We start from the raw sequence: 57,671 nt of genomic DNA on the forward strand, positions 1-57,671 counted from the left end.
AACTTTAAAGTTCCCGGGAGATTCTCAGAAAGCGAACATGACATAAAGAGGTAAGATGGTTTGATTATATTCAATACAGTAAAGAGGTCTTCATCAGCTATCGATTCACCTAAATAAACCGTTTCATACCCTTTTCTTTTTAAGAAGATTGTGAAAATCAGCAAACCGAATTCATGCTTTTCCCCTGGCGCACAAACGGTTAGTGCTTTTGGCAATAAACCACTTGTCGGGATAGTATGCATAATCGAACTGATTCTAGCTTTGATAATGGATGAAGCAAAATGTTCATGGGCTGAAGTAATTTCACCATTTTCCCATTTATTGCCTATTTGAACCAAGATACCTCCAAGTACTTCAACTACCGTTTGCTCGATACTGTACATACTGAATGCCTGACTAATAATCAGCTGGGCCTTATTTTCATTGAAGCTTAACAGTGCATCAAGGAGTTCATTCGCTAATTTGAGCGTTTGTTCATTATTTTGCTTGGTTTCGTGGACATCTTCCGCTATCCTTTCAGATCCTTCAAGCAACGAAACGGCTTGACTAATCGTGAACCCTTGGTCTGTTTTATTGATTAACCACTTTAGGATTTGCAGATGCTTTTCCGTATACAATCTGTGACCTGAATCATTCCTGATAGGTTCAATAAAGTGATAACGTCTTTCCCACGCCCGTAAAGTACCTGGCTGGATACCTAGCAGTTTAGAAACTGCCTTAATATTATATTTACCTTCTTGCATAAGTTTACAAGGCCTCCAATAACAGAACATCATTGATGAAATTATAGTGGATTAATTCCACTCTGTAAAATTCAAATATGCTCATTGAGTTAACGGCCTAATAGATTTTCTCCAAAACCTCTCCATATTCTGTAGATTTCCCTTTTTTCAATGTGAACAGATGGGTTTCCGGCTTTGCCTCAAGCCTTAATGGCACAGTACTTGTCCCATATCCATTACTAGTTATGTACATGCATTCCATTTCGTTCCTTATGCCTCCCAAACGATATGGGCCAAATCCAAATATGCGTATCTGCCCACCATGGGTATGCCCCGAAAGAACGAGACTGATACGATTTTCTGACTTTAGTTGTTCTTTAACAAGTGGATTGTGACTGATCAAAATCCGAAAATGCTCATCCCCGCAGTCCGAAATAGCAAGGTCGAGTCTGTCTCTTTCAACGGAAATATCATCTATGCCTAAGAGAGCAACCTTTTCTCCTGATTCCGACTCAAAAGAAACGGAAGTGTTATCCAATATCTTGACCCCGAGATTCAGAAGTGAGGCATCCAATTCATGAAAGTCTCCTTCGTAATCATTATTCCCCCATACAAAATATATAGGACCAATCTCTTTCAGTTTCAAGATATTTTTTTCTACCCGCTCTAAGGGGACTCCACTTTCCCTGATATCCCCTCCAATAATGACTAAATCCGCTTTACCAACGACATCTTCGATTAAACGATCCGATATAATTCTCCGATGTAGATCGGAAATAAAAAAAATCCGAATTTCCCCAAATCCTTCCGGAAAGTTGATGAAATATAAATCCTGGATAAGTAGCCTATCTTGTTTAGCTGTACGCCACATGTAAAAAACCATCACACATATAAGCAGTAGCAAACCCAAAAACACATAAACCAAAAACATCTTTCATTAAACCTTCTTTCTTTTCAATTACCGAAATCCTTCCGAAACTTACTCATAAAACCATAATACCCGCTATTCAATATTCCTAACTAGGAGTTTATTTATTTTCATGAAATAAGTTAATATCATAGTTCTTCTTCATCATGTCAAATACCTTGTGCCGATTTTTCCATTCATCCTCTTTTTCCCACAACTGTTTGCTTTTGTTGATAATTTCACATCGAAGCAATTGAAATTCCTTTTCTGCTTTATCCATTTTCTTTTTGATCATCATCATATAACCATAGATTCCGGTCGTCGCAGCCAAAAATAAAAAATGGCTAAAATGGTCAACAAAGACACTGAACATCTTAAAGAACGAATAGGAATAAGGAACAACTATATATAAATAAAGATATATCAAGAAAAGAGCAGCGATAATCATTGTTGCCCATAAACTATGAAGATGCTTCTTTTTGAGCGTCTCGAATTTTTTTTTGCGGACCACAACATTCTGTAACATTTGTTTTGCCGCCTGATCGGTTTTATCATCCAATAAAATGATTGCCGGTTCCATTTATCTTCCCCCTCTTTCCTAATCCTTCAAATCATGATATGAGGTTGTCTTGGAAAAAATGATAATGGGGGCGGACCTTTACTATAAATAACCCAACCTTAGGAAAAAAAGCACCCTGTCGATCTTAAGAGACAGAGTGCTTTTGCTTTTACTTTTTCAGTGGTATCTTCAAGACTTGTCCCTTCGAAATCTCATTGCCATTCAGCCCGTTCCATTTCTGAATTAGCGCAATGCCTTCCTGCGATTTGTAGTAGTTCATCGCAATCCTGAACAATGTCTCTTCTGCCTGAACCGTATGGTAAACAACTTTATATCCGTCAGCCTCCGATTTGGTAGCTGCGGCATCCCCAGAAGCTACTTTATTATCTGCTTCTTGTTTGGCTTTCGCTTCCGCTTCTGCTTTAGCCTTTGCTTCTGCCTCTTGTTTGGCTTTCGCTTCCGCTTCTGCTTTAGCCTTTGCTTCCGCTTCTTGTTTGGCTTTTACTTCCGCCTCTGCTTTAGCCTTTGCTTCCGCTTCTTGTTTGGCTTTTTTCTTTGCTCTTTCTTCTGCAGCCTTATCTTCCTCTTGCTTTTTTTCTTTAAGCTTAGCAGTATCTTTTTCTTCTTTTTCCTTAATATCCCCGGCCGTTGCCGTTGTCGGCACAGCCTCTTCTATAGTTTCTTCGTCATCACTAAAATTCACCACTTCACTACTTTTGGTATCCTTTTCAGGCCTATCCTGAAGGTATGTATAAAGACTATAAAATCCTATAGGAAGCAAAATGAAAAATAGCGATAATAATTTAATCATTGGGAACTTTATCTTCACTTTGCTTTTTTTCTTTTTACTCTGATGAACCTCACTTCTTTTTGGTAAAGATGACTTCACCTTATGACGATCGGATCGCGTACGAAGTTCTCCAGCTTGATCGTTTTCATTCTCTTTTACACGACTCATCTAAGTCACCACCCTCTTCACATACTGCCAGCTTTACATACTTATGTCTTATTAATATACCGAGGATAAAATCTATTAAAAAATGGGCTGTGATCGTCACTAAAATATTTTGGGTCCATTCAAACAAAAATCCGATGAGAAAGCTTAAAAGCGTCACATTCAAAAATAAAAACCAATTAAATAAGTAACGATAATGAACCGCCGCAAAGATAATGCTCGTCCACAATAAGCCTATATGTGTCTGCATAACACCACGAAATAATAATTCCTCGCTAACCGCTACTAACAAAGAGACGATAAAGATCATGGGATATGGTAGGCTACTGAAAATGCGTTCATTGACTCCACCATCATCCTGATAGGAAACAGGGGTCACTTTCATCATGACCACATCAAAAATGACCACTAAGATTCCAGCAGGGACACCTATCAACAAAATATCCATATCTTTAATGTCAAATAAAGAACGAAAGGTGGAAAAATCTTCAAATAAGATAATACCTAAAAAAAAGCCAATCGTTAAGAGAATAATTTGGGTCAGGAACAAATTATATAGTAACTGTTTGTCTGTCAGCTGTTTAATTAATTGCGCCTGCTTATTTTTCATGCCCATTATCCTTATCCAATAAGATAAAAGCTAATTCCTGTTTCCATGTAGAATATGAATTACCCTGCTGTTCCTTTACTGCCGGCCATACATCCAAGATATTTTTTGCATCTATTCCACAACGATCGCAACATACGTCATTCCCTTTTCGCTGCTCTTCTTCAAAATAATGCAAAATGCCCAAACGCCTACATATTTTAGTATGAATCCAATTCAAAAAAACGTTCAGCTTTGCCTGATTTTGCATCTTTCTTGTATGACAATAGTCTTTCATCCTTGTTCTATGCAATGGTGAGTCATCATCCGTCAGAAATTGTGTAAAAAAACGGAATTGAATATCATTCAAGGAAAAGCTCTGAAGAAGATGCTCTTTTTCAGAAAGACTTAAATCAGCCATACTTCTTTTCGCTTCATTTAAATACGAACAAACGGCCTCAATTTGATGGTCAGTTGGTAGCTGTTGTTCCATCAAATGCAACGGAAGCCCTTCATCCCCTTCGCTATATAGTAAAATGGCTACACTTTGTTTTTGGTCACGGCCTGCCCTCCCTATTTCTTGAAGGTATGATTCCATTGTGGATGGCATATGAAAATGGATGACAAATCTAACATCAGCTTTATTGACTCCCATTCCAAACGCACTCGTTGCACAAATGATTTTTAACTGGCCCAAGATGAATTGCTGCTGAATGAGCATTCTTTGCTCCTGTTCCATACCTCCATGATAATAATTGACACTACCGACTCCATTTTCCTGTAAAAAACCCGAGACCGCTTCAGCCACTTTTTTCGAAGAAAAATAAATAATTCCACTACCTGGAAATTCCCTGACAAGCGAGAGGACACGGGCAAGCTTTTCTTCGTAGCTATATATATTTTCCACAAGTATCGCGATATTTTCCCGATCAACGGATGAAACGATTTCCTTGGGTTGGGAGATATTCAATTTCCTGATAATATCTTGCCGTACTTCTTTTGTTGCTGTTGCCGTCAAGGCAAGCGTTAATGGGTTACTTAACTTACGCCTCACTTCTCCCAAGTTCAAGTAATCCGGCCTGAAATCATATCCCCATTGAGAAATGCAATGCGCCTCGTCAATGACAAATAAGCCTATGTCAATTTTCCTTAAAGACTGGATTACACTTTCTAGCCCAAGCATTTCGGGAGACAGAAAAATAAACCGATACGTTTGCAATCGTTCAAATGCCTGTTTTTTTTGATACGCGGTCAAAAAAGAATTGAGGGTCAGAACACTTTTTTCCCCTCTCATCTTAAGCTGATCCGCTTGATCCTGCATCAGGGATAATAACGGCGAAACAATTATAGCCGTCTTATTGATAAGGTAAGCAGGGAGTTGATAACATAATGATTTACCAGACCCTGTGGGAAGCATTGCCAATGTGTGGGTCCCTTCTAGCAAGGATTCGATTACCTCATGCTGTCCAGGACGAAAATTGTCAAATCCAAATTTATCTTTCAGGACTGTATTCAAGTTCATCCTCTATCACCTATTTTCGCAAGTACAAGCCTTATTTGAAAAAAACTAATTTGCTCATTATCGACAGCTTCCTTGATTACCTTGAGTTTTCTCGTATTCAACCGTTTAATGACCGTAATGATTTTGTCTTCATCCTCTATTGGAACATAGTCATTTATCGAAAAACTTTTGTCCGATAGCACGATTTCTACGAGATGATCCTCAATCGTATTTCCTTTTAAACGACGAATCTCTGCAATTTCCTGTAGCGTTTTCCCTGCCTGAATATATTGCAGAGTCGTATGTGTCGATTGTGTTAGATGAGGATGCCCACCATTTTTCCAATCATGGATTAGAGAAGCCAACAGAGGGTAATCGCGTACTGTTGATATCTCTGCGAGCATTTGATGCAATGAATCGAGAAAAACGTAGTGCACAAACCACTCATCAATTTCTTTCCTTTTTCCAATCTGCTCAAACGTAAGTCCGATTCGATTGACTCCCGTAATTTTCAAAACAAAAATGTCACGGTTCAACTCACTTTGCATCTCTAAGAGGGTGACCAATTCATCAAAAAGATGCTGAGCAAGTAACTCTCGATTTTGTTGGTTGGCATATAAAAAACCCTTTACGAATTCCTGTACTCGTTGATTCTGTTGTATCGGATAAAAAGGCCTTTCATTGTGGACAATATGGGATATAGTTTGGATAAGAAGATTGAGTCTTCTCCAAAAATCCGGGGTGATGTTTTGGTATTTCCACCCATTTAGTGATAAAGGAAGAGGCCACTTTTTGAAATAAGAGGCCAACGCCCCTCCTCCTTGTTCACTAATCAAATACACATCGTTTTTTTCCGTTGGTTCGATTAGTTTCAGTTCAAGAAACAATTTTCTGTTTTGAGATAACTCCTCCCGGGTAAAACGAGGCATAGTCCCAAATATGTTCGTCAGCCCAAATAAGTGCGCATCCTGAATAGTCTGGGACGATTTTTTACCCTGAAGCATATGATAAATTGCGTAGATGGAACGCTCACCTTGGAACTTTTGTATCGCATATAAAATGATTGCTTGAAGATAATTGTTCATGAAACTCACATCCTTGTTCCATTTATCCAATTATATTGTAACAAAAATCTGCAAATACCGCCTTTTTTTATGTCATATATGCAATGATATTTGTGAATAAACAACTAAATACGTACTCGTTATAAAGAAATTTTCCCAATAATTTGTGTTGACTTTTCATATACTTCCGTATTATCGTTACATTTTCTATTGATAAGTTCGGCTTTCGGTCTTACAATAAGAAAGAGATGTTAATCTATAATAAAAAAGGTTTTGAGTTGTAAATCAACTTAGGAGGGGTTTTATTCATGGCTAAATTTACTATTGTTGATAAAGAAACATGTATCGCTTGTGGAGCCTGTGGAGCTGCAGCACCAGATATCTATGATTATGATGATGAAGGAATTGCTTTTGTTACGCTAGATGATAACGAAGGAATCGTTGAAATCCCCGATGTTCTTATAGATGACATGATGGATGCATTTGAAGGATGCCCCACAGACTCTATCAAAGTCGCAGACGAATCATTCGAGGGCGACGCTTTAAAATTCGAATAAGTATAAAAGCCATTTTCATTTTGAGAATGGCTTTTTTTATGTATTTTTTAAAACTCTCACCATACATTAAAGAGGCAGAAACAACCCAGTTATCATCTGGTTGTTTCTGCCTCTTTTTATATATTAAGCATGTTTATATAATACTTGTTTTATTGATCCATGTTTGGAGTTTAACAAATAATAGCATGAAAACGGAAGTAATGAGCACCCCTTTAATGATGTTAAAAGGGAGTATTGCCGCAGTTACGAATTGCCTTGACTCTGGTGCGGTCATGGCATCCCATCCCATAAAGAAAGTATATGCCGGTAAAAAGACATAATAGTTCAAGACACTCATAATTAGCGCCATGGAAACTGTTCCGGCTAGCAAAGCAAATGTCATTCCTTTTTTCGAACTTATTTTTTTATATACATAATATGTTGGCAGTATGAATAATACCCCCGCTATAAAGTTAGAGATATGTCCAACCGGTACACCAGTATCGCTTCCAGTCATGACCATATCCAATAAATTTTTCAGGAATTCAACTAAAACTCCTGCAAGCGGACCGAAAATCAATGCCGCCATCAGTGCTGGGATGTCACTAAAATCAATGTTCAGAAAAGGCGGAAATCCCGGAAATGGAAAATTCAAAAGCATTAGTAGGTAGGAAAGACTTCCTAACATTGCAAGTGTGACCATCTTTTTAACTTTGTTCGATTTCATAGTTCTCTCTCCTTCTTTTTCTTGATCTACCTTGAAAAAGAGGTTAGGGATCCTTCATAAATGTTGATGTTCAATAAAAAACCCCTTAATTCCGACAGAATTAAAGGGATAAATTAAAGGTTTCATCAAACAAACGTTCAGCACTTGACTGTTTGAACGCATTCAGGAACCTCCATCTTCTCCCATCCAGACTATACTGTCGGCTTTGGAATCTCACCAAATCCTGCCCTAAGGCTCGCGGGCTTAGAAGAATTTTCTTCATCACCGCCGGTGGGGAGTTACACCCCGCCCCGAAGATAGACCTATAAAATTAATTTACAATTTTCATTATAAATGATTTTTCTTTTTTTGAATAGTATTTTCATCGCAACTATGAATTTACAATGATAAAATATTACACTTTTATTCATTTTAAACAAAATATGTATTTATAATCATGACGTTTTACTCTGTCTAAAATAATTTTTATTTTTAGAAAATTACGGCTCAAACCCTTTGCCCTTGAGGTTTTGGACGAGTGAATTTCAAAGTAAATTTAATTAAAGCGCTTACATATAGGTATGCTAAATTGACAGTTTTCCCATTTCAATTGTAAAATTAACTGAAATTTAAGAGAATTTTACCTAGGAAGGTGTTTACACGTGTATCAGATTTTAGTAGCAGATGCCATTAAACCAGAAGGACTCGGACCGCTTTCAGAGGCATCCAATATTCTTCTTATTCAGAAGACTGTAGAAGAAGCAGCAAACGAACTTGATAAGATTGATGCAATACTGGTTAGAAGTGCAACAAAGGTTACAGAAGATTTAATGAACCGCATGCCAAAACTAAAGATCATTGCTCGCGCAGGTGTCGGCGTTGATAACATTGACATTCCTGCCGCAACAAAACGCGGAATCGTTGTTGTGAATGCTCCTGACGGAAATACAATTTCAACAGCTGAACATACATTTGCCATGATGGCTTCCTTGATGCGCCATATTCCGCAAGCTTATGCTTCCCTGAAAAATGGAGAATGGAAACGCTCTTCTTATACAGGAACGGAACTTCGTGGGAAAACTTTAGGCATTATTGGTTTCGGACGAATTGGTGGAGAAATTGCCAAACGCGCAAAAGTTTTTGGCATGGAAGTCATAGTTTATGACCCATTCTTAACAGCCGATCGTGCAAAAAAAATGTCCGTAACTTCCCTGACTTTAGATGAATTGCTCCCTAAAGCGGATATAATCACTGTACATACACCTCTAACGGACGAAACTAGAGGGTTAATCAATAAAGAAAAGTTACTCACCTGTAAAAAAGGCGTGTACGTATTGAACTGTGCACGTGGCGGAATCCTTGATGAAGATGATTTATATGAAATGATTGTCGAGGGACATGTAGCTGGAGCCGCGTTGGATGTATTTGTTGAAGAACCACCGCTTGGCCATAAATTACTTGAACTTGATAACGTCATCGCTACTCCTCATTTAGGAGCTTCGACTAAAGAAGCCCAATTGAATGTTGCCGTTCAAGTCGCCCAAGAAGTATTAACCTATTTTGAAGGTAATCCTGTATCAAGTTCAATTAACCTTCCAGCCATTTCTAAAGAGGTATTCGAAAAGGTTCAGCCATTCTATCAACTAGTCCAACAAATGGGCTCCATTGCCTCACAATGCATGAAAGAAGGCATTCAGGAGATTTCCGTAACTTATGCAGGTGAATCATTGGACTTCGACACCGCTATTCTAACAAAAAGCCTAATAGCAGGCTTCTTCAAATCAAGAGTAGATGCTTCAGTTAATGAGGTGAATGCACTATTGGTTGCTAAAGAGCGTGGCATTACCATTGGCGAAAAGGTTTCTACTGACTCTCTAGGTTATTCTAACCTGATCAGTCTAAAAGTAAAAGGAGACACCCGCGAATTAACCATTAGTGGTACTCATATCGAGAACTATGGTTCCCGGATTGTCAATCTGAATGGTTTCAAAATTGATTTCCATCCAGAAGCTAATTTACTTTATATCCAACACACTGATAAACCTGGAGTAATCGGTAACGTCGGTAAAATTCTTGGTGATCATGCAGTAAATATCGCGACTATGCAAGTTGGTCGTAAAGAAGCTGGCGGGGAAGCTATCATGGTATTGAGTTTCGATAAACCATTAGAAGATAATATGAAGCAATTCTTAGAGGAAACACAAGAAATTACTTTCATGGCCCGAATAGCTTTATAATTTCCACTTAAGGATGCCCCACTAGCGGGCATCCTTTTTTTGTTGAACGACCATCATCTGCCTCTCACATCGCAAGCATGCACTTGACCTTTAATTAACTAAGTTAGGAGCAACGGGTACTGTAATCTCTTCCGATAAATTCAGAGAACCTACCATTTCTACAGGGGAGTTTTCAAACTTCACCTTTGCATAGCCAAAGTCTTTAGCTGTAAATAGAATGACTTCCAAACCTTGAAGCGACTCTGAATCATTCTTCAAGCGGCCTTCTTGTGCCAGTTCTACAGTTACTAAACCCCCATCATATCTTAGGTTCTCCCACTTCAAACTCTCCGGTAGAGCAGAAGAAATCCCTTCTATGCCAGGTTCCTCCTTTGCCGCTTGTAGGGCCTCTTCCATGTTCTGATAATCGATATTGCTAGGCACAAGGAAACTTGAAGATGATTTATCCGTGTGATAAAGAAAGAATGTGCGATTCTTGTGCCGGGGAATTTCTTCTTCTATTACTGTTCCGGCATGAGCAAAACTGGCACCAGATTTTCCGTCCGTTGTAAATGTCACTTTATCAATATTTAGATAGGATAAGGTTTCTTCCATGGTTCTAAGAAACACGATATCCTCATCCAGCAGATTACTGCCTGCCCTTAATTCGATATTTGCTGTGTTGTTGGTGGGAACATGGGATACCTTAATATCTAGAGGGAAATAATCGGACAGGCCATATTTTTTCTCATTAATGGTCGACATCTTTTTTACCACCTGATCCAAGGCTTCCGTTTCTTCGATAGTATCGACTACAAAAGATAGAGGTACGATAAAATTCTGTTGGTGATCAGGCACGCCTAGAGTTATTGTCGACTTCCCCTGCAAATCTTCTGAGTAAATCGCACGAATGGGTGTTTTTTCTTTTTCCACTTGTTGAGATTTACTTTTCAATTCATTTTTTTCTATTGGTTCGCCCTCAATATCTTCCTTTACATCCTGCTTTTCATTTGATTCAATATCATGCTTTTCTTGCTTATCCAAAATGATCTTACTTTCTGAAATGGCCAATTTTCCATTGCCGTGGCTATTAACCTCCTGCTCTTGAGATTCATCTTTTCCAATCATCAGTGAAGATCCAATGATCATCATTAAGAATAAGGAGGCAATGCCCACAATACGAGGAATCCAAAGTTTTTTACGGTTTCTTCTTTGCTTACCTTCTATCCTCGAAAACACTTCTTTCTTCGAGCGTTTATCTTTTACCTCCGGAAGTTGGCGAAGCAAGTCCTCAATTTCTCTTTCTTTCCAACGGGATTTCTTCAAAGGAATTCCTCCCCTCTTCTGATGAATCATCCATCATTTTTTTAATCGCTTTTAAAGCGCGGTGTTGCGTTGTTTTTACCTTACTTTCACTCCAATTCAGTACATCCGCGGTTTCTGAAATGGACATGCCTTGTATGTACCGTAAAATAATGACTGCTTTTTGATTAACAGTACATCGATTCAAGCAACGATATATCTCTCTGACATTATCATTCATAATGGCCACTTCTTCGGGAATCGGCTGATTATCTTTAATCATCTGACCATCCCAATCAATAGTGGGAATGATTTTATTCTTCCATCCTTTTTGTTTCCGAAAATAATCAATGGTCACATTTCTCGCAATGGAATACATCCAGGTTTTTTCACTACTATTGCCTTCAAAACGATTATAGGCCTTCATTATCCTGATATAAACTTCTTGAACCAGGTCCTCTGCCGTTTCACGGTCTTTGGTCATATAATAAATGAATTGATAAATTTCCTGGTGATATTTTTCATAAAGATCGTGGAAAATGGAATTCATTATTTCTCCACATCCGTTCATAATTATAGTCGATATTTTCATATGAAAGTTACATACTTATTTTATACTAATTACCCAATTTACTCCATATACTGCCCGCAAATAAAATATGGGCAAAGGCAATTAGGAGAATCCAATTGCCTTTGCCCACTCTGTTTCTCATGTATCAAGATTATTTGCCAAGCAATCTGACATTTATTCAGCATTTTCCAATATTCGAGGTAGAATAAAGCTGAATGTTGTTCCCTTTTCTGGTAAACTGTTCACCGAAATATATCCATCATGTGCATCAATGATATTTTTAACAATGGCCAGACCTAGGCCCGTACCAGACCGTCCACGGGTACGTGCTTTATCCGCTTTATAAAATCTCTCGAATACGAATGGTAAGTCTTCTTCCGGAATACCTGAACCAGAGTCCTTCACATCTATAATCAAGCCTCTGCGATCACTCATTTTTTGAATAACATCGATTTTTCCGCCTGCAGGAGTATGACGGATTGCATTATCAATTAAATTCGTCAATACCTGCTCAATTCTATCAGGGTCAAAATTCCAGTTGATCCCATCGTCTTGAAGATGCGTCGTAATCGTGATCCCTTTATCTCTAGCCAGTCCATAGAACTTACTTGTAATCCTCTTTAAATAGGGGGAGACGGAAACCAGGTCATAAGTAAGGTTCATTTTCCCTGATTCCAATCTGGCTAGATCCAATAAATCATTAACTAAACGTCCCATCCTCAACGATTCATCATAAATGATCTGAGCCATTTCCATTTTTTCAGCTTCACTGCCTGCTATATCATCTACAATGGCTTCACTATACCCTTGTAGCATCGATATCGGGGTCCTTAACTCATGGGACACATTGGCAATGAAGTCCGTCCTTAGTTTATCCATGCGACGTTCATCACTCATATCACGGATGATGGCGACAGCACCGCGGATATTATCTGCAGTTGAATATAAAGGACTAACAATCAGTCCCCAATTTCTACCCTGTAAAGTAATTTCTCCAACTTGTTCCTTATCATAGGACTCTGATTCGTCAAATAGATTCATGAGTACTGATGGTACATTCATATTGTCTTCCCGATTGTATCCTTTTTCAAAGTACCATGCTTGCAAGAACCGGTCAGCTGGAGGATTCGTCTCAAGGATAGTACCATCTTTATTAAAGGTAATAACCCCGTCTGCCATACTGCTGAGAATGCTTGCAAGGTGTTCCTTTTCTTGACTGAGGGCATTCATGTTGAATTTCAGCTGTTTTCTCATCTGATTAAATGCAATGGCCAACTCACCTATTTCATCCTGGGTGAGGATGGGAACCTTGGTATCAAATTTACCACGAGCTATGGCCAAGGCAGCTTCCCTCATTTTTACTAGTGGAGCATTGATTCTCGTAGATAAAAAGAAAGCGAAAATCGTTGTCAATATTATAGCGATCCCTGCAGCTAAGAGGATGAACTGCGTTGTGGATTTCGTTGTTTCTTCCATCGATTCCAATGACTGAATCAAGAAAACCTCATCCTGCTGACCATTTAATTCAAGAGGAACCCCCACTACAATTGCTGACAATGTATCTTCATCTGTCCCCTCAGTCGAAAGCATCATCTCTTTTTTTACAGTTTTTCTCTCTGTAAATACCTTTAATAATTCGGGATCATCTTTAATGAATTCAGGCGTTATCTTAAACCCATTCTCATCAACAGATGAAAAGACCATTTTATTGTCATTCAAGATGATTACTTTCGTTTCATCACCTATCAATTCAGAAGCTATTTGGAGTACTTCGTCTCCAGTGCCCCCATGTTCATTCGTGACCGTAATGATTTGCTGTGCCATTTTGGTTAAATCATTTTCGACATTCTCTATCTGAAAATTATCAAAGAATTCAACCAGAAGTACAGTCAAAACAATCAGAACAAAGGATACCAGCAAAAGAATCGTTGCCCAAAGCTTACCAACAACACTGCCCCATAGCATCAGTCGTTAATAACTTCGAACTTGTAACCCACGCCCCAAACAGTGACAATCATTTTGGCAGCATTTTCGGATATACGGTTTAACTTTTCACGCAAGCGTTTGACATGCGTGTCCACAGTTCGAAGGTCTCCAAAGAATTCATAATGCCACACTTCTTTTAGCAACTGCTCACGATCAAAAACTTTATCGGGGGATTTCGCCAAGAAATATAATAATTCATATTCTTTTGGCGTGAGAGATACTTCCTTGCCATCCGCGAGCACACGATGGGCATCATTATCAATCGTTAGGTGGGAAAATACGATTACATCTTTTGCTGATGCTTCGGTTTGCATGTAATTTGCATTGGAAGAACGGCGCAATAACGCCTTGACCCTTAATACAACCTCACGTGGACTGAAGGGTTTGACAATATAATCATCTGTCCCCACTTCGAATCCTTGGACTCTATTCACTTCTTCACCTTTAGCGGTAAGCATGATGATAGGTGTCGTTTTTTTCTCTCTCAACTCCCGACAGACTTCAATACCATCTTTACCAGGCATCATAATATCCAATAAGATTAAATCATAATCATTTTCTAGAGCTTTCACTAAAGCCTCATCACCATTTTCAGCTTCATCAATTATGTATTCTTCTCTTTCTAAATACATTTTTAGCAAGCGGCGGATTCTTTCTTCATCATCCACCACAAGAATTTTAATAGCATTATACATTTCGTAACCAGCCTCCTATCATTTATTTTACAAAATGAAAGCTTTAATGCCTAATATTATTTCTTAACAAATCCCGATAAACAGCCAATTCTATAGGCTCTTCCTTAACTTTTCACTATATTGTCACAATAATTACCACAAGTTATCTAAAAGCCCTCTAGGATTTATTTCCCTAGCAATAACGCTTTAATCATAAAAAAGGGATCGTTTGGTAGGAATATCGATAAAATTAACGACATTACTATCAAAAGACCCCCTTCATCTAATGATAAGGTTCCCTTAATTAGGCATATGAATGCAAACCAGCGATAACCAAATTCACAAATATCAAATTGAATATCATGATGGCAAAACCAATGACCGCAAGCCAGGCTGATTTTTCTCCCTGCCATCCCTTAGACATACGCAGATGTAAAAAGGCTGCATAAAACAACCAGGTGATAAGGGCCCATACTTCCTTCGGGTCCCATCCCCAGAATCGTGTCCAAGCAATCTGGGCCCAAATCATGGCAAAAATAAGTGCCCCGAGTGTGAAGACTGGAAATCCAATTAAAACGGAACGGTAACTGATTTCATCCAGCAAGTTCAAATTAACATTTTTAACAAGCGGTTTTATTAGAGCAGCGACTCTTTTCCGAGAAATCAACCTTATCAAGCCATACAGGACCAGTCCTGCACCAATCGACCATATGACTGTGTTCAATTTTTTCGCATTGATTATTGCAGGCATCTCCACCAATGGTTGGAATTGTCCCTTTTCAAGCATAACCCCTTCATGAGGACCAACCAATGCAGGAAGTGTATATTCCTGTTTGGCTGCCATATCTTTTTTATCAACCCAATCAAAACTAGCTTTATAATCCATCATGGAGAAAGTGGAGGATACTATTACAAGTGCAAGTGTACTGACTAACGTATACATGATGATTTCAAGAAAAAATGTCCGTTTACTTGCTTTTGTCTGTTCCACCGATTTAACCAGATAAATGATAGCGGCGATAAAGCTAATGGCAAGAATGGACTGCCCTGCCGCTGCAGTTGTTACATGGATATGTAGCCAATCACTCTGCAAGGCTGGTATGAGCGGCGATATTTCCGTCGGAAACAGACTTGCATACGCAATGATCAATAATGCAATGGGGAGGGCAAACAACCCAAGGACGGGCGTTTTATAAAGAAAGTAAATCAAGATAAATGCCCCTACCATCATCATGCCGAAAAATGTTGTAAATTCAAACAGGTTACTAACAGGTGCATGGCCCGCAGCAATCCATCTTGTAATAAAATAACCCACCTGCGCTGCAAATCCTAAAATGGTCAAGGTGATTCCTAATTTTGCCCAGTTATTTTGTTTTTTCTCCTCTGCTCCTTTTTTATCCTTTATCGAGCCTCCAAAAATAAAGGTCGCAATTAGATATAAAAAGAAGGCCGCATATAATAAATTACCGCTCAAATCAGCCATTTAAAACTTCCCCCTTATTAGAAGATTTCTCCTCTTCTAGTAAATCTGTTGGTTCACAAAGTGGTGTTGATTCAATCGCATTTTTTATATCTTTCTTAATGCCATGCCAGTTTTTATTGGTATGGCCGGCTATCAAAATCTCACTCTCATTTCTTTTAATCCATATACGGCGATGATTCCAATACGAACCTTGGATAACACCTATCATGAAGATAATTCCCCCGGTGAAAAGAATCCACAATGTAAGATCTTTCCTGACAGTCAAAGCTGTAACGTCTTTCGTTTCAACTCCAGCAAAAGCCAGTTTATATGTATTTTCTCCTAATGGTTCCACCGTCTCTTTTATAGCTACGAAACTCACTTCTCCATCTGGTTTATCTGGGGTCTTCATATTAAAGATAAATGCCGGATTATTCGGAACCTTTGATATCGTCGTCGGTTCTCCTTTTTCATCAAATTCGAAATCGGGGAAATAACTCATTAACTCGACAGAATACCCTTTATTCAATTCATACATCTTCTGCGGATTATTCAAATCCACCGTGATATTTCCAAATTTCTCTTCTGTCTCTTTATTGATAAGATTAAAAGACATGGTACTAAGCTCGTCCAATTTATAATCCACCTGATAATAAGCAAAGTGATCGTGTTTCAAGGGTTCATTCACTTTTATTTTAAAATCCTTAACTTTATCAAGTTCTGCTTTTTCACCTGGCAACGCTTCATTTTGACGCTCGAACAATGTCACATCTGCTTCATAAGTCTTAGCTATCGTACCAGTTTTATCAATGGCGGCACTGAATTGCTCGTCTTCTTCATTCTCTTTATCATAGACTTCCAGTGTGAATTCATTATTCTTAAGATAATACTCACCATTTGTACCAGGAATCTCTTTTGTCTCGCCTTCCCTTAGCCAAAGCACTTTATCAATATACATTCCAGGTACTGAGCGTAGTAAAGCCCCAATTAAAAAAATGATAAGTCCGATATGGTTGACGTAAGGGCCCCAACGTGAAAAACGGCTTTTTTCTGCAAGAATGTTCCCATTTTCCTCACGTATATGATAGCGCTGCTTTTTCAACCGCTCTTTTACTTCTTCCAAATCTACTCCCTGGCCATCAAGCTTCGTCACTCCCGATACCCTTTGTCGCTTCATGAAACCATCATGGCGAGTAATTCCTTGTTTCTTTAAAGACCGATATAATGGGAAAAAGCGGTCGATACTTGCAATCAGAAGGGATATGCCCAACATCGCTATAATGATTAGATACCACCATGAACTGTATAAATTATGAAATCCGAATTCATAATACAACTTCCCTAACGTTCCATACTCCGATTGGTAATGTTCGGCGGGTGTTACAGAAGAAGGGATATACATTTCCTGTGGAAATATTGTTCCGATTGCAGAAGCAACCAAGGCCAGGACTATAAGGGTAACCCCAACCTTAACGGAAGAGAAGAAATTCCAGACTTTATCAATGATCGTTTTGTTATAAGTCTGTGAACGTCTGGCACTTCCCTCATAGCGCATATCAATTAATTTTTTATCTTCTTTAACCAGGATACTCCCGCAAACTTCACAAATTTTTGTACCATATGGATTTACATGGCCACAATCGCATTTTACTTCTTTCATGTCAAAAACTCCCCAGTATTATGGTTTAATTCTCTCCATATGCTTTTGGATGCTCTCTTCTGTCAAGGCTCCGGTAATGATATCTATCACCTTTCCTTCTTTATCTATCAAGAAGGTGACCGGTAAAATATCAACGCGATACGCATTCTCCACTTCCCTGCCTTTATCAATCATGATTGGGAAGGTAAGATTATGTTTTGCAGCATAATTATTGACCGAATATTCAGATTCCCCGACATTGACTGCTAATATCTCAACACCCTGGTCCTTGTATGTTTGATATTGACTTTCCATATAAGGCATTTCGTATTCACAAGGCTTACAATATGTACCCCAAAAGTTCAGGAAAACACCCTGTCCTTTATAATCCGACAACTTATGTTCTTTGCCTGCCATGTCAGTCAAAACAAAATTAGGAGCTTCCTTTCCTTTTTGAAGACTGTCATTCTTATCTTTAGTGAAGTTCGTATAAAGGGCAAACACTAAAGCTGCACCTAATAACAGTAGAATGATGGTCCTGCTCACTAGGCGTCGCTTTTTTCTATCCATAGAAATCCTCCTAAGGCAGCTCTATATTTCACCATACCAATATAACATGTAACACGATGACCATATTTTGAAGATTCGTCGACACCTTTTTCGTATCATGAAAGAAAAGGAATTTACAGGCTGTTTTCCACCACCCCATTCAACCGCTTGGATGAATGGGGTAACGGTTTCAACCTGTTAATAAAGAGAAAAAACGTATTACATTCTCCGCTGTTTAGGGTCAGTCGATGCCATCGTCCGCATTAATTTAACTTCATGGGGAGTTAACTCTCTTGAATCTCCCGCAGTCAGTCCATCTAATGTTAAGAAACCATATTGCTCCCGTTTTAATTTAATTACAGGATGGCCTATCGCTTCAAACATCCGACGGACCTGGCGGTTTCTCCCTTCATGGATAGTGATTTCTATAATGGCCGTTTCCTTTTTCTTATCAGTCGTCAGTACTCTGGTCTTAGCTGGAGCTGTTTTTCCATCTTCAAGCATGATTCCTTTTTCTAATTTCCTTAGGCTCTCACGTAAAGGAATGCCCTTCACTTTAGCTACATACACTTTGTCGACTTCATGTTTTGGATGCATGAGTGTATTCGCAAAATCCCCGTCATTCGTTAAAACCAATAAACCGGAAGTATCATAATCGAGACGACCTACAGGATAAATCCGTTCTTGGACGAATGGGAAGTAATCCGTTACGACTTTTCTATTTTTATCATCCGAAACAGCTGAAATGACTCCGCGTGGTTTGTAGAATACGAAATATACAGGTGGTTCTTTCTCGAGTGGGATTTCATTGACCTGTACTTTGTCATTAGGACCTACCTTCACACCTAATTCTTTCACTACTTTACCGTTCACTTTTACCTTGCCTTCTAATATTAGCTCTTCGGCCTTACGACGCGATGCTAATCCTGCATGTGCTATTACCTTTTGTAATCTTTCCATCTATCTTCACCTCATAGTATAATCATTCGTTTGTTATTGTCTGTACATACACAATCATACAATTATTACATATAGCGAGGCAAAAACAAAAGGTTTTTCGTGAATATGGCCGTTTCTTTTATTATTTCATCCATTTAGGATCTGTTATATAGGCTGGTTTCCATAATGAGTGTAACATAGCTTAATTTTCCATGGCAAAAAAATGTATCCTTTTCTTAAAATCGTAAAATATAGGATATCAATAAAAAAAGGAAATGGATACATCCATTTCCTCGGCTTACTTTGTACCAAAAACAAGCGTGACCACAACCACTGCTGCTATAACCCCGACTAAATCCGCCAATAAGCCAACCTTGAGTGCATCACCCATTTTTTTAATTCCCACTGCTCCGAAATATACAGTCAACACATACAGGGTCGTATCTGTACTTCCCTGGATCGTAGCCGCCAAGCGACCAACAAAGGAATCCGGACCATATATGGAAATCAAGTCACTCGTCATCCCTAATGCAGCCGTTCCCGATATAGGACGGATGATCGCCAGGGGGAAAACCTCAGCCGGGAAGTGAAGAAAGGCCAGAATCGGTTTTAATGCCTGTACGAAGGAATCAAGAGCCCCTGAGGCTCTAAATACCGAAATGGCGACGAGCATTCCCACCAAGAAAGGGATAAGGGAGAAAGACATACTGATTCCTTCCTTCCCCCCCTCTACGAAGGTCTCATAGGTGGGAACCTTCTTATACGTACCGTATAATAAAATCGAGAGAATCAAAAGTGGTATCAACCAAATCGAAATGGCGGTCATCCATTGTAGCATTCCTATTCCCTCCCATTCCGCTTTCTCCTGTAATAAAAGTATCGATCTATCGCTATTCCCCCTACCGCCGAAATGGCTGTAGCCACGATAGTTGGAAACACTATGTCAGTCGGGGAGACGGCATCGTAATTCATCCTTATAGCAATGACGGTCGTTGGGATCAATGTCACACTTGAAGTATTCACCGCTAAAAAGGTAACCATCGAACGGCTTACGGTCGCTTTATTACCATTTAATTTCTTTAACTGCTCCATGGCTTTAATCCCTAATGGGGTCGCTGCATTTCCCAATCCAAACGTATTCGCCATCATATTGGATAAAATATAGCCCATTGCAGGATGATTGGGAGGGACTTCAGGGAATAACCATTTCATTAAAGGCTTGAACAAAACGGATAGTTTTTCGAGCAGCCCCGATTCTTCCGCGATTTTCATTAACCCCAGCCAAAAAACCAGAATGCTCATCAAGCCTATCGAAAGGGTGACAGCTTCCTTGGCGCTAACAAAAAGTGCTTCATTCACCTGATTCATGGTCCCATTAATCATGGCGAATACTATACCGATTACTGTCATTCCAACCCAGATATAATTAACCATTTCTATCTATTCCCAATACTGCTTCGAATAGAGCAGCCCACGAGGATTGAAAAGATTGCTGGTTGAAACTTTCTACAGTTTCACCATAAAAGATGGAACGCGAACCGACCTGTTTTCCATCCAGATAGATATAAGCCTTGCCCACTACTTCCGGAATATTTCGTTTATCTTCCCAACTCTTCTTCGGCTTCAGGAATTTCATTTTAACCTTTATTGAATTCCTTTCGTCCTTAGTAAGAGGATAGGAAAAATCATTTTTGAAATAAACATGCCCTCTATACGTTTTATTCTTTATGTCCTTTATGGCGCCTTCAGGAAGAATTTCAGTCAAACTGTAATTCTTGAAAGCAGATTCATACATATTGATGTGGTCATTCCAATCATCCGGCCCATTCAACGTGACAGCGATAAGATTATGATTATTTTTAGTCGCTGTAGTGACCAATGTCCGCTTTGCAAGTTTAGTATAGCCCGTTTTCCCGCCGGTACAATACTCATATAATTGCGTGAGTAGCCGATTCTTATTTTTCCATACATAATCCCAATTCTCGGTCGAGTTAGGGGCCCGATGTACTTTAGTGCCGGCTATCTTGGCATATGTCTTGTTTTGCATAGCATAACGGGTGAGTAAAGCCATATCATATGCCGTTGAATAATGATTCTTGGTATTATCCAATCCATGAGGGTTCGTAAAGTGGGAGTTCTTCATACCGATTTCTTCCGCTTTTTGATTCATCATCCAAATGAAACCATCAAGGCTCCCTCCCACCTTTTCGCTGATCGCAACAGCCGCGTCATTCCCCGAACGTAACATCAAGCCATAAACCAAATCTTCAAGCTTGATCTTTTCACCTTCTTTCAAATAAAGGGAAGACCCTTCAGTACCAAAAGCATTACTACTGATTGTTACGGTCTCATCCATTTCCCCCGATTCGATAGCTAAGATAGCAGTCATGATTTTCGTGATACTTGCAATTCGGTTCTTTTCGTGAGCATTCACTTCATAAATGACCCTTCCACTTTCTTCGTCCATTAAAATGGCACTATGGGCACTGACGGCTACGTTGGCTTGAACGCTCTGTAATGGTGCTAGAAAAGAAAACATGAGAATGACCATACACAATTTGGGTATTTCTTTATATAGAAAACGCATGAGTGCCCTCCCGTTTCTTTACTTGTTTTTGTACAAGTTTATGCAAATGGACAAGGGTTATGATTAAATAATCGAAGGTCTTTAAAGATAATAGGAAGGTTACAAGCATAATTCAATTAGGTTAAGGTACAAAAAAACGAAAAAAAACCGATGAACAGACATGTTATGTCCATCCATCGGTTTTTCATCTATTAAACTAATAAAGCAGCAATTTCATCGATCTTCTTCGCTCCGAACACTACTTCCTCATCATTGATGATCATAGCCGGAACACTCATAACTTTATACTTTTTCTTAATGTCTTGGAAATTACTGATGTCGACCATCTCAGCTTCAACATTAGGATTTTCAATGGCGATTCGTTGTGCTCCAACTACAACGTCAGGGCAGAAGTGGCACGCTAAAGATACCATGACTTTAATATTTGTCTTCTTGCTAATTGATTTGATTGAATCCCGAACAGCAGCATCCATCGCTTGACCCGGACCAGCAAGATTGTAGATAGCTAAAATGAAGGAGTTCAGTTCATGTCCGCCTGGTACACCGTGATATTTGACCCCACTGTATTCCCCATTCGAATTTAACAGGGAGACTACAGGGAATTTATCGGCATTCACTTTTTCTTCCATATCTTTATTTTCACCTTTATTATATAGCTCAAGATGAAGCTTGTCCCCTAATTCTGCAACATCTAATAAGAAGTCACGTAATTCTACCGATTTGGGTAGGCTTTCATCCACGATTGATACTAAGGTCACGTCATTCTCCATCTTATCGAAGATTCCTTTTAGTTGGCCTCTTAACGTATCACTCAGTAAGGAGCTCTTACCTGCTGGTGCAGCAGCTTTTTTCTTTTCCTCTTTCTTTTCTTCCACTACCGGCTCATCTTTAATGCCTAAGCGGTCTTTTTCTTCTGCAACATATTTACCCGCATCCGTAGCGGCTATCGCTCCATCAGATACTGCTGTAATGATCTGACGCAAGGACTTCGGTCTCAAGTCACCTGCTGCGTAAACACCCTTTACATTTGTGTTCATATCATCGTCAGTTAGGATATAGCCAGCACGGTCCATTTCAATATGGCCTTGGAAAATGGCCGTTTGAGGTTGATAACCAATGAACACGAAAATGCCAAATGTACTGTCTTCTTCCTTTGCTTCATATTCCCACTCTTCTTTTGTTACGTTATTGATGAAGCGGGCACGTTGAATCATGCCGTCGCCATAAGCACCAAGAATCTCTGTATTGAATTTGACCTCGATTTTCTCATTGGCCATTACTTTATCAACAATGGAAGGGGCACATGAGAAGGCTGATTCGCGGGCGATAATGGTTACTTTTGTTGCAAAGCGAGTAAGGAAAATGGCTTCTTCAGCCGCTGCATATCCTGCTCCAATGACGAAAACTTCTAACCCTTCAAAGAACTCTCCATCACAGGTTGAACAATACGCTACGCCTCGGCCAGTGAATTCTTCTTCTCCTGGAAACCCAAGTTTTCTTGGGGTGGCGCCCGTTGCAATGATTACAGCGCGTGCATGATAGTCCCCACTAAGCGTTTTTACGATTTTTATTTCCCCAGATAAATCTACGCCGGTTACATCTGATTTAGCGAACTCCACACCAAAATCTTCGTTTTGAAGTTTCATTTCCTCCACTAGCTTTGGACCTGAGATGTTGCGAATACCAGGATAGTTAGCTATTTCTGAAGTGGTGGCTGCTTGCCCACCGCCAGATCCTTTTTCAAGGATGATCGTTTTTAATTTTGCTCGACCTGCATAAACTCCCGCAGAAAGACCTGCTGGCCCTCCCCCGATAATCAATAAATCATATATTTTTTCCATAGTTGATCTCCTTGCTGTTTAAAAAATTTTATTTTTAAAGGACAAAAGGCACTTATTGAAGTAAGTGCCTTTTGTCAATCATAGCTGTTTTATATATCAACTAGTTGATATATGTATAGGGAAATATCCTAAAATTAAAGTTTTCCTACTAGGTCAAAGCTTGGCTCTAATGTATCTTCACCTGGAGTCCATTTAGCAGGGCAAACTTTATCTCCATGTTCTGCTACGAATTGTGCAGCTTGAACTTTTCTAATAAGTTCTTCAGCATTACGGCCGATTCCCATGTCATTCACTTCATATGATTTGATTTGGCCTTCTGGATTTACGATGAAAGTACCACGTAAAGCTACGCCATCTTCTTCGACTAATACTCCAAATTGACGAGATAGAGCTAGTGCTGGATCTGCTAGCATTGGGTATTCGATTTTACCGATTGTATCAGTAGCATCTGCCCATCCTTTATGGCTGAAATGAGAATCAGTTGAAACCGAGTAAACTTCACAACCGATTTCTTTGAATGTTTCATAGTTATCTTGAAGATCAGCTAATTCTGTTGGACATACGAATGAAAAGTCAGCTGGATAGAAGAAGAATACAGCCCATTTTCCTTTTACATCTTCTAGTGTCACTTCTTTGAACTCTCCTGATTGGTATGCTTGAACTTTAAAATCTTCAACTTGTTTATTAATTAATGACATATTATTATTCCTCCAGAAAAAATATTTTTTGCTTCCTGTTTATAATAATTATTATTTAGTAACTAGTCAATAAATATAACTTAATAATTGTCATGTTCACATTTTCGACACAACTTTATACTAATATACATAAAAACAAGTTATAATCCCTATGAATGGTCTATTTAACATACCCACATTACTATATCAAGAACTAATATGAAAAATATAAAATTATTTTAGAAGAAATATCACGCCCTAATTCTAATAACAATAATTTACAATTGAGAATATTCACCTGAAGTATTCACTCCCTTTCGGTCCCTGATTTCCTCTTCCTGTCATTTTTCCATACTTTTCATACCCCCGAAAATAATCTAAACGAAAAAGATGGAACCATTATGGCCCCATCCATCCCTTCCTATCTTTTCGCGAGAACTCATTTACTATTCATTGTTGTTTCCAAATCAGTTTTTTTGCTTTATTGAACCGTAATGTGGTTTGCGGCCAATTTATGACATTCCACCATTTTTTTACATAGGCTGCCCTATTGTTCTTATATTGAAGATAATAAGCATGTTCCCAGACATCCAGAACAAGGACAGGGATGGTATCCCATTGTGTCAAAATCATATGTCGCTCAGATTGAAGAATCTCTAACCTACGTGATCGGGGAACCCAGACCAAAATGGCCCAGCCAACGCCTTCCACCTGTTTGGCCGCTTCGCTGAAGTGACTTTTAAAAGCCTCGAAACTTCCAAAGTCTCTCTCAATCTGTTTAAGGAGATCCCCCTTCGGCTGACCTCCACCTCCTGGCATCATGCCTTCCCAAAATAATGTATGCAGATAATGTCCGGAACCATGGAATGCTGCCTCTCTTTCCCAATGTTTCAAAAGTGAAAATTCATTGGATTCTCTTGCCTTTTTCATCATTAACTCCGCTTTATTCAAACCATCCACATATGTTTGGTGATGCTTATCATGATGCAAGCGCATAATTTCTGCCGAAATGATTGGTTCAAGTGCATCGTATGAATATGGCAAGGGGGGAAGCGTATGTTTCCCGATACCTACAGATCCCTCTGTTTCGTTCTGAGATTGGAAACCAGTTGCCCTTTCTTTGATTTCTCTATAAATCCTGTTTATTTCTTCTTCAATCTTTTGTAGTTCTTCATTATCTATATCTCCGGTTTCCAATGTCTTTGTCCATCGTGAAAGCTGTTCCATATTTGCTATCATTCGTCGGTCCTTAATATCAATACTCTCCATGTACCCCATCATTTGTTCGATCCATTCACTGACATCCATCACATACTGTCTTATATCCAATAAGCACACCCTCCAAAAATCTCAAATAAGACATCAACCCATTTTATGCTCCAAATAAAAGAAAAGACCCTTAACAAAAAAACAGCAAGGCTATTAGGCCCTGCTGTTTCCTTATCGAGATTGCAACATCTTAGTTCGATAATCGGTTTCGTAAAACTCCAATTCTTCACGCATGTTTTGGAATCCACTCTCTACGGTCTTAAGAATGGTGATGATACTATTCGGTACCGTTTGATGGAACTTGATGGAGTTTTTCCCTGTATAAGCTGAACGACTGTCTTCAAACCATCGGTCCGATTTTGGTGAAAAGTACTCTTCGATACATTGATGATACACTCTATATAGCGTCTTTTCCGCAGCAGCTTTATTAAAAACCTCATTTTTAAGAACGATTTGACATGCTTCCAAACCCTCTTCACAACTTACAAGCATTCTTCTTAAACTAGAGAGAATCCCTTTATAATAGCTTTCTTCACCATTTTTTTCCTGTTGCAACTTAGAATAAGTCGTTTCATTCAGAAACTCCTCTAGCTGAGCCACTGTCGTTTCTAAAAAGCTTTTTACATCCTCAAGCTGTGATTTTACCAATGTATTCCCCAACCGTGAACCCTCCTCATAATGATTATGATTGATAAAAATCTAAATATGTTTTAATATCATATGGTTTAGCTTGTTCAATAGATCTAAACACTTCCTCTAGTTTTGGAAAGTTTATATTTAGAAGGTAACTTGCTAACTCTTTTTCTGAATTTATATATATTCGCTTTCGGCTGGATAAACTTGGTTCTTTGATGAGACAAATCAAAGCGATAATATCAGCCATATAGATATCTCTAGTCAGGCTTTTGAAAACGGGATTTTGAGAATATGGAGTCCAACGGGCGATCATCTCATCGAAGTAACGAAGATACAATACATTCAATACCTTTTCTTCACCGGCCTGTATGTATTTGACAGTGGAACGGTTAAAGAAGTCCTCGGGAGAATTTGACTTTTCTTTTTCAAGCGCATACCCATTGCACGCTACAATGCGCACCTGCAACCCCTCCAAACATCCATTTTTTTCTATATTATCACAAAATCATGAGGATTTGTTATTCGATTGTTTTTTGGAAGTTCTCGAAAAACAGATCAGCTTCTCCGTTTTCGAAGCTTTCTTCCGTATTATCGGCAAGTGGCGGCAACTCGTTTATGGATTTTAGTCCGAAGTAATCTAAAAACTCTTTCGTTGTGCCGTATAAATAAGCGCGACCAGACCCTTCAGCTCTACCGACCTCTTTAATTAAAACTTTCGTAACAAGCGTATGAATCGGACGGTCTGTTTTCACTCCGCGTATCTCATCTATTTCCGCTCTCGTAATCGGCTGTTTATAGGCGATTATGGCCAACGTTTCCAAAGCTGCCTGTGTCAACCCTTGTGAACTGGATGTTTCCACAAGTTTCTTTAAATAATCGGAGTGTTCTTTCTTAGTTGCCAGCTGGAACACACCGGCTATTTCAATAATTTGAATCCCCCGTGTATCCGTGAGATAGTCTTCCTTTAAACTTTCAATGATGTCCGTTGCTTGATATTCTGTGATTTCAAGGACTGAGGCAATTTGCTTGATGGAAAGACCTTCATCTCCGGATGCAAACAAAAGGGCCTCGAGTATCCCTTTCCAATTAATAACTTCCAACTGGTTCTACACCTTCCTTAGCTACAATCATGATTTCCGAAAAATTATCTTCTTGTTCAACTTTAATTTCATTTAATTTCATCAGTTCCAATACCGCTAAAAATGTAATCACTATATGCTCCTTGACTGGCTCTGGAAACAAATCAAAAAAGCTCTTCTTACCTTTAAACGTTTGGAGGTCTGCCATGATTTCTTCCATGCGTTTTTCAATGGAAATCTCTTGTTTCGTCACTTTTGTATAAAGGGGCTTTTGAATCTTTTGCCGGCGAAGCAACTTTTGCAAGGCACCCAACATATCGTAAAGGCTAACATTTAACTCCTGCAATTCACTTTCCGTTTCTTTTACATATTCAGAAAGATCACTTGGCGGTTTAGTGAATATCAAGTTCCGTTCTTCTTCCAGTTCTTTGAATTCTTCTGCTGCAGATTTATACTTTTTATATTCCAATAGTTTCTCTACAAGTTCGTCACGAGGATCTTCTTCGAATAATTCCCCATCTTCATCCATCAATAGCTCATCTTCATGCTTAGGCAGCAACATTTTACTTTTGATGGCGAGTAAAGTAGCGGCCATGACTAAATATTCGCTCGCAATATCTAATTCAAGATGCTGCATCGTATGGATATAGCCTAAATATTGCTCTGTGATATCAGCCATAGGGATATCATAAATATCTATTTCTAGACGGTTTATCAAATGAAGGAGTAAATCCATCGGTCCTTCGAATGCATCAATTTTAATATTATAACCCATCAAAATACCCCATTTAAATCTAATTGGCCTTTAATTGGCCTATTTCTTCATTAATCAAGTATAGAGGATTACCGGCCCTTTATCCATTACAAATAAAGCTCTGCTTGATTTAAAGTTTTTTCATGCGGATTTTTTAAATTGGGTCGTTGCCCAATCATATTTATAAAATGAACATAGTCTAAGAATGTAAGATAAGCAGAATAAAGGAGGTACTTATATGGGTGGCAATGCAGGAGGTTTTGGTGGCGGATTTGCGTTTATCGTAGTATTATTCATTTTATTAGTTATCGTCGGTGCTTCTTGGTTATAATTGAAAACTGACGACACAAGCTGATTGCATAGCAATCAGCTTTCCTTATTTTTCTGGACATTTTTTTATGGTACTATGGTATTTATACTTAAAAAGCGGTAATCGTCTAAAAAAGCTTTCTTAACCTAAGGGAAAATAAGGCACAAGGAGGGGTTATTATTGCATTTACCTGAAGACTATCTCTCTTTCCTCATCCATTTTCACGGAACTCGAGATTACTTTGAGTGTCACGAAATACTTGAAGAGTATTGGAAAGAAACAGCTCCTAAAGAACGTGATTCACATTGGGTCGGCCTGATTCAAATCGCCGTTGCCCTATACCATGATCGCAGGGGCAATAATGCAGGGGCTACAAGAACTCTTGCAAAGGCCATATCCAACCTTCATTTAAAAAAAGCCGAGCTGCGACAATTGGGTCTTGATCCCGAAGCCCTGCTCGATTTGCTTCAACAGACACATGAACGAATGTTGCTTAAAAAACCCTATAGAAGCATTAACCTTCCCATTAATGACCCGGAACTACTTGCACATTGCCAAACCTTATGCAAACAGAAAGGATACACGTGGTGCATGGACAGTGATTGTACGAATGTAGGGTTGGTCGATAAACATTTAACACGCGATCGTTCTGACGTTATCTTGGAAAGGGCCAAACAACTTTCCTTAAGGAAATCAAAAATAGAGGACCGCTCATGAGAGCATCCTCTATTTTTGATTAGATAAGTTTTTCAACACTTTTCAATAAAACTTTCCGTATGCTCGTTTGCCTTTAATTCTTTGTCAGGGTATTGTTCCTTCACTGACCTAACCATTTCTTTGCCTATCCCTTGCTTACGGAAAGAAGGATTTACAGATATATGTTGAATCTCGATGAAATTGGAACTTGTCTCTATTCCAATCAAGCCGACGATTTCTTCATCTTTCCATAAGAACAACTGCAAATTTTCATCTGTTTCATAATTCTTCATGGTATTCCGAAGCACTTTTATCTCTTTTTCATTTGGCATGAAAGATAATAACCCCATGGCAAACTTTTCATAACTTTTCTTATACTTAATCAACATAATATCCCTCGTTACTAAATAACGTTTTTTATTATTTACCTGTTTATCTAGTTTATACACTTTGATGATTACTCTCACTTATGACATTTACATCATACATAAAAACTTTATTCGTTTCAACATCACTTTCAGCACTTGAATTATAGATTCCCTAGTGCTACGCGATAAATGTCCAGTAGATAATTCCCCATATCAAAGCCACAACAAGCATCATAAGTAAAAGTGTTATATTACTCCTTCTCATCCCATACTCCCTTTATTTTTATGAATAACTATTTAAATATCGAATTCATTCTACTATAACTTAGCACATTTTGACAAATCCCCTTGCAATCTCGCTCTGTTTTTACTACATTGATAAAGGATATAATGGTTTCATGGCCTGTATCTTCATTACGAATGATGGAAGATCGTTCAGCTACTTTAATAGGGACTAATTTTTGGTGAAAAAAATTAATAAAAACTGTATCTTTTTTTCGCTTCGATTCGTCCAATCTAATGTAACCCTATCAGTAGGTTATAATCTATTAAGAACAGAGGAAAAGTTAAGGAGGAAAATCATGAAAAGTCCAAAAAAATGGGTCATTGTGACCATTTTATTATGTCTGTTATTGCCTTATAAGGCCTTTGCGGATGCCGCAGTTGGCGATATGATCGTTACACTAGGAGAAAATTTGTCTAAAGAACAAAAAAGCATGCTCCTTTCAGAAATGAAAGCACCTGACGATGTGGAGGTCCTGACAGTCACCAATGCGGAAGAACATGAATATTTGGGAGATTATATAGCTAGCAGATTAATAGGTACAAAAGCTATATCCTCTTCTGCCATTACGCTTGAGGAAAAAGGCACAGGCCTAAAATTGGAATCCAAGAACATTAATTGGGTAACTGATGAAATGTATATCAATGCCCTTGCGACTGCTGGGGTTAAAGATGCTACCGTTTATGTCACAGCACCTATTCCAGTTTCCGGTACAGCTGCCTTAACAGGTGTCATTAAAGCCTATGAATTATCTTCTGATAAAGCAATCTCCGAAGATGTAAAACAGGCTGCCAATGAAGAAATGGTCACCACTGCTGAATTGGGAGATGAAATCGGTACGGAAGAGGCTTCTGCACTCGTAACGAAAATCAAAGAGAAAATGGCAGACAACCCTCCTGCCACTACAGAGGATGTTCGTAAGATCGTAGAATCCGCTGCAAATGATCTTGGCCTAGTCTTAAATGAAGGGCAAATTCAAAGCCTGATCGATCTATTCAATAAATTAAAAGAATTGAATATTGATTGGAACGCCGTTGGTGACCAATTGACAGAAGCTAAAGATAAATTGTCCAACTTCCTTGAATCTGAAGAAGGACAATCATTTCTAGATAAATTAAAGGATGTCTTCAATAGTCTAATAGATGCTATCAAATCTTTTTTTAGCTGATTCACAATAAAATGGCGGTACCTAGAAGTACCACCGGTAAATAAATAGCAAAAGGCAGAAACGTTCATCACGTTTCTGCCTTTTACTATTTTAAAAAAGGAGTTACATCCTCTTTTTGATTATTCTTTATTCAAACCAACCGCTTCGTGAAAAGCTAAATCATGACGGATAAGATCATCGAAGGTTTCACGCCTGATGACTAAACGCGCTTCCCCGTTTTCAACGAAAACCACCGCCGGTCTCGGAATCCGGTTATAATTGTTAGACATGGAATACCCATAAGCCCCTGTACAGAAAACAGCTAAAATATCTCCTCGTCCAGCTTTTGGCAAGGGTAAATCCCAAATCAGCATATCGCCGCTTTCACAACATTTCCCGGCAATAGCAACCGTCTCCTCCACTGGATCAAGTGGGCGATTGGCTAGTACCGCATCGTACTTCGCTTCGTATAAGGCTGGACGAATATTATCGCTCATGCCCCCATCGACAGCTAGGTATTTGCGGACGTCCGGCACTTCCTTTTCTGAACCCACTTTATATAAGGTGATACCTGCATCTCCGACCAAGGAGCGACCAGGTTCAATCCAAATCTCCGGCATTTCTAAATCAGACTGGGCAATCTGTATTTGCACTTCCCTCACGATTTCTTCTACATATTGAGATGCTGGAAGCGGATCGTCTTCTTCTGTATAACGGATTCCGAAGCCTCCGCCTAAATTTAGCACCTTTGGCTGAAAACCAATTGCTTTATGCCACTCTCTTAGCTTGCCAATGATTTTTTGGGCGGCCAAAAGAAAGCCAGTGGTTTGAAAGATTTGGGAACCTATATGGCAGTGCAACCCGAGCACTTCAAGCCACTTGCTTTTTAACGCCTGTTTAAGGGCGCCTTCCGCCTGACCATTAATTAGATCGAAACCAAATTTCGAATCTTCCTGCCCTGTTAAAATATAATCATGTGTATGCGCTTCAATGCCAGGTGTCACACGTAAAAGAATTCTGACCTTTTCTTCTCGGTTTGAACAGATTTCTTCAAGTAGTGTCAATTCAGAAAAGTTGTCCACCACAATACACCCTATTTGGTAATCTAGTGCCATATGTAACTCTTCGACACTTTTATTATTCCCATGGAAATGGATACGTTCGGTTGGGAAATTAGCCTTGATGGCTGTATATAATTCCCCCGCTGAGACCACGTCGAGTGACAAGCCCTCCTGTTCGGCCAATTGAATCATGGCAATGGATGAAAATGCTTTACTTGCGTACGCCACCTGAGCCGGTATTCCCAATTCTTCAAATGTCCGCTTAAATCCTCTTGCCCGTTCGCGTATTAACTCTACATCATAGACATATAACGGCGTACCATATTTTTCTGTTAACTTAACAGTATCCACTCCGCCAATTTGTAGATGTCCACGGTCATTTACATGACTAGTCCCAAACAAATGCATAATAGTCTCACCTTCCTGATCCAAACTTACGGTTAAATGAAGTGAGGGATCGTAAGAGGTTCCTCGAAAAGGATGATATCCCTTTAAATCTCCTCATCCAAATTCCTCGTTTACTATTCTTATTTACCTGTTTCTACACGTTCCCATTAAATATAATTGCGTAGTTCGAAATCAGATTGGTTTAACTCCAAAGAGCCCAAACTCTTTGTGAAGCCACTTTACTGCTTTATTCGAATAAAATTAAATTAACACAACTTTTCGACAACATCAACCTTAAGATTTCCTAGGCTGCCTGTATTTGTCCTGTGGATGGACGATACTCGGCCGTTCTCTGGAACCTGGAAAAGGTCTTCTTAATATAATATGTGACAAGGCTCTTGGTTGAAACGGGATTAACGGCCATAAATAGGGTGTATTCAATGCTTTTATGCTCGTTAATAAAATGATATATAGCGTTATTCCTATGATTAACCCAGGCAGCTTGAACAAGGCAACCAAAACGATCAAAGCTAATCGAGACAGTTTATTGGCAACCCCTAATTCCAAACTTGGGGTGACAAATGTCCCAATGGTCGCAACCGATGCATAAAGAACGACTTCCGGCACAAATAACCCTACATCAATAGCAATCTGTCCGATCAAGACCGCAGCAATTAATCCCATTGCAGTTGAAAGTGGGGTCGGGGTATGGATGGCGGCCATCCGTAAAAATTCGATCCCGATATCCGAAATGAAAATTTGGACAACAATCGGAATATGCGTTTTTTCATTTGGCCCGATAAATTCCAGTTTATCCGGAAGGAAGTCAGGCTCTAAACAAAACAACAACCACAATGGAAGCAAAAATAACGAAGCGGCTATCCCGAGAAATCTGGTCCACCGTACCATTGTTCCAACAGCGGGGGATTGTCTGTACTCTTCTGCATGCTGCATATGATGGAAGAGGGGAGCAGGGGTGATGATGACACTAGGTGAGGTATCCACATAGACTAGTACATGGCCTTCCAGTAAGTGTGTTGCGGCTACATCAGCACGCTCTGTATATCGGACAAGAGGATATGGATTATATCCTTGCTTAACGATAAATTCTTCTACCGTTTTATCCGCCATCGTTAGCCCATCTATTTTTATATCTTCCAATTTCGTACGAACGGTTTCAATTAAACCCGGGTCCGCTATATCTTTAATATACCCTATCGCAATATCCGTTTTAGAGCGTTCGCCGACCTTCATGATTTCGAAACGTAATCTCTCATCCCTGATTCTCCGTCTAGTGATGGCTGTATTTACAATGATATTTTCTACAAATCCATCCCTAGAACCACGGACAACTTTTTCTGTATCGGGTTCTTCAGGCTGTCGTCCAGGGTAACTCCTGACATCGACAACCAACCCTATATCGTATCCATCCATCACAATGACGATTAAACCGGAAAGGACTTGGTCAACCAACTCATCCATCGTACGTATTTCTTCCACAGATTGGTGAACGAGTAAATTTTTCATGAAATCAAATACTTTTGTCGTTTTTATTTCAGTATTTTGAGAATGGACCATCGAGTTAAGAAGTTCAATGATGAATTCCGTATCCGTAAGTCCATTCACATAATAAAGGTGAACTTCTTTTCTTAAAACTTTTATTTTCCTTACGCCTAAATCAAAACTGACACCCAGACCGACCCTCTTTTCCATGAAAGTATCGACTTCCACCACGTTAGTCGGAATGGGCTTCATATTTTGTTTATCCTCTGATGCCATCAAGACCGCTCCTTTCCAATATAATTTGCACAGCAAGTTTTGTGATTGGTGCTCCTTTTTTAAAGTCGTCCTGGTGTGACATTTTTCCAATGTCTCCAATGCCTACAACGATCGGAGCTTTTAACTCATCAATGCAATACACCGTATCCCCGGTTATCTTCCCTATCTCAAATTCCTGGGCTCCGAATTTGTCCACCCCATTTTCCGTCAACTGCCCATCCCTATCGATACAGACATCCACCTTAGTCCACTCTTCCCTTCTACTTTTCGAAGCAACGGCTATGATGCCCAGGACATGGATGTCAGGATGGCTTGCAACCACCTTCATCGCCGTTTCACCGAATCCCTCACCCATGAAGCCACTATCATCGAACATGACCAACACGGGGTCATTCTTCGCTTTCTTTATAAGGTCTACCAGCTCCAAACCTGTATAACGGGACGGATTCCCTTGTGACATTGAAATGCAGCGCCCTCCGATTTCTCTTGCAACTAGCTCAACAGCACGATTTGCATATACATCTCCATCTGTTATCAATATCACTTTTCGTTTGGTCACCATCAGGAGCCTTCCTTTCATCAGGTATGCGTATGGTCGTTCTTATAAATCGACAAAATAAATCCATTGAAATAAGGATCCAACTATTTTACCTAACACTAGTGCCATTAACAGATAAATGATTTTATCTTGTATGCCTACTCGTTTGGACAAGATCGGGAAAACATTCAACACCTCAGTCAGTGCAGCTGCAAGCATTCCATTAAAAATACCGTCCGCAAGTCCGATTGGAATTAATAAGAAAGAAGGAAGAGCAAAGGTCGTCCCCTGTAGGCCAAACCATGTTCCTCCGACCACTCCTGAAATTATGGCCACTTCATAATACCGAACCATTTTTAACGTTTTTGTCAGCTGTGTCAGCCTTGGTATGACACCAAGTACAGTCAGAAAAGCTACAAAACCAGCACCTGTAGCGACACCGCCGGCTAGCCCAACAAAAATCCCGAAAATGATATTACCTGTCATCGAGATGACGCACGCTCTCATTATTCTCATTCATAATGACGTACCGATCTAAATCCTGCTGGTAATTGAACATTTCAACCTCGAGTGGGCTAGGTTCTTCATTAAAGCGTTTTTTAAAGAAGTGATTAAAAAACAAAATCATTCCAATCCCAATACCGAAACTATAGGGTATTTGGATCAACAAAGGCTTTTCATCAACCCTTCCTGTTATTAGCGTAAAGAGTTTTTGATGAACTTCTCCCATACTTACATCCACATGGAAATTCATGATGGTAATACCCCCTCCAATGAACATAAGCAACCAGATAACGGCGAAAGTAACGAAAGACATTTTCTTTTTGGGATAAATGACTTCGATGATTGTCTGGGAGGGACCAAATGTCTCCACTTCGATATGTGGATCGATTGCCTGTATGGCCATGATGAGTTGGGCCAAATCGATGATAATGATATTCTTATCTTCACTATTCACCGTTAATAAAAGGGCCCCTTCAATACTAGAAACCAATTCTTCAGGACCAATAATTTTTGCAATATCTTTTATTCTTACCTTTTGGTTTACATTTACATGCACCCGGTTCCTCATTCTGGTGTAAATGACTGCCATCACTTTTCACATCCCGACCTTTTATTTCCTTATAATAGTAGTATGGATTGGAAACAGAGTGAAAATGCAGAAAGAAAATGATGTCCAAATATTACTAATTCAAAGAAATGAAATAAAAAAAAGACATGCCGGATATCAGCATGTCTTTTTGTAAAATATTTATAAATTAATGAGTTGGGAAGAAGATCATTTGAATCAAGAAAACCACGCCAAAAATATAAATGAGCGGGTGAACGGATTTACCTTTTCCACTGAAGAATTTCATCAAAGGATAGGTAATGAACCCCATTGCAATCCCTGTCGATATGCTTGAAGTAAGCGGCATCGTTAATATGATTGCAAATGCCGGAAAAGCTTCATCAAATGTTTTCCAATCCACTTTCGCAAGACCTTCCATCATCAAGCAACCTACAATTATCAATACAGGTGCCGTGATGGCAGAAACGGAGGAAATGGCCGCTATTAATGGAGAAAAGAAAATGGAAAGAGCGAATAAGATGGCAACGACCGTGGCCGTTAAGCCCGTACGTCCCCCAGCTGCTACTCCAGTACTCGATTCAACATAAGCGGTTGATGGGCTTGTTCCAAACAACGAGCCAACCGTCGTGGCAATAGCATCTCCCAAGAAGGCCTTTTTAGCACGAGGGATCTTTCCATCCTTCGTTAATCCCGCTTGTTCCGTCACTCCAATTAATGTACCTGTCGTGTCAAATATCGTTACAAGTAAAAAGGCAAATACGACAGTATATAAAGAATTGCTAAATACTCCAGCAATATCAATATCGAAAAAGACCGGTGAAGGTGGTGTTGATAGAATTCCATCAAATTTCAGCATCCCCATAAAGTAACCAATGATTGCTGTAACAATCATGCCAATGAAGATAGCTCCTTTAACATTCCGAGACATCAAGATTAGAGTGAATAATAAACCTATAAGGGCCAAAACGGTGCCTGGTTGGTGTAAATCCCCGAGTGAAACCATGGTTCCTTCATTCGGTACGACAATCCCCGCATTTTTCAAACCCATAAATGCGATGAATAGACCAATACCAGATGTGATTCCAAATTTCAACGAATTTGGGATGGCATCAATAATCATTTTGCGCAAGCTCGTAACACTTACCAGAATAAATAATAGACCTGCTATGAAAACTGTACCAAAAACTGTTTGATAAGAAAGACCGTGTGCACCTACCACACTGGCAAAATAAGCATTCAGCCCCATACCTGGTGCAACGGCAATCGGATACTTCGCTAATAATCCCATAATTAAGGTACCTAGGACTGCAGAAATGACGGTCGCCATAAAGACCTGTTCAAATGGTATTCCTATTGAAGATAATAAAGCAGGATTGACAATAATAATATAAACCATGGTGAAGAATGTCGTAACACCTGCCATAATTTCAGTGCGAACATTCGTCCCATTTGCTTTTAAGGAAAAAAACTTTTCTAAAAACATATTTTTCTGACCTCCATATATTAAGGAAACACCATTCAATCGCTTGCACAAAGGTGACCTTGCATTAATACTTCATCTTTCATCTTTCAAATTTCAACGAGATAAAAACCTTATGAAAATAGTTTTAAATCCGAATGAAACCAGCGACCTTTACTATAATATTCGTTTTTAACTTCAAATTCAACTAAAAAATTCGTTTTTCTTCTTTTTTCACAAATATATATTTCCTTTTCAACATTCCTACCAAATGTTGTGTGGCACACTTCCCCTTCACTTCCTTACTATTTCCAAAATCCCACTTTTTCTCCCAGCAAATGAAAGACCACATGAATCAACGATTCATGTGGTCTTTCATTTGCTGAAGGATTTTTTTCTCCAACCGTGATACTTGAACTTGTGATATTCCTAGCCTAACGGCGACCTCCGACTGAGTCTGGTCTTTATAATATCTCAAAAAAACAATTAACCTTTCCCGTTCATTCAATTCTTGGATGGCTTCTTTTAAAGCGATTTGGTCGAACCACGATGAATCATTATGGTCGGCAATCTGGTCGAGAAGAGTAATTGGGTCTCCATCATTTTCATAAACCGTTTCATGAATGGAAGAAGGGCTACGGCTAGCTTCTTGGGCCATGATAATTTCTTCAGGTGATAATTCAAGATGTTCTGCCAATTCATTGACAGTCGGAACACGACCGTGCGTTTTTGAAAGTTCTTCTCTGGCCCGACGGATTTTATTCGCCATTTCCTTTAAAGAACGGCTTACTTTCACAGTACCATCATCACGGATAAACCGTTGAATTTCACCAATGATCATGGGGACAGCATACGTCGAGAATTTCACTTCAAACGTTAAGTCAAATTTATCAACTGATTTTAATAACCCGATGCAGCCAATCTGATACAAATCATCCGGTTCATAGCCACGATTGAGGAACCTTTGGACAACGGACCATACAAGCCTTAGATTGCTGTTGACAATTAAGTTCCTTGCATCCTGGTCCCCACTCTGACTGAGTTTAATCAACCTACGCAATTCCTCATCTTTTAAATGGGTCTGGCCTTTCTTGCTCTTCTCGTATTTAACCTCCACATCCATATGCAAGTCTCCCTTAATTGCACAAAGCTCTGCTTGTAGTTAAGTGCTTTTTTAATCGAATGATCGTTCCTTCGCCCTTATGCGAAATGATATGGATCTCATCCATGAAGTTCTCCATGATCGTAAATCCCATGCCGGATCGTTCAAGTTCGGGTTTCGTCGTGAATAGTGGCTGCTTAGCCTCTTCAACATCCTCAATGCCCAATCCTTCATCACGAATTGTCACTTCGACCGTATCTCCTTCGATGACTACAGAAATGTAGACCCACCCTTCCGGATCGTTTTCATATCCATGAATGATTGAATTCGTGACCGCTTCAGAAACGACCGTCTTAATCTCTGTCAATTCATCCATCGTGGGATCTAATTGAGCAATGAATGCCGCAACCGTCACCCTTGCGAATGATTCATTTTGGCTAAGTGCTGAAAATTTCGTTTCCATTTTATTTTTCATGTTAGGCAACCCCCAGTCTTTGCAAAGCGTTTTGTTCGGATAATTCTAGTTTAACAATTTTAAACAAACCTGACATCTCAAATAACCGCTTTACTGCTGGAGAAATTGCACAGACAACCATCTCACCATTTTTCTGATGTACCTGTTTATACCGACCGATAATTACGCCCAATCCAGAACTGTCCATGAAATGCAGTTCATCCAAGTTAAGGATGATATGTTGGATATCATGCTTTTGAATGGCCGCCTCTGCCTGTTTTCTTAACTTTTCTGCTGTATGATGATCTAAATCACCTTTGAGACGAATGCATAATATTCTACTCTTCGCCTCCATATCAATCGTAAGACTCACTATATACAGCCTCCTTCACTGTCTTATAATGAGTCAAATTCTCTGTTTAATCTTCAGATTCCTTCTTCCTGGCAAAACTAGTGGCCATTCGCCTAAACTAGTATATTTACACGCCTTTCCGACAAGTTAATCATTTCGTTTGTGTAAACATGCCGAATGCCCGTTTATACAGTTGCCACCAACTGGCTTTTTCAACAGTTTCCTTTGAAACAATCGGTGATTCGACATATACTTTTCCGTCTTTAATCAATTGGAGCGTTCCTATTTGATCTCCTTTTTGAATGGGAGCCTTTAGGTTTTTATCGAGAATAACCTTTTTCGTAAAGTCTTTTGCCGCACCGCTCTTGGCCGTCAAAACAGATATTGGTTCACTTGTTACCCCTACTGCCATCTTTTTGCTGCCCTTGCTTACTTTCGATTCGCCCAAGACCTCTCCTCGTTTGTAAATCGGATAGGTAATAAATTGTGAAAAGGCATAATCAAGCATTTTCGTTACCTGGGCATTTCTTTCCTTTGGAGAAGCCGCACCGAACACCACAGCAATAACACGCATATTCCCTTTTTTCGCCGTAGCTGTCAGACAATACTTGGCTTCATTCGTAAACCCTGTTTTTAATCCATCGACTCCCGGGTAAAATTTCACTAGTCGATTCGTGTTCACAAGCCAGAATTTTTTATCTGTATTTTCACGGAGGTAGTCCTCGTATGTACCCGTGAATCTTGTAATCATGTCGTATTTCAACAATTCCTTTGCCATGATGGACATATCATGTGCCGAGCTGTAATGGTCCTTAACTGGTAAGCCTGTTGCATTTTGAAATTTCGTGTTCTTTAATCCCAGGTCTTTTGCTTTCTTATTCATCCGTTTGACGAATTCTTCTTCGGATCCAGCAAGATGCTCTGCCATAGCGACCGATGCATCATTTGCAGAACCGATCGAGATCCCTTTAAGCATTTGTTCGGTTGTCATTTCTTCTCCTAATTCAAGAAAGATTTGAGAACCTCCCATCGATGCAGCGTACTCACTCGTCCTGATTTTATCCTTCATGTTGAGTTCACCTTTATCGATGGCTTCCATGATTAAGAGCATCGTCATGATCTTCGTCATACTAGCAGGCGAAAGACGTTCATCTGCATTTTTATCATACAAAACTGTACCTGTATCCCGTTCAATTAAAATAGCTGATTTTGCATTTTCCGCTAAGTTGACACCTTTTTTTTCTGATGCTTGAGTATGCGGGATGCTAAAGCCAGTTGCTAGTAACACGATTAAAAATAGAGAAAGAATCCGCTTCATCTCCATAGCCTCCAATCTTTATATATTCCATTTTTTCCATATAAGCCATTTTTATACAAATAAGTTGGTGGAATTATTATTTAAAAAGGGAGAGGACAGTTTTAATGAGGAATATACAAAAACAGAGGACATTGTTGCCTGAATAAAATTATGCTGAACGTAAAAAAAGGTCACTCTTTTAAAAAGAGTGACCTGCTTGGCGAATCATTATTCCATGATTTCTTTATAGATCAACGTTGGTTTTTCAACTTTTTCCTTGGAAATTGTAATGTTTTCGTATAATTTCTCTTTTACTTTTGAAACATCTTCAAAGTTACTGTATATGGTTACAAGTGATTCACCTTTAGCCACGGTTTCACCGATTTTCTTACGAAGCATAAGACCTACAGCCAAATCAATTTCCGATTCTTTAGTAGCACGTCCAGCACCTAATAACATGGCAGCCGTACCGATTTCATCAGCAACGATTTCCGATACATATCCGTCTTCTTTAGCTTCAAGCTCAAAAGTGTATGCAGCCTGTGGAAGTTTTTCTGGCTGTTCTACAACTGAGCCGTCTCCTCCCTGTGCCTCCAAGAAGATTTTGAATGAACGAAGCGCTGAACCATCCTTGATTGCATTTTCAAGCAGGGTTCTGGCTTCTTCAAGGGAGCCCGCTTTTTTAGCAAGGTACACCATATGACTTCCTAACGTTAAAGATAGTTCCGTTAAATCTTCCGGACCTTCACCTTTAAGCGTATCAATCGCTTCTTTAACTTCAAGAGCGTTCCCGATTGCGTAACCAAGAGGCTGGCTCATGTCTGAAATGACTGCCATCGTATTACGGCCGACATTATTTCCTATGCTCACCATTGCATGTGCCAGTTTCTCGGAATCTTCAAGTGTCTTCATGAATGCACCTGCACCCGTTTTCACATCAAGAACAATCGCATCTGCACCAGCAGCTATTTTCTTACTCATGATGGAACCAGCAATCAACCCGATGCTATTGACGGTAGCCGTTACATCACGCAATGCATAAAGCTTTTTATCTGCAGGAGTTAAATTACCACTTTGACCAATAACGGCTATCTTGTTTTTATTGACAAGTTCAATGAACTCATCATTTTCAATTTCCACATGAAACCCTTTAACGGATTCCAATTTATCGATGGTTCCACCTGTATGGCCAAGGCCACGCCCTGACATTTTTGCCACTGGAACGCCTACAGCTGCCACTAATGGTCCAAGAACAAGTGTGGTCGTATCACCAACGCCACCTGTAGAGTGCTTATCGACCTTAATTCCCTCTATCATCGATAAATCTATTTGATCACCGGATTCTACCATGGCCATCGTTAAATCAGCACGCTCCTGCTCGTTCAGCTCCTGAAAATAGATTGCCATTGCCCATGCGCTCATTTGATAATCAGGAATCGTTCCATTTGTAAAGCCTTCCACAATAAACTGAATCTCTTCAGTGGAAAGTGTCTTTCCATCACGTTTTTTTGCGATTAAGTCAACCATTCTCATAAGTCATTCCCCATTCTTTAAAGACAGCCTTAGTTTCGACTGTACTTGTATTATTTTAAATCCGATTTATAAATCTTTAACAATCGACTTAACAAACTCCAGAAAACTGCTTTTTACTTTTTCTGTCGTTTCAATAACTTCCACGTGTGACAGGGGCTGGTCCAAAATACCAGAAGCCATGTTTGTAAGGCAAGATATCCCGAGTACTTTCATCCCACAATGTCTAGCAACGATAACTTCCGGAACAGTGGACATGCCCACTGCATCCCCACCAAGAACTCTTGCCATCCTTACTTCTGCCGGAGTTTCATAGGTCGGCCCAGAATTCCCAATATAGACGCCTTCCTTTACATCCAAGCCCAGCGTAGAAGCGATCGTCTTAGCTTTTGCCCGCAATTCTTTATTATAAGCTTCTGACATATCAGGGAAACGAGGACCAAAGCGGTCTTCATTCGCACCAATCAATGGGTTAGTTCCCATTAAATTGATATGGTCCGTAATGATCATCAGATCTCCCGGTGCATAGCTTTCATTCACACTTCCAGCAGCATTGGTTACGATTAATGTTTCAACACCAAGCAGTTTCATCACACGTACCGGGAAAGTGACTTTCTCCATTGAGTATCCTTCATAGAAATGGAAACGACCTTGCATGGCTACAACCTGTTTGCCACTCAGATTTCCGATGACAAGCTGACCTGCATGTCCTTCTACAGTCGAGACGGGAAATTCCGGGATTTCATGATAAGGGATAATTATCGGGTTTTCAATTTCATCTGCCAATACCCCAAGACCAGATCCAAGAATCAAGCCTATATCTGGAGTCCCTTCCACTTTATTCTTTATAAATTCAGCAGCTGTTTCAATGCTATTAAACATATTTACCCTCCCTTATTTCACGTCGCCTAAAATATTTTTCCCATATGTAGGCATCTTTATATCAAAGTTAGCGGCAACTGTTGCACCAATATCAGCAAAAGTATCTCTTACTGGTAACTCCGTGCCTTTTGTGAAATGTTTTGAGTAAACTAATAATGGAACATACTCACGAGTGTGGTCTGTACCTTCATGAATCGGATCATTCCCGTGGTCGGCTGTGATGATCAACAAGTCATCTTCTGTCAGCTTCTCTATCACTTCAGGCATTCTAGCATCGAACTCTTCCAAAGCCTTTCCGTAGCCTTCCGGATCACGACGGTGACCATATAAGGCATCGAAGTCCACTAGATTCAAGAAGCTTAATCCCTTAAAGTCTTGATCGATGGTTTGGATTAATTTATCCATTCCGTCCATATTGGAGACTGTACGTAATGATTCGGTGACTCCTTCACCATCAAAGATATCCGAGATTTTCCCAATTGCCAAAACATCCAACCCAGCATCTTTCATTTCATCCATTACCGTTCTGTTAAATGGCTTCAATGCATAATCATGACGGTTAGGTGTTCTTTTGAAGCTTCCTGGCTCTCCAATGAAAGGTCTTGCAATAACGCGTCCAACCTTAAATTCATCAGCCATCGTCAACTCACGTGCAATTTCACAAATTTTATATAACTCGTCTAATGGGACTACGTCCTCATGAGCGGCAATCTGTAAAACAGAATCAGCGGATGTATACACAATTAAAGCTCCCGTTTTCATGTGATCTTCGCCAAGTCTTTCAATGATTTCCGTTCCGCTTGCAGGTATATTCCCTATGATTGAACGTCCCGTCTTCGCTTGAAGTTCATTGATTAATAACTCAGGGAAACCGTTCGGAAATACTTGAAATGGTGTTGTGATGTTAAGACCCATTATTTCCCAATGGCCAGTCATCGTATCTTTTCCTGTTGACGCTTCTTTCATTTTAGTATAGTAAGCAATCGGTTGCTCTGTTTTTGCGATACCTTTAATGTCACGGATGTTGCCTAAACCCATTTTAGAAAGAGTCGGCATGTTCAATCCATTCATTCTCTCAGCGATATGGCCAAGTGTATCCGCTCCTTTATCACCGAATAAATCTGCATCCGGTGCTTCGCCAATCCCAACTGAGTCCATGACAACTACAAAAATGCGTTTAAATGCTGAATTTTTTTCCATGCTAATTCCCTCCAGTAAATAGTATTATACCCTTTTATATTCCCCGTTTATTGTCCACTTAACCTACCATAATCAACAAAGAATCGAAACGTCAGAAGTCTGACCTCTTTATTGTAAACGATACCAATCGGTTTAGACAATTGTTATGTACCTTTATCTTTATATAGAAAAACAGACACATAATTTTAAAAAAGGATTTTTTATAGTTCCAGCTTATCAAGGTCCAATAAATTGGGCCACCTATTCCTGATGGCTGATTCACCATTACTTGTGCAGGAGGTCTTTCCTCCTACACTTTCAATCTACTAATCTCCTAAGCTCTTGGATGAAATTTAGAATATACATCTTTTATCCGAACATTCGTAATATGTGTGTAGATTTGAGTCGTCGAAATATCCGCATGCCCCAACATCTCCTGAACGGCCCGTAAATCTGCTCCATTCATCAAAAGATGTGTGGCAAAAGAATGCCTTAGTGTATGCGGTGTAATTTCCTTCTCGATTCTCGCCTCTTTCACGAGTTTTTTCAAGATCTTCCAAAATCCCTGTCTCGTCAACCTGTTTCCATGGTGATTCAAAAAAAGTGAATCCGTCCGATGCTTTGGACTGGCAAATTTACCACGGGCACTATCCAAGTAATTCCCGATGGCCCCCAGTGCTGTTTGTCCGATAGGGATGATTCTTTCTTTATCCCCTTTTCCGATACAACGGACAAAACCCATCGTCGCGTGTACATCGCTCACATCCATTGATATCAATTCACTGACACGCATTCCTGTCGCATACATCAGTTCAAGCATCGCTTTGTCACGTAATCCATATTCGTTCATTACCTTTGGGGCTTCCAATAAGGCTTCCACCTCTTCCATGCTTAACACCTTTGGAAGGCTTCTTTCAGGTTTGGGTGTTTCTATATGTAGAGCTGGATCCTGGTCAGTCACCTTTTCACGAAGGAGAAATTGATGGAAGGATCGGATTGAAGCAATATGACGGGCAATGGTTTTCGACGATTTCCCTTGGTCTTTCAAATGAGCAAGAAAGTGTAAGATGTTTGCCCGACGTGAGTCATTCCAATCGGTAATCATTTCTACATTCATTAAATAGGCCCAATATGATTTCAAGTCACGTTCATACGAGACGAGTGTGTTTTTGGCAAGACCCTTTTCAATGGTCAAAAAATGAATGAAATCCTTAATTTGATTCTCCATATTCATTACTCCCCGTTTAAATAAAACAACATTAAGCGTTCAAACCATGCATCATCACCTGTATCAACAGCTTTTGATACTTTGACAGCTGTGCCTTTTGGTTCATCGTACCGATGATAACTATGATATTCCTGATTTAACCATACCATTCCTATGTAAAAAAGAACAGTGAAGCTAACGAAGAGTATCATCACTTTAGCTGTATGTAAAACTAGCTTCAATGACGTTTTCATGCTTTCCCCTCCCTATCCGAGCACTTTGTATCAATCTATGCCCATCGGGACAAGTTTTATACATCTTTCGGTAAAGAAGAGGAAAAAAAGTTCTATCTATTTCTAACCCAGGTTAAACAGGCAAACTATTTTCTTTTAAAACCAGAAAACCTTCTCCAGGTAGGGGAGAAGGTCCGACTTTATTCATCTTTATCTTCGACTTTGTCATGACATCGATGACAAATGCCATGAAAGGTTAATCTATGGTCTTTTATCTTGAAGTTCCAGTCACGCTCGACAATGGCTTCCACGTCTTCAAGTAAGTCTTGTTGGATCTCATCTACCGCTCCACATTCCACACAAACCAGATGATGATGGAAATGCGCTGCGCCTTCTTGTCTTAAATCATAACGGGAAACTCCGTCTCCAAAGTTAATTTTATCTACTATTTTCAATTCAGTCAGCAACTCTAGCGTACGGTATACCGTTGCTAATCCAATTTCCGGCGACTTTTCTTTGACAAGGAGGTAAACGTCTTCTGCGCTTAAATGATCCTCTTCGTGCTCAAGTAAAACGCGGACGGTCGCTTCTCGCTGAGGCGTTAATTTGTAGCTGGACGAGTGCAACTGCTTTTTTATTCTATCAATTCTATTTTCTATTTCCATACCAATATTCCCTCCCGCGCCGCTATCTTATACATTATATCAAATGAGGGAAAACTGTCAAAATAGATTTCCTTATTAATAGCAAAAAAATCATGATGAATGCGTAGCTACCCTTCATTACCCCAAGAAGCTTACGACATTTTTCATTAAGGAAGGGGATAAATATGCTTCAAATGCAGCTGCTGCAATTAAAAATACCCCAGACAAGATTAAGGAAAAAACATAGCGGGAAATAATCGGCTTTAAAGGCTCCCGAACCTGTTTAAGAAAAATGCGGCTGATCATCTTCATGGATAGCGATACGGCCAGAACCGTGATCACGATAAAGATCGGGACAATGAATATATTTTGCGGTAGGATTGCCACAAATGATAATAGGAATCCACTCCACCCCATTTGATTGACTAAAAATCCGACCGTAAATCCCACAACCATGCCTTTTACAAATAACAGTACTAATATCACTGGCAAACCGATAACCGAAACCCCAAGAATCCAGATGACCCCAATATATTTAAGGTTATGCATAAGACTTTGACTGAACATATCGTGTGAAGAAGCAAATTCCCCTTTGGAAACTTGTCCGAAGAATTGTGATAAATAATAGAACAAATCTTCCTTTTGAGTAAAGCTCAAACTGTTTACGAGAACAGCACCAAAAATGACACCCATTAAAAAGAGTACAGTGATAAAAACGTATAATGAGGAATGTTCGTTAACATGTTTCCTTACAGCATTTTGTATGGCAGATCTATTTTTCATCTTTTATCTATCCTCCCAACTCCACTTACTAGAATCTATGTTTTTTCTGTTTTATTTATGACAAGGATTCAAGCGTAATTTACAGAGTCGTAGAACATTTTTCATAAAAGACGTGTTATAATTTTCCATAAAGTTGTTTGGAGGGGTAATATGAAAGCTATACTAATGGATTTTCCAGAAAAAATTGAAACTTCTCGCTTATATTTAAGACCTTGCCTACCGGGAGATGGACTTGACGTATATGAAGCCATAGTCCGTTCACGAAACGAGTTGAAGACATGGCTTCCGTTTGCCCAGCAAGAACCATCAATAGAAGCTTCAGAAAAGAATGTCCTGAAAGCATATGCTGATTTTATCTTAAAAGAAGATATTAGACTCCATATTTATAGGAAAGAAGACGGTCAATTCATAGGCTCCACTGGCCTCCATCGAATTAACTGGGACATCCCCAAGTTTGAAATCGGTTATTGGATCGATACGGAATACAGGAACAAAGGATATATAACTGAAGTGGTAGAAAGGTTAACAAGATTCGCCTTTAATCATTATGGGGCCAAGAGAATTGAAATCCGTTGTGATCCCAACAATCTTACCAGCAAACGGATTCCTGAAAAGCTTGGATTTACCCTGGAAGGGATTTTACATAATGATGCTTTAAGCGCCGACGGCAAGACATTACGAGACACTTGCATTTATGCAAAAACAATAAACTAAAAAGAGCCCTGGCAGCATCAGATTTCCCTGTCAGGACTCTCTCCATTAGCTTTAAAAAGCAAAACTAATCCTCTTTGGCTTTCCATACTTTACGTTCCAATTAACTCTCTTTCTATGAAGCTTCATTAAAAGGACCTAAAGAATCCCTAAAATAGTTTCAGGGATTCTTTGTATTTCAATCTTCAATCATTATTGCTTGGAAAGGCAAATGTCGACCCCGTATTGGCGGACGATGTCAACCATCGTTCTGAGACAGTTTTTGTTTTTGTAAAGAAACGGGCTTGGTCTGGTCCGAACATATGACCTTCACCGAATCTAGACCCTTTAAATCCAGCAAAATTATGGTAGCCGACAGGGATTGGAATCGGGACATTAACTCCTACCATCCCAACGTCTATTTCCGTTGTGAATTTCCGAGCTGCCGCTCCATCATTGGTGAAAATGGTGACACCATTCCCTAACTCATGTTCGTTGATCAGCTTAATCGCTTCTTCTAGTGAAGCGACCCGAACAACATTACGGGCGGGTCCGAACACTTCCTGTTCATATATATCCATTCCTGGCTTTACATGGTCAATTAATGTCGGGCCGACAAAGAAACCACTGGATTCTTTCACGATGTCTAATTCCCGTCCATCACACACTACCGTTGCACCTTCTTCAATGCTCTTGTCAATCGCAGCAATTACCGACTCTTTTGATTGTTGGGATATAACAGGTCCGAAGTCAACTTCCCGGTCTGTGTAAGAGCCCACTTTCAATGCGCCGATTTTTTCTTTTAAAATCTTTATTAAACGATCCCCTGTTTCTTCTCCAACAGGCATGAGCGTTGAAATGGCCATGCAACGCTGGGATGCAGCTCCATATGCAGCTCCAATAAAAGAGTTTGCCACTTGTTCTAAATCCGCATCAGGCATGACAACCATATTGTTCTTCCCGCCACCAAGAGCCGTCACACGCTTACCATGTTTCGCTCCCGTCTCATAAATATATTGAGCCACCGGCGTAGAGCCCACGAAGGAGATTGCCTCCACTTCTGGATTTCTCAATAATTCATTGACAGCGTCCTTATCACCATTGATAACGGTCCAAATACCGTCCGGCAATCCTGCTTTCTTCCATAATTCACTCACGAATAAAGCTGTCATCGGAACTCGCTCCGAAGCTTTCAGAATGACTGCATTGCCTACAGCAATTGCCATGCTCGTCTGGGCCAGTGGCACCATGATTGGGAAGTTGAATGGAGAAATGGCTGCTACGACGCCAAGTGGGTACTTCGCCGAATAGACATTGATCTGTCCACCGACGTTGACGGAATATTCCCCTTTCACTAAATGGGGCGCTCCAATGGCAAGGTCCACAGATTCTATTCCACGGGTAATCTCGCCCTTTGCATCTTCTGCCGTTTTACCGCTTTCTGTACAAATCAGATCAATTAGGGCATCTGTATGTTCCGTAAGCAAGTTACGAAACTTGATCACTATATCCGCACGCCTTGCTACGGACATGTCACGCCAAGCGGGAAATGCAGCTTTGGCTTTATCAATGGCTCCCTTTACTTCTTCAATCGAAGCTAACGGTACTTTCGCAATGACTTCTCCACTTGAAGGATTGAATACATCCGAAAATCTCCCGTTTTGTCCTGCAACCATTTGACCGCCTATAAAATGAGATAATTCTTTTACTTTTATTGTTTCAGTCATTATAACTCCTCCTAATTGTTCGAGATTTTACTATATAATGTAGGGGTGAAGCATTTCCTTTATGTAATCCGTCACCCACAAACTCACAAAATACTCAGATAATTAAACTCGGAATTTCAGTCGCGAGTTTACGCCTTCATGTTGCGCCTATATTCGTGTCACTTCCTTATTATGATTTATTTCCTATTCCTATTGTGTAACTTCCTGGCTTTTTAGTCATTATACAAAGTGTTAAATGAATCCCTTTTCTATTTCACAAAAAGACTAATGGCTACCAAGTGATATCTATAACAAGCACAAAAGGCACTTCCATCTAGAAATGCCTTTTGAAAAGCTTATATCGGGAAAGCCTGTGTTATCACATCTTAACTTTCCCATATTTGCCGCCTCCTCCTGCATCAAAACCCAATATCCCTTTTCTTGCGGAATCTATAAAGTGGGCTAATTTCAATGGAACGACCTCTGAAAGCTGTTCGAGAGTCACCTCATGAAGGATATTCATCTCTGTTCCGAAGGCCCCCAGCAGTCTGTCCATGGACTTCGGGCCAAGGCCCGGAATGAAATCAAGCGGAACCTGATGAATATACTGCGGTCGGGACCTCTTTTCCTCCCCTTTTCCAGAAACGGATAATTCGGCAATACGTGTGGAAACTCCCTTAATGATCTTCTTGCCTCCGCATTCACTGCATGCCTCAGCATTTATGGCCATTTTATGAAGGCAACTTCCGCAAACGGTTTGATAATATTTACCCAATAAGGGATTCAATCCATAATTGGCTGTCACTTTACGACCTTCTTCTTCCTTAAGCGCTTTTTCCAACTCTGTAAAACTCGGTTCTTGAAGCAATAGCATTTGATATTCACGGGCTATCTTTCCAAGGGAGTGGGCATCCGAATTCGTCAGGAAGGTATACGATTTCAATTCTTTTATGTCCTCCACCAAATAGGTATCCGAGCTTAAACCAAGTTCGATGGCATCAATGAGCTTCGGATCGAACACTTCCGCCAGGCTTTCCTTTACGCCTTTACCGTACAAGCTTTTAAAGGGGGTGAAAACATGCGCAGGGATGAACAGCCCTCCAAGGGATTTGACGGTTTCTTGCAACTTTCGCCCGTCACAATAAATCCTCTGGGAACTCAACGTAATATTTTTCACATAATTACTCATCCATGATGAAAACCTCTTCATCACTTCCATATTTGGAAAATAGGCAAGAACATGAATCGGTCCATGGCAATTGTGGTCATATATTTCAATTTCCGACCCTGGGATGATGGTGAGGTTCCGATAATGAAGTCCGCCACCCTCCATTTCCGTAATTTCCCCATTGTGAATTCCAGCTTCTATCTCTTCAATAACCTCAGGAGAATGGCAGTCTATAACCCCTATCATATCGAGTCCTTTTCGTTCGCTTGCCACTTCGATTATGTTGCTGAAGGTCAACGTTTTAGCTCCGGTGATCTTAACCGCCTTCCCACTTCTCGTCCTGCCGATATGAATATGGAAATCAGCATAGTATTCTTTCATTTATTCATTCAACGCCTTTTTCAACTGCAAATATTGTACGGCGTAGGCCGTTTTGGCATCTTGGATCTTCCCTTCATCCAGATAGTTTTGAGCTTCCTTCAATGTCAGCTCGATCACCTCGACAAACTCATCTTCATCCAATGGTGCCGCATCTTTTTTCTTTTTCAAATTGTGGGCCAAATAGAGATGGACTAGCTCATCCGCAAAGCCTGGAGACGTATAAAAAGAGATGATATGCTCCATTCTTTCACATTCATAGCCCGTCTCTTCCTCAAGTTCACGTTCTGCCGACCGAACGGGTTCCTCCCCTTTTTCAAGCTTACCTGCTGGAATTTCAACCAGGCTTCTCTCCAACGCTTTACGGTACTGTTCGACCATGATGATCTTATCTTCAGCTGTAAGAGCGATGATTGCGACTGCCCCGGGATGCTTGATGATTTCTCGTTTACTCGTTTTCCCATCAGGAAGCTCGACATCATCCACTTGTAAATTGATTACTTTACCCGTGAATATCTTTTTGCTTGATAATGTTTTCTCTTCGAATTTTTTCAACTTGTCCACTCCTCTGTTCTAATTACAGCATGATTCTTCATACATTTTACCATACTAGGGATGGAGGGCGATTTGATGAAAATTCATGTGTTCGAAAATGGCATTGTTTTCTCCGGAAAGAGTTGGGAGATTGTTCAAAAACTCAAAAGTCTACAAAGTGACTATGTTTATGTCAATGACTGGATTGCAGATATCCATCGACAAGAACCTCACCCCTTAAAAAGGATCAAGTGAAATCTTTGAGTGAAAATGATTCCTCCTTTACAATGAAGATATAAAGGAGAGGATAACATGAAAAAACGCAGATTAGGAAATTCGGATTTGCTTGTATCCGAAATTGGACTTGGATGCATGTCTTTGGGAACCGATCAAAAAAAGGCAGCCGAAATTGTGAAGGCTGCTTTACATGAAGGCATCAATTACTTCGACACCGCTGACTTATATGATTTTGGAGTGAACGAGGAAATTGTGGGAGAAAGCCTAAAGCCAGTTCGCGATCAAGTGTACATAGCAACGAAAGTCGGAAACCGCTGGACGGAGAATAAAGAAGGCTGGAGCTGGGATCCATCCGGTGACTATATCAAGACGGCCGTAAAAGACAGCCTAAAGAGACTAGGCACCGACTATATTGACCTCTATCAGCTGCATGGCGGTACGATTGAAGATAATTTGGAGGAAACGATTGAAGCCTTTGAGGACTTAAAAAAAGAAGGTTTGATTCGGTACTATGGAATATCATCGATTCGGCCCAATGTAATTAAGGCATTTGTCGAGAATTCAGATATTGATTCCGTGATGATGCAGTACAGCCTTCTGGACCGCCGTCCGGAAGAGTGGATGCCACTTTTGGAAAATAAGCAGGTCAGCATCATTGCTCGGGGGCCTCTCGCCAAAGGGCTGCTAAGTGAAAAAATGCTTAACAAGGCTAGTGAGGACGGCTACCTCGATTATAGCTATCAAGCACTCAAGGACTTACTTCCACAATTAAAAGAGGAGATTTCCGGCAAGAAGCTGAATGCTGTGGCTCTGCAATATGTATTATCGAACCAATGCGTTGCATCTGCCGTAGCCGGGGCGAGCACGGTGCAACAGCTTCGCGAAAACTGTCAGGCTGCCAACAGCCCTTCTCTTTCAAAAGATGAACTTGATCTGTTGAAGCAACTCACCAAAGCAAGCAAATATGCAAACCACCGGGAATAAATCTAACCTGAACACCCTTTAAAGACTAGCAATCATTTCTCTGCAAAGCTATCCTTTCCGTACACCTACGGTTGGATAGCTTTTTTTTATTCCGGGAGTCATACCCTACACTTTTAAATAACTCAGCTGCAAAAGTGTAGGGTGAGTTCTTTCTAAGATCTTTTCTGTTGCTATTTCTTAATTAATATTATAAAATTCAATTGTGCACAATCTAAATGAAAAGATTGGGGAGATAAACAATGACAAAAACACTATTTACGACGTCCGTAACGGTTGATGGTGGAAGAGAAGGAACGGCCATTTCAGCTGATGGAAACTTTACGGTTGATATTGCAATGCCCGGAACGCCAAGGGCTAAACAGATGCCTGAAGCTTCTAATCCTGAACAGCTTTTTGCAGCAGGATATGCTGCTTGTTTTGATAGTGCTTTACAATCGGTTGGAAAGATTGAAGGTGCTACATTTACTTCAAACGTCACAGCCAATGTCAGTTTATTGATGGGTGATATGCATCAATACAGCTTGGCTGTAACATTAGTCGTAAAGGGATCAGGAATCGATAAAAATTCATTTGAAACTTTCGTTCATAAAGCTCACCAAATGTGCCCTTATTCAAAAGCAATCAACGGCAATGTGGATGTTGCCATTGAAATTGAAGTAGAATAAAGCAATTTCACAAAAAAACGCTTGGGTTTGAAGTGAACCCAGGCGTTTTTCTATTCCTTCAAAGTGCTTGCAAGGTTTTTAATAGTTGAAGCAGCGACGCTTTCAAATCCTCAACCACTTGCTTATCTTCACCGGACATATCCGAAATGCGTTCAGGAATGAAACAGGCTTCTTCCCTTAAATCAAGTCCCTTTCGAGTCAGCTGAATCATGACAGACCTTTCATCTTTAGTGGACCGTTCACGAACAATGAGCCCATTCTGCTCCATCCGTTTCAACATGGGAGTGAGCGTTCCTGAATCAAGTGCAAGTAACTCCCCTAATTTCTTCACTGTAAGCGTGTCTTGCTCCCATAGTAAAAGCAGAACGAGATATTGAGGATACGTTACGTTAAGTTTGGTAAGTAGTGGTTTATACTTCTTGGTCATTTCCCTCGAATTTGCATATAGAAGGAAGCATAGTTGATTTTCCAGTACAGATTCTATTCTTTTTTCCATTTCATCACCAACTAATAGTAGTCCATTCGATAAGCGGGTACCTATCAAACTTACTTTTAATATAATCGTTATGCTTTATAAAATAAAGCGATTCGGCCATCCAAACAGAATTACGAAGGAATTTAATTTGTTCCATGTCATTTTCCTCATACAAAAACATCCCCGTTATAAGTACATGGGTACCAACGAAGATGCTTTCCATTTATCGTTTTTTTGGTCGGGTCATAATAAACATCCCGATTTCATTAAAATCATTTATAGTTTTTCCAGTTAAGATCACTTTCACCCAACAGCTCTTCGAATGATTTATTTTTCTCACGCTGTTTTCTTTCTTGACGTTTCTTTTCTTCTTCTGCTGCTCTCTTCTCTTGTTCCGCATCGTTTAATTCTTTTTGTTTTTGGCGAAGCTGCGACATGATATCTTGATTGAGCATATCACCAAGTTTCAATGATGACGATGCTTCTTTATCTTGCTTTTTACTTTGATTTTGATTGCGCGGCTGTTTCTTTTTCATCCTTAAAACCCCCTGACATTATACATTATTATACCATGACTCCGGTTTTACCCGTGACGATTTCTTAACAGTATTTTCTTATTTTTCAACATGGTAAAATAAACTAAAAACAAGGAGGTTCACCATGAAAAAATGGGGTCTCGCAATTGCCGGCATCTTGACGTATATGGTCGGCATCGGTATTTATTTTTCTAATCGGCTCATGTACATGAAGAAGAAGGAAGATGATTTCATCAAAGATCGTGAAGTCTTGGCTAAACGGTTCATTCAAGAGGATTTTGATACCCTGCCTAAAAGCGAAATCTGGGTACCTTCTCCATCTGGGTATTCCTTGAAATGCATGTTTATTGAACCGCATCCTACGAATAAGTGGATCATTATTGCTCACGGCGTGACAGAAAATAAAACGAACTCGATCAAGTACATGAACATTTTCCTTAAGCGTGGATTCAATGCGGTCATCTATGATCACCGTCGTCATGGAGACTCCGGTGGGAAAACAAGCAGCTATGGACATTATGAAAAATTCGACTTGAAAGCCGTGATTGACGAGTTAAAAAAACGTAAAGGTTCAGATCTTTTCTTCGGCATTCATGGTGAATCCATGGGGGCTGTGACCCTTCTTCTATATGCGGGCATGCTTGAAGATGGAGCAGATTTTTATATTGCCGATTGTCCATTTTCCAATTTTGAAAAGCAAATTCAACATCAAATCGGTATGGAAATCCCTTTTCCAACCTGGAGCATCTTTCCACTTGGGCGCATGTTCATCAAACTTCGTGATGGATATTGGACGAACGAAGTATCACCGATAGATTTCATTAGTACTATCGAAAAACCAGTGCTGTTCATTCATAGTGAACCTGATACTTTCATTCCCGCTTCCATGACACTTGAATTATATGAAGCAAAAAAAGGACCAAAACAACTTTACCTCGCAAAAAACGGGGCTCACGCACAATCATATAATGCTAATCCCAAGGAATATGAGGAACGGATCGACCAATTTCTCGAACAGCTTGTATTGAAATAGACAAAGGGAGAATCTCACGACTATCGGGATTCTCCCTTTGCTTTTTTTAGAGTTTATTAAAGTAACTCATCCTTGGATTCAAGATTTGATTCGGGCTTTTTAGCTGAAAGCAGTTTGCTTCGACCACAAAGTCTATTGTCATGATATCATCGAGAAAAATCATTTTAGATTTTTCGACATAAAGGGGAATTCCATTGGTTTCCACTTTTTGATTATCCTCCTCAAGCTCGTCAACGAGCCAAAGAGCTGTCACGCCACTTACTACGCAACCACAGCCATCTGTATCATATTTCAACTGTAAATGTCCTTCTTTTCCCTGTATTTTATCGGAAAGTTTTTCGGCTGCTCTATCTGTCCATTCAATGTACATCTCATTTCCCCCTATTCGTTCCATTCCCCCATTATAAACGATGAAAGGACCCCTGTCCTTTTCCCGCACTCTTGTGCATCCATGGGGATAATCCCACCATTCTTATTGCATCAATCTTACATCCGCTATATGGGAAAGTTGAATATAATGTGGTTGCTGAAAATGGTCAATAATATGAAGTCTTTGCAAGCATTCATCATAATAATGAATGCTTCCGATTAAAAGCTGGTATCGGGTTCTGTCATAATAGGCAATCGTGACCTCTCTACCTTCTTCCATCGCTTCCCCCATCACAGCATTCATTTCTTCAAACTGCTGTTCATCGAGAATGCGTCTTGCTTCATGGCTATCCTCCGCCACCCAATCCCGCAACATCTTCACATGCTCCGGTAGCATCATGGATGTCCATTTGATACGCCCCCGATCATGAATCATTCTTTTTTCCTCCTCTGACGACTTTGTCAAGCCTTATGCCCGCCAAGCAATCCGCTTCTATAAACGGCCGTCCCGGCTTTCGTATACGAAACCGCGCGCAACAGTGATTTTGAACCATATTTATGTCGAATGCGGTCAACGGTATAACTCAATTCCCGCTTTTTCCACCGTGAAGCATCAAATAAAGTCAGCTGCATCTCATTATCATCCACAATATTCGAGAGTGTGACCGAAACGCTACGAACCGTTTTTTGCTTATGATAGTTTTCATGAAAAAGTTCAAGACAGACTTTATACAATTCCATTGTGATATTTGTCGGTTCCTCAATCGAACGGGAGCGATGAAACCCACCGCCAAACTCATCCTTACTATAACCAATGCTCAGACTGATCGTCCGTCCAGCCTTCCTATGGGTACGAGCCCTTCTTCCGACTTCCTCACAAATTTCTACCATAACCTGCTTGATCTCGTGTTCTTCCTTGTAATCACGGAGTAAAATCTGACTTTTACCAAAGCTGACCTGCCCCTCGATGATCGGCGCCCCGAGATCTGACAAATCGATTCCCCAGGCATGATGATAAAGCTGATTGCCCATAATCCCGAACTTCGCTTCAAGCAATTGAAGGTCATAATTGGCAAGTTGCCCGACAGTGAATATTCCCATGCCATGAAGGGTCTTTTCCACCCTCCTTCCTATCCCCCACATTTCACGAAGCGGAGAAATCGGCCAAAGCTTAGCTGGTACGTCTTCATATGTCCACTCAGCTATTCCTGTATGTTTGGCCTCGAGATCAAGAGAAAGCTTCGCCATCAGCATGTTCGGCCCAATCCCGATTGCACTTGGAATCTGTAATTCCCTTTCAATGTCATCTTTTATTTTCCTGGCAATATTCCAGGCATCCCCCCATAAAGAAGCCGCTCCATCAACTTTCAAAAAACTTTCGTCCACACTGTATACATGAATCGCTTCTTTTGGAACATAGCGGTGAAACAAGCGCGTAATCTCCGTCGAAACTCTCAAATAAGTGGCCATTTTGGGTTCAACGACTAGAATGCGCGGATCTTTCGGTATCTCAAACTTCCGAGAACCTGTTTTTATACCGAATTCCTTCTTTAGCTTTGGAGAAGCCGCAAGCACAATGCTCCCCTCCCTATTCTTATCACCCACCACTGCCAAATAACATTCGAGCGGATCCAATCCATGCATGACCGCTGAGCAGCTAGCATAAAAACTTTTCATATCAATACACATAATTGATTGTTTCGGCATCATGCTATAATCCATTTTTTCTTCACCCTACATAGAATATATGTTCGCTTTTATATTATATCCCTCATTCTAAACGAATAAACGTTCGCATTCAATGGAAGTTTCATGACAAATTTCCACCTTTTTATGGGACTCTTTTAAATACCCATAAAAATCCTTTATTTTAAAAGTAATCCATTATATCCAACTAGTTTTCACAAATATAATTAGTTGGTATCTTGCCCAAAATGGGAACCGTGGCTTTTAACCCTTTTACTATTCAAGAAAAACGTTTTCTATGTTTTTTCACTAAGTATTATTACTTATTTTTTGTAATGAAAATGTAATCAAAAACTGGTTTGATTGTCACAATGGTATTGTAGGATAATATTGTTAAAGAAGAATAGAGAGATAGAGAGAGGAAATGAGATACATGAAGAAATGGATTGCCTCAGCTGCTGTTGCTTCTGCATTAATGCTGACCCCACTTCAGGCGTTTGCAAATATTGGAGATCAAACCCTCAGACCCGGAATGACACATAGTGATGTCAAACAACTACAAACCCTATTAAAAACTAAAGGTTATTTCACATATACTGGTTCACTGACTACTTACTACGGAGCCTATTCAACAACTGCCGTAAAAAACTTTCAAAAAGCTAAAGGATTGACTGCCGATGGGATTGCAGGAAGAAATACCTTCAATGCGCTCGGTGTTTATAATGTCAAT

At 39.8% G+C, this 57,671-nt stretch carries 63 protein-coding genes and 1 riboswitch (2 of these 64 cut by a window edge); of the genes, 11 read left to right on the plus strand and 52 right to left on the minus strand.

Going from position 1 to position 57,671, the window contains the following annotated elements; all coding sequences use genetic code 11:
• From ACIQXU_RS00320 to ACIQXU_RS00350, 7 genes are all read right to left on the minus strand, one after another.
• A protein-coding gene (locus ACIQXU_RS00320) for a MerR family transcriptional regulator (RefSeq protein ID WP_402869220.1) crosses the window boundary here: on the minus strand, window positions 1-743 show its 5' portion. The gene continues 151 nt to the left of window position 1, outside the view; 743 of the gene's 894 nt are visible here — the first part of the coding sequence; it begins with the start codon at window positions 741-743; the stop codon falls past the left edge of the window.
• A 97-nt stretch (window positions 744-840) separates the two neighbouring features.
• Complete coding sequence (locus tag ACIQXU_RS00325; RefSeq protein WP_402986109.1) at window positions 841-1,593, minus strand: metallophosphoesterase; 753 nt, start codon at window positions 1,591-1,593, stop codon at window positions 841-843.
• A 157-nt stretch (window positions 1,594-1,750) separates the two neighbouring features.
• Entirely contained in the window at window positions 1,751-2,209 is a 459-nt protein-coding gene (locus tag ACIQXU_RS00330) for a DUF2663 family protein (RefSeq protein WP_402869222.1), read from the minus strand.
• 148 nt (window positions 2,210-2,357) lie between these two features.
• Entirely contained in the window at window positions 2,358-3,146 is a 789-nt protein-coding gene (locus ACIQXU_RS00335) for a LysM peptidoglycan-binding domain-containing protein (RefSeq protein ID WP_402986111.1), read from the minus strand.
• Window positions 3,124-3,753 carry a CPBP family intramembrane glutamic endopeptidase gene (locus tag ACIQXU_RS00340; RefSeq protein WP_402869226.1) on the minus strand — a complete coding sequence of 210 codons (630 nt, stop codon included), beginning with the start codon at window positions 3,751-3,753 and terminating at the stop codon, window positions 3,124-3,126. The genes ACIQXU_RS00335 and ACIQXU_RS00340 overlap by 23 nt, the downstream gene beginning before the upstream one ends.
• Window positions 3,743-5,251 (minus strand): RecQ family ATP-dependent DNA helicase, encoded by a 1,509-nt coding sequence (locus tag ACIQXU_RS00345; RefSeq protein ID WP_402986113.1) that lies wholly within the window; start codon window positions 5,249-5,251, stop codon window positions 3,743-3,745. The genes ACIQXU_RS00340 and ACIQXU_RS00345 overlap by 11 nt, the downstream gene beginning before the upstream one ends.
• On the minus strand, window positions 5,248-6,315 hold the full coding sequence (locus tag ACIQXU_RS00350) for a YpbB family protein (RefSeq protein ID WP_402986115.1): 1,068 nt from the start codon (window positions 6,313-6,315) through the stop codon (window positions 5,248-5,250). Before ACIQXU_RS00350 ends, ACIQXU_RS00345 begins: the two co-directional genes overlap by 4 nt.
• A 287-nt stretch (window positions 6,316-6,602) precedes the next feature.
• Here ACIQXU_RS00350 and ACIQXU_RS00355 point away from each other — a divergent pair, with 287 nt between their 5' ends.
• On the plus strand, window positions 6,603-6,851 hold the full coding sequence (locus ACIQXU_RS00355; RefSeq protein ID WP_402869232.1) for a ferredoxin: 249 nt from the start codon (window positions 6,603-6,605) through the stop codon (window positions 6,849-6,851).
• Between the two features lie 133 nt (window positions 6,852-6,984).
• Here ACIQXU_RS00355 and ACIQXU_RS00360 read toward each other — a convergent pair whose 3' ends face one another.
• Entirely contained in the window at window positions 6,985-7,557 is a 573-nt protein-coding gene (locus ACIQXU_RS00360; RefSeq protein ID WP_402986117.1) for an ECF transporter S component, read from the minus strand.
• Between the two features lie 170 nt (window positions 7,558-7,727).
• A riboswitch (FMN riboswitch) is annotated at window positions 7,728-7,859 on the minus strand.
• A gap of 339 nt (window positions 7,860-8,198) precedes the next feature.
• Here ACIQXU_RS00360 and serA point away from each other — a divergent pair.
• A complete protein-coding gene (gene serA / locus ACIQXU_RS00365; RefSeq protein ID WP_402986119.1) occupies window positions 8,199-9,773 on the plus strand; it encodes a phosphoglycerate dehydrogenase in 1,575 nt (524 codons plus the stop codon).
• 90 nt (window positions 9,774-9,863) lie between these two features.
• Here serA and ACIQXU_RS00370 read toward each other — a convergent pair whose 3' ends face one another.
• The 18 genes from ACIQXU_RS00370 to ACIQXU_RS00455 form a co-directional block, all read right to left on the minus strand.
• A complete protein-coding gene (locus tag ACIQXU_RS00370) occupies window positions 9,864-11,078 on the minus strand; it encodes a hypothetical protein (RefSeq protein ID WP_402869237.1) in 1,215 nt (404 codons plus the stop codon).
• On the minus strand, window positions 11,044-11,625 hold the full coding sequence (sigX, locus tag ACIQXU_RS00375; RefSeq protein WP_402869238.1) for an RNA polymerase sigma factor SigX: 582 nt from the start codon (window positions 11,623-11,625) through the stop codon (window positions 11,044-11,046). The genes ACIQXU_RS00370 and sigX overlap by 35 nt, the downstream gene beginning before the upstream one ends.
• A gap of 174 nt (window positions 11,626-11,799) precedes the next feature.
• Window positions 11,800-13,593 carry an ATP-binding protein gene (locus tag ACIQXU_RS00380; RefSeq protein ID WP_402869876.1) on the minus strand — a complete coding sequence of 598 codons (1,794 nt, stop codon included), beginning with the start codon at window positions 13,591-13,593 and terminating at the stop codon, window positions 11,800-11,802.
• Window positions 13,590-14,306, minus strand: a complete 717-nt coding sequence (locus ACIQXU_RS00385) for a response regulator (protein ID WP_402956654.1) — start codon at window positions 14,304-14,306, stop codon at window positions 13,590-13,592. The genes ACIQXU_RS00380 and ACIQXU_RS00385 overlap by 4 nt, the downstream gene beginning before the upstream one ends.
• Before the next feature lie 283 nt (window positions 14,307-14,589).
• Entirely contained in the window at window positions 14,590-15,768 is a 1,179-nt protein-coding gene (gene ccsB / locus ACIQXU_RS00390) for a c-type cytochrome biogenesis protein CcsB (protein ID WP_402869241.1), read from the minus strand.
• Window positions 15,761-17,407 carry a cytochrome c biogenesis protein ResB gene (gene resB / locus ACIQXU_RS00395; RefSeq protein ID WP_402986121.1) on the minus strand — a complete coding sequence of 549 codons (1,647 nt, stop codon included), beginning with the start codon at window positions 17,405-17,407 and terminating at the stop codon, window positions 15,761-15,763. Before resB ends, ccsB begins: the two co-directional genes overlap by 8 nt.
• A gap of 18 nt (window positions 17,408-17,425) precedes the next feature.
• The gene (resA, locus tag ACIQXU_RS00400) at window positions 17,426-17,956 is read right to left on the minus strand and encodes a thiol-disulfide oxidoreductase ResA (RefSeq protein WP_402956650.1); all 531 of its coding nucleotides are present in this window, start codon (window positions 17,954-17,956) and stop codon (window positions 17,426-17,428) included.
• Between the two features lie 198 nt (window positions 17,957-18,154).
• Window positions 18,155-18,895, minus strand: a complete 741-nt coding sequence (locus ACIQXU_RS00405; protein WP_402869246.1) for a pseudouridine synthase — start codon at window positions 18,893-18,895, stop codon at window positions 18,155-18,157.
• A 277-nt stretch (window positions 18,896-19,172) separates the two neighbouring features.
• Window positions 19,173-19,712: a spore maturation protein gene (locus ACIQXU_RS00410; RefSeq protein ID WP_402956648.1), complete on the minus strand. Its 540-nt coding sequence runs from the start codon at window positions 19,710-19,712 to the stop codon at window positions 19,173-19,175.
• 2 nt (window positions 19,713-19,714) lie between these two features.
• A complete protein-coding gene (locus tag ACIQXU_RS00415) occupies window positions 19,715-20,308 on the minus strand; it encodes a nucleoside recognition domain-containing protein (protein ID WP_402869248.1) in 594 nt (197 codons plus the stop codon).
• Window positions 20,301-21,461 (minus strand): D-alanyl-D-alanine carboxypeptidase family protein, encoded by a 1,161-nt coding sequence (locus ACIQXU_RS00420; protein ID WP_402869250.1) that lies wholly within the window; start codon window positions 21,459-21,461, stop codon window positions 20,301-20,303. The genes ACIQXU_RS00415 and ACIQXU_RS00420 overlap by 8 nt, the downstream gene beginning before the upstream one ends.
• 191 nt (window positions 21,462-21,652) lie before the next feature.
• Entirely contained in the window at window positions 21,653-23,302 is a 1,650-nt protein-coding gene (locus tag ACIQXU_RS00425) for an FAD-dependent oxidoreductase (protein ID WP_402869252.1), read from the minus strand.
• A gap of 134 nt (window positions 23,303-23,436) precedes the next feature.
• Window positions 23,437-24,000 (minus strand): alkyl hydroperoxide reductase subunit C, encoded by a 564-nt coding sequence (gene ahpC, locus ACIQXU_RS00430; RefSeq protein WP_402869253.1) that lies wholly within the window; start codon window positions 23,998-24,000, stop codon window positions 23,437-23,439.
• 429 nt (window positions 24,001-24,429) lie between these two features.
• The gene (locus ACIQXU_RS00435; RefSeq protein ID WP_402986123.1) at window positions 24,430-25,308 is read right to left on the minus strand and encodes a superoxide dismutase; all 879 of its coding nucleotides are present in this window, start codon (window positions 25,306-25,308) and stop codon (window positions 24,430-24,432) included.
• Between the two features lie 111 nt (window positions 25,309-25,419).
• Entirely contained in the window at window positions 25,420-25,908 is a 489-nt protein-coding gene (locus ACIQXU_RS00440; RefSeq protein ID WP_402986125.1) for a YpuI family protein, read from the minus strand.
• Window positions 25,909-25,930: 22 nt separating this feature from the next.
• Complete coding sequence (locus ACIQXU_RS00445) at window positions 25,931-26,344, minus strand: hypothetical protein (RefSeq protein ID WP_402986127.1); 414 nt, start codon at window positions 26,342-26,344, stop codon at window positions 25,931-25,933.
• A gap of 58 nt (window positions 26,345-26,402) precedes the next feature.
• Window positions 26,403-26,984, minus strand: a complete 582-nt coding sequence (gene scpB / locus ACIQXU_RS00450) for an SMC-Scp complex subunit ScpB (protein ID WP_402869259.1) — start codon at window positions 26,982-26,984, stop codon at window positions 26,403-26,405.
• Window positions 26,971-27,738 (minus strand): segregation/condensation protein A, encoded by a 768-nt coding sequence (locus ACIQXU_RS00455; protein WP_402869261.1) that lies wholly within the window; start codon window positions 27,736-27,738, stop codon window positions 26,971-26,973. The genes scpB and ACIQXU_RS00455 overlap by 14 nt, the downstream gene beginning before the upstream one ends.
• A gap of 217 nt (window positions 27,739-27,955) precedes the next feature.
• On the opposite strand from ACIQXU_RS00455, the gene ACIQXU_RS00460 reads away from it, so the two are divergent.
• Window positions 27,956-28,048, plus strand: coding sequence for a YjcZ family sporulation protein (locus tag ACIQXU_RS00460; protein ID WP_402869262.1), 93 nt, complete (start codon window positions 27,956-27,958; stop codon window positions 28,046-28,048).
• Window positions 28,049-28,207: 159 nt separating this feature from the next.
• Window positions 28,208-28,744 (plus strand): DUF309 domain-containing protein, encoded by a 537-nt coding sequence (locus tag ACIQXU_RS00465; protein ID WP_402869264.1) that lies wholly within the window; start codon window positions 28,208-28,210, stop codon window positions 28,742-28,744.
• Between the two features lie 32 nt (window positions 28,745-28,776).
• Here the strand turns inward: ACIQXU_RS00465 and ACIQXU_RS00470 are convergent, their stop codons facing one another.
• Complete coding sequence (locus ACIQXU_RS00470) at window positions 28,777-29,112, minus strand: GNAT family N-acetyltransferase (protein WP_402869266.1); 336 nt, start codon at window positions 29,110-29,112, stop codon at window positions 28,777-28,779.
• Between the two features lie 560 nt (window positions 29,113-29,672).
• On the opposite strand from ACIQXU_RS00470, the gene ACIQXU_RS00475 reads away from it, so the two are divergent.
• Window positions 29,673-30,542 (plus strand): DUF1002 domain-containing protein, encoded by an 870-nt coding sequence (locus tag ACIQXU_RS00475; protein WP_402869268.1) that lies wholly within the window; start codon window positions 29,673-29,675, stop codon window positions 30,540-30,542.
• 119 nt (window positions 30,543-30,661) lie between these two features.
• On the opposite strand, the gene lysA is transcribed toward ACIQXU_RS00475, so the two are convergent.
• From lysA to spoIIM, 17 genes are all read right to left on the minus strand, one after another.
• On the minus strand, window positions 30,662-31,990 hold the full coding sequence (gene lysA / locus ACIQXU_RS00480) for a diaminopimelate decarboxylase (protein ID WP_402869269.1): 1,329 nt from the start codon (window positions 31,988-31,990) through the stop codon (window positions 30,662-30,664).
• Window positions 31,991-32,263: 273 nt separating this feature from the next.
• Window positions 32,264-33,748 (minus strand): spore germination protein, encoded by a 1,485-nt coding sequence (locus ACIQXU_RS00485; protein WP_402869271.1) that lies wholly within the window; start codon window positions 33,746-33,748, stop codon window positions 32,264-32,266.
• Entirely contained in the window at window positions 33,732-34,310 is a 579-nt protein-coding gene (gene spoVAEA / locus ACIQXU_RS00490) for a stage V sporulation protein SpoVABEA (protein WP_402869273.1), read from the minus strand. Before spoVAEA ends, ACIQXU_RS00485 begins: the two co-directional genes overlap by 17 nt.
• Window positions 34,311-34,349: 39 nt before the next feature.
• Window positions 34,350-34,772 carry a stage V sporulation protein AB gene (locus ACIQXU_RS00495; RefSeq protein ID WP_402869275.1) on the minus strand — a complete coding sequence of 141 codons (423 nt, stop codon included), beginning with the start codon at window positions 34,770-34,772 and terminating at the stop codon, window positions 34,350-34,352.
• Entirely contained in the window at window positions 34,762-35,379 is a 618-nt protein-coding gene (locus tag ACIQXU_RS00500) for a stage V sporulation protein AA (RefSeq protein WP_402869277.1), read from the minus strand. Before ACIQXU_RS00500 ends, ACIQXU_RS00495 begins: the two co-directional genes overlap by 11 nt.
• A gap of 166 nt (window positions 35,380-35,545) precedes the next feature.
• On the minus strand, window positions 35,546-36,841 hold the full coding sequence (locus ACIQXU_RS00505; protein WP_402869279.1) for an NCS2 family permease: 1,296 nt from the start codon (window positions 36,839-36,841) through the stop codon (window positions 35,546-35,548).
• A 331-nt stretch (window positions 36,842-37,172) separates the two neighbouring features.
• Window positions 37,173-37,940 carry an RNA polymerase sporulation sigma factor SigF gene (sigF, locus tag ACIQXU_RS00510; protein WP_402869281.1) on the minus strand — a complete coding sequence of 256 codons (768 nt, stop codon included), beginning with the start codon at window positions 37,938-37,940 and terminating at the stop codon, window positions 37,173-37,175.
• 13 nt (window positions 37,941-37,953) lie between these two features.
• Window positions 37,954-38,394 carry an anti-sigma F factor gene (spoIIAB, locus tag ACIQXU_RS00515; protein WP_402869282.1) on the minus strand — a complete coding sequence of 147 codons (441 nt, stop codon included), beginning with the start codon at window positions 38,392-38,394 and terminating at the stop codon, window positions 37,954-37,956.
• Window position 38,395: 1 nt separating this feature from the next.
• The gene (gene spoIIAA / locus ACIQXU_RS00520; RefSeq protein WP_402869284.1) at window positions 38,396-38,746 is read right to left on the minus strand and encodes an anti-sigma F factor antagonist; all 351 of its coding nucleotides are present in this window, start codon (window positions 38,744-38,746) and stop codon (window positions 38,396-38,398) included.
• A gap of 130 nt (window positions 38,747-38,876) precedes the next feature.
• The gene (locus tag ACIQXU_RS00525; protein ID WP_402956634.1) at window positions 38,877-40,043 is read right to left on the minus strand and encodes a D-alanyl-D-alanine carboxypeptidase family protein; all 1,167 of its coding nucleotides are present in this window, start codon (window positions 40,041-40,043) and stop codon (window positions 38,877-38,879) included.
• A 207-nt stretch (window positions 40,044-40,250) separates the two neighbouring features.
• Complete coding sequence (locus ACIQXU_RS00530) at window positions 40,251-41,555, minus strand: pyrimidine-nucleoside phosphorylase (RefSeq protein WP_402869288.1); 1,305 nt, start codon at window positions 41,553-41,555, stop codon at window positions 40,251-40,253.
• Between the two features lie 66 nt (window positions 41,556-41,621).
• Window positions 41,622-42,434, minus strand: a complete 813-nt coding sequence (locus ACIQXU_RS00535; protein ID WP_402869290.1) for a purine-nucleoside phosphorylase — start codon at window positions 42,432-42,434, stop codon at window positions 41,622-41,624.
• A 12-nt stretch (window positions 42,435-42,446) separates the two neighbouring features.
• Window positions 42,447-43,634 (minus strand): phosphopentomutase, encoded by a 1,188-nt coding sequence (gene deoB / locus ACIQXU_RS00540; RefSeq protein ID WP_402986129.1) that lies wholly within the window; start codon window positions 43,632-43,634, stop codon window positions 42,447-42,449.
• A gap of 313 nt (window positions 43,635-43,947) precedes the next feature.
• Window positions 43,948-44,841, minus strand: coding sequence for a site-specific tyrosine recombinase XerD (gene xerD / locus ACIQXU_RS00545; RefSeq protein WP_402869293.1), 894 nt, complete (start codon window positions 44,839-44,841; stop codon window positions 43,948-43,950).
• 5 nt (window positions 44,842-44,846) lie between these two features.
• A complete protein-coding gene (locus tag ACIQXU_RS00550; protein WP_402869295.1) occupies window positions 44,847-45,074 on the minus strand; it encodes a YqzK family protein in 228 nt (75 codons plus the stop codon).
• Between the two features lie 179 nt (window positions 45,075-45,253).
• Window positions 45,254-45,712 carry a ferric iron uptake transcriptional regulator gene (gene fur / locus ACIQXU_RS00555; protein WP_402869878.1) on the minus strand — a complete coding sequence of 153 codons (459 nt, stop codon included), beginning with the start codon at window positions 45,710-45,712 and terminating at the stop codon, window positions 45,254-45,256.
• A 123-nt stretch (window positions 45,713-45,835) separates the two neighbouring features.
• Window positions 45,836-46,480 carry a stage II sporulation protein M gene (spoIIM, locus tag ACIQXU_RS00560; RefSeq protein ID WP_402956628.1) on the minus strand — a complete coding sequence of 215 codons (645 nt, stop codon included), beginning with the start codon at window positions 46,478-46,480 and terminating at the stop codon, window positions 45,836-45,838.
• A 150-nt stretch (window positions 46,481-46,630) separates the two neighbouring features.
• Between spoIIM and ACIQXU_RS00565 the strand changes: the two genes are divergently transcribed.
• Window positions 46,631-47,194, plus strand: a complete 564-nt coding sequence (locus tag ACIQXU_RS00565) for a GNAT family N-acetyltransferase (RefSeq protein ID WP_402986131.1) — start codon at window positions 46,631-46,633, stop codon at window positions 47,192-47,194.
• Window positions 47,195-47,376: 182 nt separating this feature from the next.
• On the opposite strand, the gene ACIQXU_RS00570 is transcribed toward ACIQXU_RS00565, so the two are convergent.
• The 3 genes from ACIQXU_RS00570 to ACIQXU_RS00580 all read right to left on the minus strand — a co-directional run bounded on the left by ACIQXU_RS00570 (window position 47,377) and on the right by ACIQXU_RS00580 (window position 50,977).
• On the minus strand, window positions 47,377-48,897 hold the full coding sequence (locus ACIQXU_RS00570; protein ID WP_402869301.1) for a CoA-acylating methylmalonate-semialdehyde dehydrogenase: 1,521 nt from the start codon (window positions 48,895-48,897) through the stop codon (window positions 47,377-47,379).
• Window positions 48,898-49,255: 358 nt separating this feature from the next.
• Window positions 49,256-50,425 (minus strand): endonuclease Q family protein, encoded by a 1,170-nt coding sequence (locus ACIQXU_RS00575; protein WP_402869303.1) that lies wholly within the window; start codon window positions 50,423-50,425, stop codon window positions 49,256-49,258.
• Entirely contained in the window at window positions 50,426-50,977 is a 552-nt protein-coding gene (locus ACIQXU_RS00580; RefSeq protein ID WP_402869305.1) for an NUDIX hydrolase, read from the minus strand. It lies immediately after the preceding gene.
• A 75-nt stretch (window positions 50,978-51,052) separates the two neighbouring features.
• On the opposite strand from ACIQXU_RS00580, the gene mciZ reads away from it, so the two are divergent.
• The 3 genes from mciZ to ACIQXU_RS00595 all read left to right on the plus strand — a co-directional run bounded on the left by mciZ (window position 51,053) and on the right by ACIQXU_RS00595 (window position 52,842).
• Window positions 51,053-51,211: a Z-ring formation inhibitor MciZ gene (gene mciZ / locus ACIQXU_RS00585; protein WP_402869307.1), complete on the plus strand. Its 159-nt coding sequence runs from the start codon at window positions 51,053-51,055 to the stop codon at window positions 51,209-51,211.
• Window positions 51,212-51,268: 57 nt separating this feature from the next.
• A complete protein-coding gene (locus ACIQXU_RS00590; RefSeq protein ID WP_402869309.1) occupies window positions 51,269-52,177 on the plus strand; it encodes an aldo/keto reductase in 909 nt (302 codons plus the stop codon).
• Between the two features lie 239 nt (window positions 52,178-52,416).
• A complete protein-coding gene (locus tag ACIQXU_RS00595) occupies window positions 52,417-52,842 on the plus strand; it encodes an Ohr family peroxiredoxin (protein ID WP_402869311.1) in 426 nt (141 codons plus the stop codon).
• A gap of 58 nt (window positions 52,843-52,900) precedes the next feature.
• On the opposite strand, the gene ACIQXU_RS00600 is transcribed toward ACIQXU_RS00595, so the two are convergent.
• Together ACIQXU_RS00600 and ACIQXU_RS00605 are read right to left on the minus strand one after the other, a co-directional pair.
• Window positions 52,901-53,338 (minus strand): MarR family winged helix-turn-helix transcriptional regulator, encoded by a 438-nt coding sequence (locus ACIQXU_RS00600; RefSeq protein WP_402869313.1) that lies wholly within the window; start codon window positions 53,336-53,338, stop codon window positions 52,901-52,903.
• A gap of 251 nt (window positions 53,339-53,589) precedes the next feature.
• Window positions 53,590-53,853, minus strand: coding sequence for a YqkE family protein (locus tag ACIQXU_RS00605; RefSeq protein ID WP_402986133.1), 264 nt, complete (start codon window positions 53,851-53,853; stop codon window positions 53,590-53,592).
• A 124-nt stretch (window positions 53,854-53,977) separates the two neighbouring features.
• On the opposite strand from ACIQXU_RS00605, the gene ACIQXU_RS00610 reads away from it, so the two are divergent.
• Window positions 53,978-54,886 carry an alpha/beta hydrolase gene (locus ACIQXU_RS00610; protein ID WP_402986135.1) on the plus strand — a complete coding sequence of 303 codons (909 nt, stop codon included), beginning with the start codon at window positions 53,978-53,980 and terminating at the stop codon, window positions 54,884-54,886.
• A gap of 46 nt (window positions 54,887-54,932) precedes the next feature.
• Here the strand turns inward: ACIQXU_RS00610 and ACIQXU_RS00615 are convergent, their stop codons facing one another.
• The 3 genes from ACIQXU_RS00615 to ACIQXU_RS00625 form a co-directional block, all read right to left on the minus strand.
• The gene (locus tag ACIQXU_RS00615; RefSeq protein ID WP_402869323.1) at window positions 54,933-55,256 is read right to left on the minus strand and encodes an iron-sulfur cluster biosynthesis family protein; all 324 of its coding nucleotides are present in this window, start codon (window positions 55,254-55,256) and stop codon (window positions 54,933-54,935) included.
• A gap of 102 nt (window positions 55,257-55,358) precedes the next feature.
• The gene (locus ACIQXU_RS00620; RefSeq protein ID WP_402986137.1) at window positions 55,359-55,691 is read right to left on the minus strand and encodes a YolD-like family protein; all 333 of its coding nucleotides are present in this window, start codon (window positions 55,689-55,691) and stop codon (window positions 55,359-55,361) included.
• 26 nt (window positions 55,692-55,717) lie between these two features.
• A complete protein-coding gene (locus ACIQXU_RS00625) occupies window positions 55,718-56,977 on the minus strand; it encodes a Y-family DNA polymerase (RefSeq protein WP_402986139.1) in 1,260 nt (419 codons plus the stop codon).
• A gap of 397 nt (window positions 56,978-57,374) precedes the next feature.
• Here ACIQXU_RS00625 and ACIQXU_RS00630 point away from each other — a divergent pair, with 397 nt between their 5' ends.
• Window positions 57,375-57,671, plus strand: partial view of a C40 family peptidase gene (locus ACIQXU_RS00630; protein WP_402986141.1) — the 5' end (the start) only. The gene runs 363 nt beyond the window's last position; only the first 297 of its 660 coding nucleotides appear in the window; it begins with the start codon at window positions 57,375-57,377; its stop codon lies beyond the right edge, outside the window.

This window comes from Peribacillus sp. NPDC097284, assembly GCF_044761765.1.
Taxonomy (GTDB): Bacteria; Bacillota; Bacilli; order Bacillales; family DSM-1321; genus Peribacillus.

Excerpts from the sequence above, each read along its gene's own strand:
- spoIIM (WP_402956628.1), bottom strand. The coding sequence starts at position 46,480 with ATGAAAAATAGATCTGCCATACAAAATGCTGTAAGGAAACATGTTAAC.
- ACIQXU_RS00340 (WP_402869226.1), bottom strand. The coding sequence starts at position 3,753 with ATGAAAAATAAGCAGGCGCAATTAATTAAACAGCTGACAGACAAACAG.
- ACIQXU_RS00625 (WP_402986139.1), bottom strand. The coding sequence starts at position 56,977 with ATGGATTATAGCATGATGCCGAAACAATCAATTATGTGTATTGATATG.
- ACIQXU_RS00615 (WP_402869323.1), bottom strand. The coding sequence starts at position 55,256 with ATGTACATTGAATGGACAGATAGAGCAGCCGAAAAACTTTCCGATAAA.
- ACIQXU_RS00505 (WP_402869279.1), bottom strand. The coding sequence starts at position 36,841 with ATGTTTTTAGAAAAGTTTTTTTCCTTAAAAGCAAATGGGACGAATGTT.
- spoIIAB (WP_402869282.1), bottom strand. The coding sequence starts at position 38,394 with ATGAAAAATAAAATGGAAACGAAATTTTCAGCACTTAGCCAAAATGAA.
- ACIQXU_RS00530 (WP_402869288.1), bottom strand. The coding sequence starts at position 41,555 with ATGAGAATGGTTGACTTAATCGCAAAAAAACGTGATGGAAAGACACTT.
- ACIQXU_RS00525 (WP_402956634.1), bottom strand. The coding sequence starts at position 40,043 with ATGAAGCGGATTCTTTCTCTATTTTTAATCGTGTTACTAGCAACTGGC.
- ACIQXU_RS00475 (WP_402869268.1), top strand. The coding sequence starts at position 29,673 with ATGAAAAGTCCAAAAAAATGGGTCATTGTGACCATTTTATTATGTCTG.
- ahpC (WP_402869253.1), bottom strand. The coding sequence starts at position 24,000 with ATGTCATTAATTAATAAACAAGTTGAAGATTTTAAAGTTCAAGCATAC.
- ACIQXU_RS00610 (WP_402986135.1), top strand. The coding sequence starts at position 53,978 with ATGAAAAAATGGGGTCTCGCAATTGCCGGCATCTTGACGTATATGGTC.
- spoVAEA (WP_402869273.1), bottom strand. The coding sequence starts at position 34,310 with ATGGTGACCAAACGAAAAGTGATATTGATAACAGATGGAGATGTATAT.
- resA (WP_402956650.1), bottom strand. The coding sequence starts at position 17,956 with ATGGATAGAAAAAAGCGACGCCTAGTGAGCAGGACCATCATTCTACTG.
- ACIQXU_RS00550 (WP_402869295.1), bottom strand. The coding sequence starts at position 45,074 with ATGAAAACGTCATTGAAGCTAGTTTTACATACAGCTAAAGTGATGATA.
- ACIQXU_RS00590 (WP_402869309.1), top strand. The coding sequence starts at position 51,269 with ATGAAAAAACGCAGATTAGGAAATTCGGATTTGCTTGTATCCGAAATT.
- lysA (WP_402869269.1), bottom strand. The coding sequence starts at position 31,990 with ATGCATTTGTTTGGGACTAGTCATGTAAATGACCGTGGACATCTACAA.
- ACIQXU_RS00360 (WP_402986117.1), bottom strand. The coding sequence starts at position 7,557 with ATGAAATCGAACAAAGTTAAAAAGATGGTCACACTTGCAATGTTAGGA.
- ACIQXU_RS00500 (WP_402869277.1), bottom strand. The coding sequence starts at position 35,379 with ATGGCAGTCATTTACACCAGAATGAGGAACCGGGTGCATGTAAATGTA.
- ACIQXU_RS00330 (WP_402869222.1), bottom strand. The coding sequence starts at position 2,209 with ATGGAACCGGCAATCATTTTATTGGATGATAAAACCGATCAGGCGGCA.
- mciZ (WP_402869307.1), top strand. The coding sequence starts at position 51,053 with ATGAAAATTCATGTGTTCGAAAATGGCATTGTTTTCTCCGGAAAGAGT.
- ACIQXU_RS00415 (WP_402869248.1), bottom strand. The coding sequence starts at position 20,308 with ATGGTTAATTATATCTGGGTTGGAATGACAGTAATCGGTATAGTATTC.
- sigF (WP_402869281.1), bottom strand. The coding sequence starts at position 37,940 with ATGGATGTGGAGGTTAAATACGAGAAGAGCAAGAAAGGCCAGACCCAT.
- ACIQXU_RS00565 (WP_402986131.1), top strand. The coding sequence starts at position 46,631 with ATGAAAGCTATACTAATGGATTTTCCAGAAAAAATTGAAACTTCTCGC.
- ACIQXU_RS00570 (WP_402869301.1), bottom strand. The coding sequence starts at position 48,897 with ATGACTGAAACAATAAAAGTAAAAGAATTATCTCATTTTATAGGCGGT.
- ACIQXU_RS00335 (WP_402986111.1), bottom strand. The coding sequence starts at position 3,146 with ATGAGTCGTGTAAAAGAGAATGAAAACGATCAAGCTGGAGAACTTCGT.
- ACIQXU_RS00455 (WP_402869261.1), bottom strand. The coding sequence starts at position 27,738 with ATGGGTTATAATATTAAAATTGATGCATTCGAAGGACCGATGGATTTA.
- sigX (WP_402869238.1), bottom strand. The coding sequence starts at position 11,625 with ATGAACGGATGTGGAGAAATAATGAATTCCATTTTCCACGATCTTTAT.
- ACIQXU_RS00385 (WP_402956654.1), bottom strand. The coding sequence starts at position 14,306 with ATGTATAATGCTATTAAAATTCTTGTGGTGGATGATGAAGAAAGAATC.
- ACIQXU_RS00405 (WP_402869246.1), bottom strand. The coding sequence starts at position 18,895 with ATGGAAAGATTACAAAAGGTAATAGCACATGCAGGATTAGCATCGCGT.
- ACIQXU_RS00575 (WP_402869303.1), bottom strand. The coding sequence starts at position 50,425 with ATGAAAGAATACTATGCTGATTTCCATATTCATATCGGCAGGACGAGA.
- xerD (WP_402869293.1), bottom strand. The coding sequence starts at position 44,841 with ATGGAGAATCAAATTAAGGATTTCATTCATTTTTTGACCATTGAAAAG.
- ACIQXU_RS00595 (WP_402869311.1), top strand. The coding sequence starts at position 52,417 with ATGACAAAAACACTATTTACGACGTCCGTAACGGTTGATGGTGGAAGA.
- ACIQXU_RS00355 (WP_402869232.1), top strand. The coding sequence starts at position 6,603 with ATGGCTAAATTTACTATTGTTGATAAAGAAACATGTATCGCTTGTGGA.
- deoB (WP_402986129.1), bottom strand. The coding sequence starts at position 43,634 with ATGGAAAAAAATTCAGCATTTAAACGCATTTTTGTAGTTGTCATGGAC.
- ACIQXU_RS00425 (WP_402869252.1), bottom strand. The coding sequence starts at position 23,302 with ATGGAAAAAATATATGATTTATTGATTATCGGGGGAGGGCCAGCAGGT.
- ACIQXU_RS00485 (WP_402869271.1), bottom strand. The coding sequence starts at position 33,748 with ATGGCATCAGAGGATAAACAAAATATGAAGCCCATTCCGACTAACGTG.
- ACIQXU_RS00420 (WP_402869250.1), bottom strand. The coding sequence starts at position 21,461 with ATGCGTTTTCTATATAAAGAAATACCCAAATTGTGTATGGTCATTCTC.
- ACIQXU_RS00600 (WP_402869313.1), bottom strand. The coding sequence starts at position 53,338 with ATGGAAAAAAGAATAGAATCTGTACTGGAAAATCAACTATGCTTCCTT.
- ACIQXU_RS00535 (WP_402869290.1), bottom strand. The coding sequence starts at position 42,434 with ATGTTTAATAGCATTGAAACAGCTGCTGAATTTATAAAGAATAAAGTG.
- ACIQXU_RS00470 (WP_402869266.1), bottom strand. The coding sequence starts at position 29,112 with ATGTTGATTAAGTATAAGAAAAGTTATGAAAAGTTTGCCATGGGGTTA.
- ACIQXU_RS00350 (WP_402986115.1), bottom strand. The coding sequence starts at position 6,315 with ATGAACAATTATCTTCAAGCAATCATTTTATATGCGATACAAAAGTTC.
- resB (WP_402986121.1), bottom strand. The coding sequence starts at position 17,407 with ATGAAAGAAGTAAAATGCGATTGTGGCCATGTAAATCCATATGGTACA.
- ACIQXU_RS00410 (WP_402956648.1), bottom strand. The coding sequence starts at position 19,712 with ATGCTACAATGGATGACCGCCATTTCGATTTGGTTGATACCACTTTTG.
- ACIQXU_RS00495 (WP_402869275.1), bottom strand. The coding sequence starts at position 34,772 with ATGACAGGTAATATCATTTTCGGGATTTTTGTTGGGCTAGCCGGCGGT.
- ACIQXU_RS00325 (WP_402986109.1), bottom strand. The coding sequence starts at position 1,593 with ATGTGGCGTACAGCTAAACAAGATAGGCTACTTATCCAGGATTTATAT.
- ACIQXU_RS00620 (WP_402986137.1), bottom strand. The coding sequence starts at position 55,691 with ATGATTCATGATCGGGGGCGTATCAAATGGACATCCATGATGCTACCG.
- ACIQXU_RS00605 (WP_402986133.1), bottom strand. The coding sequence starts at position 53,853 with ATGAAAAAGAAACAGCCGCGCAATCAAAATCAAAGTAAAAAGCAAGAT.
- ACIQXU_RS00345 (WP_402986113.1), bottom strand. The coding sequence starts at position 5,251 with ATGAACTTGAATACAGTCCTGAAAGATAAATTTGGATTTGACAATTTT.
- ACIQXU_RS00460 (WP_402869262.1), top strand. The coding sequence starts at position 27,956 with ATGGGTGGCAATGCAGGAGGTTTTGGTGGCGGATTTGCGTTTATCGTA.
- ccsB (WP_402869241.1), bottom strand. The coding sequence starts at position 15,768 with ATGGCTGATTTGAGCGGTAATTTATTATATGCGGCCTTCTTTTTATAT.